Origin of the sequence: Curtobacterium sp. MCLR17_058, from assembly GCF_003234705.2 — a bacterium.
In the GTDB taxonomy this organism is placed as follows: Bacteria; Actinomycetota; Actinomycetes; order Actinomycetales; family Microbacteriaceae; genus Curtobacterium; species Curtobacterium flaccumfaciens.
On the sequence record NZ_CP126262.1, the window covers coordinates 3013418 to 3069676 of the forward strand.

56 protein-coding genes and 1 tRNA gene (2 of these 57 only partly in view) are annotated in these 56259 nt (G+C 71.5%); 24 read left to right on the plus strand and 33 right to left on the minus strand.

From position 1 onward, the window contains the following. A protein-coding gene (locus DEJ11_RS14185) for a carbohydrate ABC transporter permease (protein WP_258375547.1) crosses the window boundary here: on the minus strand, positions 1 to 217 show its 5' end (the start). The gene continues 758 nt to the left of window position 1, outside the view; 217 of the gene's 975 nt are visible here — the first part of the coding sequence; its start codon is at positions 215 to 217; its stop codon lies off the left edge, out of view. Positions 218 to 419: 202 nt separating this feature from the next. Between DEJ11_RS14185 and DEJ11_RS14190 the strand changes: the two genes are divergently transcribed. Together DEJ11_RS14190 and DEJ11_RS14195 are read left to right on the plus strand one after the other, a co-directional pair. After that, positions 420 to 1685, plus strand: a complete 1266-nt coding sequence (locus DEJ11_RS14190; RefSeq protein ID WP_372440197.1) for a Gfo/Idh/MocA family protein — start codon at positions 420 to 422, stop codon at positions 1683 to 1685. Positions 1686 to 1761: 76 nt separating this feature from the next. Beyond that, complete coding sequence (locus tag DEJ11_RS14195) at positions 1762 to 2775, plus strand: LacI family DNA-binding transcriptional regulator (protein ID WP_258375548.1); 1014 nt, start codon at positions 1762 to 1764, stop codon at positions 2773 to 2775. 59 nt (positions 2776 to 2834) lie between these two features. On the opposite strand, the gene DEJ11_RS14200 is transcribed toward DEJ11_RS14195, so the two are convergent. Beyond that, positions 2835 to 3290, minus strand: a complete 456-nt coding sequence (locus DEJ11_RS14200) for a winged helix-turn-helix transcriptional regulator (protein ID WP_111105097.1) — start codon at positions 3288 to 3290, stop codon at positions 2835 to 2837. Positions 3291 to 3374: 84 nt separating this feature from the next. Here DEJ11_RS14200 and DEJ11_RS14205 point away from each other — a divergent pair, with 84 nt between their 5' ends. Then, positions 3375 to 4070, plus strand: a complete 696-nt coding sequence (locus tag DEJ11_RS14205) for an SDR family oxidoreductase (RefSeq protein ID WP_111105098.1) — start codon at positions 3375 to 3377, stop codon at positions 4068 to 4070. Positions 4071 to 4154: 84 nt separating this feature from the next. On the opposite strand, the gene DEJ11_RS14210 is transcribed toward DEJ11_RS14205, so the two are convergent. From DEJ11_RS14210 to serS, 6 genes are all read right to left on the minus strand, one after another. Next, positions 4155 to 4718: a GrpB family protein gene (locus DEJ11_RS14210; protein WP_111105099.1), complete on the minus strand. Its 564-nt coding sequence runs from the start codon at positions 4716 to 4718 to the stop codon at positions 4155 to 4157. Continuing rightward, positions 4715 to 5233 (minus strand): GNAT family N-acetyltransferase, encoded by a 519-nt coding sequence (locus DEJ11_RS14215; RefSeq protein WP_258375549.1) that lies wholly within the window; start codon positions 5231 to 5233, stop codon positions 4715 to 4717. Before DEJ11_RS14215 ends, DEJ11_RS14210 begins: the two co-directional genes overlap by 4 nt. Positions 5234 to 5575: 342 nt before the next feature. Then, positions 5576 to 6004, minus strand: a complete 429-nt coding sequence (locus DEJ11_RS14220; protein WP_111105100.1) for a serine O-acetyltransferase — start codon at positions 6002 to 6004, stop codon at positions 5576 to 5578. Between the two features lie 92 nt (positions 6005 to 6096). After that, positions 6097 to 6184 (minus strand) — tRNA-Ser (locus DEJ11_RS14225). 83 nt (positions 6185 to 6267) lie between these two features. Beyond that, positions 6268 to 7131, minus strand: coding sequence for an HAD family hydrolase (locus tag DEJ11_RS14230; RefSeq protein ID WP_084741461.1), 864 nt, complete (start codon positions 7129 to 7131; stop codon positions 6268 to 6270). Beyond that, a complete protein-coding gene (gene serS, locus DEJ11_RS14235) occupies positions 7128 to 8393 on the minus strand; it encodes a serine--tRNA ligase (protein WP_111023672.1) in 1266 nt (421 codons plus the stop codon). The genes DEJ11_RS14230 and serS overlap by 4 nt, the downstream gene beginning before the upstream one ends. A 55-nt stretch (positions 8394 to 8448) precedes the next feature. On the opposite strand from serS, the gene DEJ11_RS14240 reads away from it, so the two are divergent. Then, the gene (locus DEJ11_RS14240; RefSeq protein WP_111105101.1) at positions 8449 to 9519 is read left to right on the plus strand and encodes a diacylglycerol/lipid kinase family protein; all 1071 of its coding nucleotides are present in this window, start codon (positions 8449 to 8451) and stop codon (positions 9517 to 9519) included. Between the two features lie 18 nt (positions 9520 to 9537). Here the strand turns inward: DEJ11_RS14240 and pheA are convergent, their stop codons facing one another. The 4 genes from pheA to DEJ11_RS14260 are packed head-to-tail and all read right to left on the minus strand — an operon-like array spanning position 9538 to position 12975. After that, positions 9538 to 10494 carry a prephenate dehydratase gene (gene pheA / locus DEJ11_RS14245; protein ID WP_111095840.1) on the minus strand — a complete coding sequence of 319 codons (957 nt, stop codon included), beginning with the start codon at positions 10492 to 10494 and terminating at the stop codon, positions 9538 to 9540. A gap of 39 nt (positions 10495 to 10533) precedes the next feature. Then, positions 10534 to 11079 carry a MarR family winged helix-turn-helix transcriptional regulator gene (locus DEJ11_RS14250; protein ID WP_017888293.1) on the minus strand — a complete coding sequence of 182 codons (546 nt, stop codon included), beginning with the start codon at positions 11077 to 11079 and terminating at the stop codon, positions 10534 to 10536. Positions 11080 to 11107: 28 nt separating this feature from the next. Then, positions 11108 to 11596, minus strand: a complete 489-nt coding sequence (locus DEJ11_RS14255; protein WP_111105102.1) for a hypothetical protein — start codon at positions 11594 to 11596, stop codon at positions 11108 to 11110. Then, positions 11593 to 12975: a molybdopterin-dependent oxidoreductase gene (locus tag DEJ11_RS14260; protein WP_111105103.1), complete on the minus strand. Its 1383-nt coding sequence runs from the start codon at positions 12973 to 12975 to the stop codon at positions 11593 to 11595. Before DEJ11_RS14260 ends, DEJ11_RS14255 begins: the two co-directional genes overlap by 4 nt. An 87-nt stretch (positions 12976 to 13062) precedes the next feature. Between DEJ11_RS14260 and DEJ11_RS14265 the strand changes: the two genes are divergently transcribed. Genes DEJ11_RS14265 through DEJ11_RS14275 form a run of 3 tightly spaced genes read left to right on the plus strand, consistent with a single transcriptional unit; the run spans position 13063 to position 15803 of the window. Then, positions 13063 to 14502 carry a glycosyltransferase 87 family protein gene (locus DEJ11_RS14265; protein WP_111105104.1) on the plus strand — a complete coding sequence of 480 codons (1440 nt, stop codon included), beginning with the start codon at positions 13063 to 13065 and terminating at the stop codon, positions 14500 to 14502. A gap of 5 nt (positions 14503 to 14507) precedes the next feature. Beyond that, positions 14508 to 15560 carry a GTP 3',8-cyclase MoaA gene (gene moaA, locus DEJ11_RS14270; RefSeq protein WP_111105105.1) on the plus strand — a complete coding sequence of 351 codons (1053 nt, stop codon included), beginning with the start codon at positions 14508 to 14510 and terminating at the stop codon, positions 15558 to 15560. Positions 15561 to 15563: 3 nt separating this feature from the next. Then, positions 15564 to 15803 carry a MoaD/ThiS family protein gene (locus DEJ11_RS14275; RefSeq protein WP_071406515.1) on the plus strand — a complete coding sequence of 80 codons (240 nt, stop codon included), beginning with the start codon at positions 15564 to 15566 and terminating at the stop codon, positions 15801 to 15803. Between the two features lie 586 nt (positions 15804 to 16389). On the opposite strand, the gene DEJ11_RS14280 is transcribed toward DEJ11_RS14275, so the two are convergent. The 6 genes from DEJ11_RS14280 to DEJ11_RS14305 are packed head-to-tail and all read right to left on the minus strand — an operon-like array spanning position 16390 to position 21678. Then, positions 16390 to 17490 (minus strand): calcium:cation antiporter, encoded by a 1101-nt coding sequence (locus tag DEJ11_RS14280; protein ID WP_017888287.1) that lies wholly within the window; start codon positions 17488 to 17490, stop codon positions 16390 to 16392. Between the two features lie 12 nt (positions 17491 to 17502). Next, on the minus strand, positions 17503 to 18543 hold the full coding sequence (locus DEJ11_RS14285) for an ABC transporter ATP-binding protein (RefSeq protein ID WP_258375458.1): 1041 nt from the start codon (positions 18541 to 18543) through the stop codon (positions 17503 to 17505). Then, the gene (locus tag DEJ11_RS14290; protein WP_071246956.1) at positions 18540 to 19340 is read right to left on the minus strand and encodes an ABC transporter permease; all 801 of its coding nucleotides are present in this window, start codon (positions 19338 to 19340) and stop codon (positions 18540 to 18542) included. Before DEJ11_RS14290 ends, DEJ11_RS14285 begins: the two co-directional genes overlap by 4 nt. 3 nt (positions 19341 to 19343) lie before the next feature. Beyond that, positions 19344 to 20150 carry a molybdate ABC transporter substrate-binding protein gene (modA, locus tag DEJ11_RS14295; RefSeq protein WP_111104054.1) on the minus strand — a complete coding sequence of 269 codons (807 nt, stop codon included), beginning with the start codon at positions 20148 to 20150 and terminating at the stop codon, positions 19344 to 19346. Then, a complete protein-coding gene (locus DEJ11_RS14300) occupies positions 20147 to 20563 on the minus strand; it encodes a TOBE domain-containing protein (protein ID WP_111104053.1) in 417 nt (138 codons plus the stop codon). Before DEJ11_RS14300 ends, modA begins: the two co-directional genes overlap by 4 nt. Positions 20564 to 20622: 59 nt before the next feature. Further along, on the minus strand, positions 20623 to 21678 hold the full coding sequence (locus tag DEJ11_RS14305) for a ThiF family adenylyltransferase (protein WP_181440863.1): 1056 nt from the start codon (positions 21676 to 21678) through the stop codon (positions 20623 to 20625). Positions 21679 to 21773: 95 nt separating this feature from the next. On the opposite strand from DEJ11_RS14305, the gene DEJ11_RS14310 reads away from it, so the two are divergent. Further along, positions 21774 to 23426, plus strand: coding sequence for a glycosyltransferase family 39 protein (locus tag DEJ11_RS14310; RefSeq protein WP_111104050.1), 1653 nt, complete (start codon positions 21774 to 21776; stop codon positions 23424 to 23426). Between the two features lie 63 nt (positions 23427 to 23489). Here the strand turns inward: DEJ11_RS14310 and DEJ11_RS14315 are convergent, their stop codons facing one another. From DEJ11_RS14315 to DEJ11_RS14335, 5 genes are all read right to left on the minus strand, one after another. After that, a complete protein-coding gene (locus DEJ11_RS14315) occupies positions 23490 to 24422 on the minus strand; it encodes a 4-(cytidine 5'-diphospho)-2-C-methyl-D-erythritol kinase (protein WP_027466065.1) in 933 nt (310 codons plus the stop codon). 9 nt (positions 24423 to 24431) lie between these two features. Continuing rightward, the gene (locus DEJ11_RS14320) at positions 24432 to 25751 is read right to left on the minus strand and encodes an O-acetylhomoserine aminocarboxypropyltransferase/cysteine synthase family protein (RefSeq protein WP_111104049.1); all 1320 of its coding nucleotides are present in this window, start codon (positions 25749 to 25751) and stop codon (positions 24432 to 24434) included. Next, a complete protein-coding gene (locus DEJ11_RS14325) occupies positions 25751 to 26791 on the minus strand; it encodes an LLM class flavin-dependent oxidoreductase (protein ID WP_111104048.1) in 1041 nt (346 codons plus the stop codon). The genes DEJ11_RS14320 and DEJ11_RS14325 overlap by 1 nt, the downstream gene beginning before the upstream one ends. 147 nt (positions 26792 to 26938) lie before the next feature. Beyond that, complete coding sequence (locus DEJ11_RS14330; protein ID WP_111104047.1) at positions 26939 to 27937, minus strand: ATP-grasp domain-containing protein; 999 nt, start codon at positions 27935 to 27937, stop codon at positions 26939 to 26941. A gap of 244 nt (positions 27938 to 28181) precedes the next feature. Continuing rightward, on the minus strand, positions 28182 to 29024 hold the full coding sequence (locus DEJ11_RS14335) for a helix-turn-helix transcriptional regulator (protein ID WP_111104046.1): 843 nt from the start codon (positions 29022 to 29024) through the stop codon (positions 28182 to 28184). A gap of 101 nt (positions 29025 to 29125) precedes the next feature. Between DEJ11_RS14335 and DEJ11_RS14340 the strand changes: the two genes are divergently transcribed. Then, complete coding sequence (locus DEJ11_RS14340) at positions 29126 to 29866, plus strand: SDR family oxidoreductase (protein WP_111104044.1); 741 nt, start codon at positions 29126 to 29128, stop codon at positions 29864 to 29866. A 154-nt stretch (positions 29867 to 30020) separates the two neighbouring features. Here the strand turns inward: DEJ11_RS14340 and rsmA are convergent, their stop codons facing one another. The 4 genes from rsmA to rsmI form a co-directional block, all read right to left on the minus strand. Further along, the gene (rsmA, locus tag DEJ11_RS14345; protein ID WP_111030773.1) at positions 30021 to 30872 is read right to left on the minus strand and encodes a 16S rRNA (adenine(1518)-N(6)/adenine(1519)-N(6))-dimethyltransferase RsmA; all 852 of its coding nucleotides are present in this window, start codon (positions 30870 to 30872) and stop codon (positions 30021 to 30023) included. Between the two features lie 2 nt (positions 30873 to 30874). After that, positions 30875 to 31807, minus strand: coding sequence for a TatD family hydrolase (locus DEJ11_RS14350; protein ID WP_111030772.1), 933 nt, complete (start codon positions 31805 to 31807; stop codon positions 30875 to 30877). Continuing rightward, on the minus strand, positions 31804 to 33372 hold the full coding sequence (metG, locus tag DEJ11_RS14355; RefSeq protein WP_111104043.1) for a methionine--tRNA ligase: 1569 nt from the start codon (positions 33370 to 33372) through the stop codon (positions 31804 to 31806). Before metG ends, DEJ11_RS14350 begins: the two co-directional genes overlap by 4 nt. A gap of 134 nt (positions 33373 to 33506) precedes the next feature. Continuing rightward, a complete protein-coding gene (gene rsmI / locus DEJ11_RS14360; protein ID WP_111038303.1) occupies positions 33507 to 34328 on the minus strand; it encodes a 16S rRNA (cytidine(1402)-2'-O)-methyltransferase in 822 nt (273 codons plus the stop codon). Between the two features lie 65 nt (positions 34329 to 34393). Between rsmI and DEJ11_RS14365 the strand changes: the two genes are divergently transcribed. After that, positions 34394 to 36025, plus strand: a complete 1632-nt coding sequence (locus DEJ11_RS14365) for a dolichyl-phosphate-mannose--protein mannosyltransferase (protein ID WP_111104042.1) — start codon at positions 34394 to 34396, stop codon at positions 36023 to 36025. 187 nt (positions 36026 to 36212) lie between these two features. Here the strand turns inward: DEJ11_RS14365 and DEJ11_RS14370 are convergent, their stop codons facing one another. Continuing rightward, complete coding sequence (locus tag DEJ11_RS14370) at positions 36213 to 36875, minus strand: TetR/AcrR family transcriptional regulator (RefSeq protein ID WP_111024668.1); 663 nt, start codon at positions 36873 to 36875, stop codon at positions 36213 to 36215. Between the two features lie 171 nt (positions 36876 to 37046). On the opposite strand from DEJ11_RS14370, the gene DEJ11_RS14375 reads away from it, so the two are divergent. From DEJ11_RS14375 to DEJ11_RS14405, 7 genes are all read left to right on the plus strand, one after another. Next, positions 37047 to 38588 (plus strand): MFS transporter, encoded by a 1542-nt coding sequence (locus tag DEJ11_RS14375; protein ID WP_111104041.1) that lies wholly within the window; start codon positions 37047 to 37049, stop codon positions 38586 to 38588. 216 nt (positions 38589 to 38804) lie between these two features. Continuing rightward, positions 38805 to 39665: a sulfurtransferase gene (locus tag DEJ11_RS14380; protein ID WP_171907880.1), complete on the plus strand. Its 861-nt coding sequence runs from the start codon at positions 38805 to 38807 to the stop codon at positions 39663 to 39665. 91 nt (positions 39666 to 39756) lie between these two features. Continuing rightward, positions 39757 to 40824, plus strand: a complete 1068-nt coding sequence (locus DEJ11_RS14385; RefSeq protein WP_111104040.1) for an NAD-dependent epimerase/dehydratase family protein — start codon at positions 39757 to 39759, stop codon at positions 40822 to 40824. 4 nt (positions 40825 to 40828) lie between these two features. Continuing rightward, on the plus strand, positions 40829 to 41359 hold the full coding sequence (locus tag DEJ11_RS14390; RefSeq protein WP_111104039.1) for an AAA family ATPase: 531 nt from the start codon (positions 40829 to 40831) through the stop codon (positions 41357 to 41359). 91 nt (positions 41360 to 41450) lie between these two features. After that, positions 41451 to 43283: a thioredoxin domain-containing protein gene (locus DEJ11_RS14395; protein WP_111104037.1), complete on the plus strand. Its 1833-nt coding sequence runs from the start codon at positions 41451 to 41453 to the stop codon at positions 43281 to 43283. A 39-nt stretch (positions 43284 to 43322) separates the two neighbouring features. Continuing rightward, complete coding sequence (gene hrpA, locus DEJ11_RS14400) at positions 43323 to 47174, plus strand: ATP-dependent RNA helicase HrpA (protein ID WP_111104036.1); 3852 nt, start codon at positions 43323 to 43325, stop codon at positions 47172 to 47174. Positions 47175 to 47193: 19 nt separating this feature from the next. Next, positions 47194 to 47562 carry a VOC family protein gene (locus DEJ11_RS14405; protein ID WP_071246991.1) on the plus strand — a complete coding sequence of 123 codons (369 nt, stop codon included), beginning with the start codon at positions 47194 to 47196 and terminating at the stop codon, positions 47560 to 47562. Here DEJ11_RS14405 and DEJ11_RS14410 read toward each other — a convergent pair. Continuing rightward, positions 47543 to 48100 (minus strand): YbaK/EbsC family protein, encoded by a 558-nt coding sequence (locus DEJ11_RS14410; RefSeq protein WP_071246993.1) that lies wholly within the window; start codon positions 48098 to 48100, stop codon positions 47543 to 47545. The genes DEJ11_RS14405 and DEJ11_RS14410 overlap by 20 nt on opposite strands. Positions 48101 to 48141: 41 nt before the next feature. Between DEJ11_RS14410 and DEJ11_RS14415 the strand changes: the two genes are divergently transcribed. Next, positions 48142 to 48798 carry a CatA-like O-acetyltransferase gene (locus tag DEJ11_RS14415; RefSeq protein ID WP_111104035.1) on the plus strand — a complete coding sequence of 219 codons (657 nt, stop codon included), beginning with the start codon at positions 48142 to 48144 and terminating at the stop codon, positions 48796 to 48798. Here the strand turns inward: DEJ11_RS14415 and DEJ11_RS14420 are convergent. Next, a complete protein-coding gene (locus DEJ11_RS14420; protein ID WP_111104034.1) occupies positions 48788 to 49459 on the minus strand; it encodes a DUF4166 domain-containing protein in 672 nt (223 codons plus the stop codon). The two genes, DEJ11_RS14415 and DEJ11_RS14420, sit on opposite strands and share 11 nt — an antisense overlap. After that, complete coding sequence (locus DEJ11_RS14425; protein WP_258375454.1) at positions 49456 to 50085, minus strand: SRPBCC family protein; 630 nt, start codon at positions 50083 to 50085, stop codon at positions 49456 to 49458. Before DEJ11_RS14425 ends, DEJ11_RS14420 begins: the two co-directional genes overlap by 4 nt. A gap of 80 nt (positions 50086 to 50165) precedes the next feature. Between DEJ11_RS14425 and DEJ11_RS14430 the strand changes: the two genes are divergently transcribed. Genes DEJ11_RS14430 through DEJ11_RS14440 form a run of 3 tightly spaced genes read left to right on the plus strand, consistent with a single transcriptional unit; the run spans position 50166 to position 53278 of the window. Continuing rightward, positions 50166 to 51188 carry a Gfo/Idh/MocA family protein gene (locus DEJ11_RS14430; protein ID WP_111104033.1) on the plus strand — a complete coding sequence of 341 codons (1023 nt, stop codon included), beginning with the start codon at positions 50166 to 50168 and terminating at the stop codon, positions 51186 to 51188. After that, positions 51185 to 52213, plus strand: coding sequence for a Gfo/Idh/MocA family protein (locus tag DEJ11_RS14435; protein ID WP_111104031.1), 1029 nt, complete (start codon positions 51185 to 51187; stop codon positions 52211 to 52213). The genes DEJ11_RS14430 and DEJ11_RS14435 overlap by 4 nt, the downstream gene beginning before the upstream one ends. Positions 52214 to 52264: 51 nt before the next feature. Further along, positions 52265 to 53278, plus strand: a complete 1014-nt coding sequence (locus DEJ11_RS14440) for a LacI family DNA-binding transcriptional regulator (protein ID WP_111104030.1) — start codon at positions 52265 to 52267, stop codon at positions 53276 to 53278. Positions 53279 to 53366: 88 nt separating this feature from the next. Here DEJ11_RS14440 and DEJ11_RS14445 read toward each other — a convergent pair whose 3' ends face one another. Together DEJ11_RS14445 and DEJ11_RS14450 are read right to left on the minus strand one after the other, a co-directional pair. Beyond that, positions 53367 to 54170 (minus strand): esterase/lipase family protein, encoded by an 804-nt coding sequence (locus DEJ11_RS14445; protein ID WP_349775172.1) that lies wholly within the window; start codon positions 54168 to 54170, stop codon positions 53367 to 53369. Beyond that, positions 54167 to 54940 carry an alpha/beta fold hydrolase gene (locus DEJ11_RS14450; protein ID WP_146250074.1) on the minus strand — a complete coding sequence of 258 codons (774 nt, stop codon included), beginning with the start codon at positions 54938 to 54940 and terminating at the stop codon, positions 54167 to 54169. Before DEJ11_RS14450 ends, DEJ11_RS14445 begins: the two co-directional genes overlap by 4 nt. An 82-nt stretch (positions 54941 to 55022) precedes the next feature. Here DEJ11_RS14450 and DEJ11_RS14455 point away from each other — a divergent pair, with 82 nt between their 5' ends. From DEJ11_RS14455 to DEJ11_RS14465, 3 genes are all read left to right on the plus strand, one after another. Then, positions 55023 to 55514 carry a hypothetical protein gene (locus tag DEJ11_RS14455; protein ID WP_111104028.1) on the plus strand — a complete coding sequence of 164 codons (492 nt, stop codon included), beginning with the start codon at positions 55023 to 55025 and terminating at the stop codon, positions 55512 to 55514. Between the two features lie 21 nt (positions 55515 to 55535). Beyond that, positions 55536 to 56084: a dihydrofolate reductase family protein gene (locus tag DEJ11_RS14460; protein WP_111030755.1), complete on the plus strand. Its 549-nt coding sequence runs from the start codon at positions 55536 to 55538 to the stop codon at positions 56082 to 56084. A 103-nt stretch (positions 56085 to 56187) separates the two neighbouring features. After that, positions 56188 to 56259, plus strand: the 5' portion of a protein-coding gene (locus tag DEJ11_RS14465) for an NAD(P)/FAD-dependent oxidoreductase (RefSeq protein WP_111104027.1). It continues 1227 nt past the right edge of the window; the window shows 72 of its 1299 coding nt (coding positions 1-72); it begins with the start codon at positions 56188 to 56190; its stop codon lies off the right edge, out of view.

The window sequence follows — 56259 nt, forward strand, 5'->3', positions numbered from 1 at the left end:
AGGTGAAGCTCAGGTAGATGCCCCGCACGGTCGGCCAGGCGAGGAACACCGCGAACCCGACGGCTGCCGGGGCGATGAAGACGAGCGCGAGCCACAGGTCGTTCCTGGGGGGGCGCCGTGGTGCGGTGGTGCGGGCACGGGCGAGGTCGGCGGACCGACTCCTCCGTCTCGTGCTGGCGGTCGTCAAGGGTGACGACACAGGGCTCTCGGTTGCCATCGCGACTCCTTCGTCTGCGGTGGACTGACGTGCAGCAGTCCGTGAGCCGGGAATCTACACGTGGGGACCACTGCTGGCAAGAGGCTCTTTCCGGGCTGTCGACGGGGGTTGTCACGTGTAGACAGCATGTGTCAGGATGGCGCTCGATCGCATCGGAGCGACCCGCTCGGCGACGCATCCCACACCCCTGGAAAGGTCACTGATGATCTCTGTCGGAATGGTCGGCGCGGGCCAGTTCGCCCCCCAGTTCGCCAAGCTGTTCAAGCTCCACCCCGACGTGGACCGGGTCTACGTCACGGACCTCGTCGACGAGCGCGCGTCCGAACTCGTCGAGACACAGCACCTCGACGGCACGTTCCCGGACTTCGACGCGGTTCTCGCCTCGGACGTCGACGCCGTCGCGATCTTCACGCAGCGCTGGACCCACGGTCCGCTCGTGGTCAAGGCCCTGCGCGCCGGCAAGCACGTGTACTCCGCCGTGCCGATGGCGATCTCCGTCGACGAGATCCGCGACATCATCCAGGCCGTCCGCGAGACCGGCCTGACCTACATGATGGGCGAGACGAGCTACTACAACCCCGCGACGGTGTTCGCCCGGAAGCAGGTCGCCGCCGGCGCCTTCGGCCGGGTGTTCTACGCCGAGGGCGACTACGTGCACGACATGGACCTCGGCTTCTACGCCGCGTACCAGTACAGCGGGGGCGACGAGTGGAAGCGCACCGCCAGCTACCCGCCCATGCTCTACCCGACGCACTCGGTCGGCGGGGTCCTCGGTGCGATCCCCGGGCACGCGGTCAGCGTCAGCTGCATCGGTGTGAAGGACGACCGCGGCGACGGCGTCTTCGACAAGGACGTCAGCCAGTTCGACAACGACTTCTCGAACGCCACCGCCCTGTTCGAGCTCGACAACGGCGGGGTCATGCGCATCAACGAGATGCGTCGGGTCGGCTACCCGTCGCACATCCGTGAGTCGCGCTTCCGCTACTTCGGCACCGAGGCCAGCTTCGAGCAGCTCGCGAAGACCAGCGTCTGGCAGGACAAGGAGGACTCGTACGACATCAGCGACAAGATCGACACGCAGGCGACGATGTCCCTCGACGACCCGCGCCTGGCCGACGTCGACCCGTCCCTGCGCGACGCGTTCGTCTCCGGCTACGCCGAGGTGCACGACACCGACCGTCTGCCCGCCGAGTACGACGGTGTGCCGACCGGGCACGAGGGCAGCCACCAGTTCCTCGCGGACGACTTCGTCCGTGCCGTCGTCGACCGGACCCTGCCGCCGGTGAACGCCTGGACCGCCGCGCGCTTCACCCTGCCGGGCATCATCGCCCACCAGTCCGCGCTGCAGGGTGGCGCCCGCCTCGACGTGCCGGACTTCGGTGACGCCCCGGAGACGACGAGCGCTGCGACGGCGAGCGCACCGACGTCAGCAGGCAGCACGTCGTCGGCTACGATCGCGTCCGAGTAACACGTGTCGTTCGGGTGCCGGTCCGTCGTGGGCCGGCACCCGAACGACGCTCCCGGACCCGACGAAGGTGGCACCCGTGACCGTCCCGACGAACCCCAGGGCGGTCACCCGTGCGGACGTCGCCCGCTACGCCGGGGTCAGCACCTCCGTCGTCAGCTACGTCGTGCACGACGGACCGCGCCCCGTCGCGGCCGCCACCGCCGCCCGCGTGCGCGAGGCCATCCGCGTCCTCGGCTACCGCCCGAACGCGAGCGCCCAGGCCCTGCGCACCGGCTCGTCGAAGATGCTCGGCCTGATCGTGCCCGAGCTCGACAACCCGTTCTGGTCCGAGCTCGCCGTCGCCGTCACCCACGCCGCCGCTGCACGCGGCTACGACGTCCTGCTCGCCAACAGCGACGGTGATGCCGCCCAGGAGCGCGAGCGCCTCCGCAGCCTGTCCGCCCGCCAGGTCGACGGCATCATCGTGACGAGCATCATGACCCACCCGGACCTGTCGACCGTCACTGACCCCGGCCTGCCGATGGTCCTGCTCAACACGTTCTTCGAGGTCCCCGAGTACGCCAGCATCGGTGTCGACGCCCTGCGTGGCGCTCTCGACGGCACGCAGCACCTGGTCGAGCACGGCTACCGCTCGATCGGCCTCGTGATGGGGCACACCGGCTCGATGGAGCTCCGCGAGCAGGGCTGGATGCGTGCCCTGCGCCAGGCTGGCCTGCCCGACGGGCCCATCGTCCGCACCGACTTCACCCGGCGCGGTGGCTACGAAGCCGGCCTCCGCATGTTCGCCGAGGAGACCGGGCCCCGAGCCGTCTTCGTCAGCTCGGACATGCAGGCGATCGGCCTGATGCGCGCACTGTGGGAACTCGGTCTGCGCGTCCCCGAGGACGTCGCGATCGTGTCGTTCGACGGCGCGGCCGAGGCGGACTACACCAACCCGCAGCTCACCACGGTCCGGCAGCCGATCGAGACGATGGCGGTCGCCGCGGTCGACCGCGTGCTCGGCCTCGACGCCGACAACCAGTGGCACCGCGACCTGGTCCCCGCCGAGTTGGTCCTCGGCGCGAGTTGCGGGTGCGACGTGCGTCGCTGACCGGACGGGAGGCGCGGGGCGGGGCCGCCACGGGCCTCCTGTCCGTCAGCCGGTCGCGTTCAGGACACCGGCTCCACGACGGCGCGGAGGCGTGCGGTCGGGATGCGCTGCTGCGCATCCACGGTCACGGCGGCAGCTTCGACCGCCTCGCCGGTCTCGGCGTCGACGAAGCGCAGGTCCGACGCTCGCTCGGACGGGCGGTGCCGGTCGGCCCAGCCGCCGAGGGCGAGCAGCACGAGCGACAGGTCGCGGCCGGCGTCGGTCAGGACGTACTCCTCGCGGGCACGTGCCCCCTCGGGCTTGTAGGTCGTGCGCTCGAGCACTCCCCCGTCGACGAGTGAGGCCAGGCGTGCGGTCAGGACCTCGCGCGGGATGCCGAGACTCTGCTGGAACTGGCTGAAGCGGGTCGAGCCGCCGAGGGCGTCGCGGACGATCATGAGCGTCCACTTCTCGCCGAGGACGTCGAGGGAGCGTGCAATGGGGCAGCGCTCGTCGCCGCCGAGGATGCCGAGCATGTGTTCATCCTAGCTGGGTTCGATTTCCGGACACAACGTGCTAGGTTCGGTTTCCGTACTCAACTTCTCTTGTCTGGAGCACTCATGACCGACCTCACCAATGCCGTCGTCCTCGTCACCGGAGCGAACGGCGGCCTCGGCGCCGAGTTCGTCCGCCAGGCCTTGGAGCGTGGCGCCACCAAGGTCTACGCGACCGCCCGCAACCCGCGCACCTGGGACGACGAGCGCATCGTCCCGCTCGCCCTCGACGTCACGAGCCAGGAGAGCGTCGACGCCGCGGCTCGCGCCGCGGCCGACGTGACCATCGTCGTGAACAACGCCGGGATCGCCGGCTCCGACCCGCTCGTCGACGTCTCCGTCGAAGAGGTCGAGCGCATCTTCGCCACCAACGTCTTCGGTGCACTCCGCGTCGCCAAGGCCTTCGCCCCCTCGATCGCCAACGGTGCGCTGGTCGACGTGCACTCCGCCCTGAGCTGGGTCGCCCTCGCCGGCGCGTACTCGGCGTCGAAGGCCGCGTTCTGGTCGATCACGAACTCGCTGCGTCTCGAGCTCGCACCCCAGGGCACCCAGGTCGTCGGCGCCCACCTCGGCTACACCGACACCGGCATGATCGCCGACCTCGACGTCGAGAAGTCCGACCCCGCCGACATCGTCCGTTCGATCTGGGACGCGGTCGAGGCCGGCGAGCACGAGGTCCTCGCCGACCAGGTCAGCCGCGACGTCCGTGCCGGTCTGAGCGCCCCGCTCACCGCGCTCTACCCGATGCTCGCCAGCGCCTGAGGCCGGTTCTCGTCGGGACGGTGACGGTTCTGGTTCACGAACGCCCGGGTTCCTGAACCAGAACCGTCACCCGCCCCGATCGCGTCAGCCGCCCGCGCCACGCTCGGTGATCCGACGGTTCGTGGCGGTGATGGCGGCGCGCTCGTCGTCGGACAGGCCACCGGCGTGGAGGATCCGGCCCAGCACGTCGCTCTTCCGCTCGATGTAGTCGTCGATGTCCTCGGCCTCGGTGGCTGCCCGGCGTTTCACGGCGGCGTACTCGTCGCGGAGCACCGGGTCGGCACGCAGCACGTCGCGGACGGCCAGGTGGTTCCGCAGCGCGAGCGACCCGGCCGCGACGACGTAGGTGTTGGTCGGGGCGAACCGCTCCGGTGCCCGGAACGCCTGCCTGTCCGGGACGCCGAGTTCACCGCGCGGCTCGAAGCCGATCGTCGCCATCGCCGCCACTGCAGCCGGGACGTCGGCAGCGTCCACCACGATGTCGACATCGAGCACGGGCTTCGCTGCCAAGCCGGGCACGGACGTGCTGCCCACGTGCTCGATGCTCCGGAACGGCACATCGGCGTCGTCGAGCGCGGCGGCGTACGCATCGTGCAGCTGCCGGAACCGCTCGGGCCAGGACGGCCGGTACTCGACGACCTCGATCACGGGGCCGGCGTCGGCGCGAGGAGCTGGAACATGACGTGGTCGCGCCAGACCCCGTTGATCTTGATGTACTCCGGCGCGAAGCCGTACCGGGTGAAGCCCGCCGACTCGAGCGCGCGCTGCGAGCCGACGTTCTCGGGCAGGGTCTCGGCCTGCACGCGGTGGAGACGGAGCACGTCGAACGCGTGATCGGCCGCTGCGCGGACAGCGCGGGACGCATGGCCCTGGCGCGTGCGGTCGGCGCGGATCCAGTACCCCATCGCGCACGACTGCAGGGCGCCGCGGACGACGCCGCTCAGCGTGATGCGGCCGAGGAGTTCCCCGTCGGTCGACTCGATGACGAACGGCACCGCGTTGCCCGCGCGCTGCGTAGCGAGGGCCTGCGTGACGACGTCCCGCTGGCCGGACTCCGTGTAGTACGACGGCGCTCGGGCCGGTTCCCACGGTCGCAGGTGGTCAGCGTTCTCGGTGATGACCGCAGCCAGGACGGCCGCGTCGTCGAGGCGGAGTGGGCGCAACCGTGTGTCCATCGCGGAGGGTGTGGGATTCGACTTCGCCTCTTCGCCCGGTAACTGCACGGAGTGGGCCTCGGATCGTTGAAAAGACGGCAACGTTTGGCACTCCTCAATCGCAACGGTGTCGATGGACGATGTGGTGTCGGAGGCAGGATGTGGAAAGCAAAACGCTCCGCCCCCGGGGCCTCCTCCAACAGTCTGACGCAGATGGAGTACAGCCCGAGTCCCGCTACACCAATTGGCTGTTGACGATTCAACTCGCCTGGTGGTGGAGATGAGGTGGGCCGCGCTTCATGAGGCATGGATGTCGGTCGAAGAGCACAAAGCGGTCGACGTCTCTGCCAGTCAACCCCAGTTACGGTCGCTGACCTTCTTGGCGGGGTTGCCGGCCCACACTTCACCTGCGGGTACATCTTGAGTGACGACGGAGTTCGCTCCGATGACTGCTCGCGCGCCGATGTGACGGTCGCTGGTTCCAGTGAGGATCACGGCACCGGTGCAGAGGATTGCCCCATCACCGATGTACGTGTGCCCGGGGTACGACCCATCCAGCCGTGCCCGACCGATCGTGACGTGGTGGTAGATCCGTACGTCGTCGCCGATCTTGACCCGCGGGTGGAGCACCGTGCCGACGCCGCGATGCTCGATCGTCAGGCGCTTCCCGACCTCGATCGACGCAGGGCAATCAAAGCCCAGGACGTAGCCGAACTGGCGCAGCAGGTTTCCGAGCACGGGCACACGCCGGTAGTCGACGATCATTGCGGTCATCCCCATGATGGCGAGGCTACTTCATCATGAGGTCGCGCTCAGGATCAGAAATGACCCGTTGCTGCCTTGAGTTCCTGAAGGAGCTCGGCCGGGCACTGTGGCGGAGGGTGTGGGATTCGAACCCACGAGACATCTCTGCCCACCTGTTTTCAAGACAGGCTCCATCGGCCGCTCGGACAACCCTCCAGTGACGCGACCACGTGGCGAGACGTGATCGCGTCCCGGGAAGTCTACCCGGGCCTCCAGGCAGGGGTGCGCGCGAGCGCGGACTAACGGGGCAGGGAGTCGAGCGCCGCTGCCAGGCCGTCGTCGGTGATGCCGCCGGTGAGCTCGTTGCCGGCGTCGACGACGTCGTCCGGAGCCTGGCCCATGACGACGCCGCGACCGGAGGTCGAGGCCCAGCGGAGCATGTCGATGTCGTTGCGGCCGTCGCCCGCGGCGAAGACGCGGGAACGCGGGATGTCGAGCCACTCGCGGACGCGCTCCATCGCGGTGGCCTTCGTCACGCCCTCCGGAGCGATGTCGAGCCACGACGTCCAGCCGACGGAGTACGAGACCTTGTGCAGGCCCATCTGCTCGACGATCTGCAGGAAGTCCTCGGTGTCGTGGCCGGGCGAGATGACGACGACGCGGGTGGCCTCGACGCCGAGCAGCTGCTCGAACGGCACGTGCTCGCCCTCGACGGTCATCGTGTCGTCGGGGAAGTTGCCGGACAGCAGGAAGTGACCGGTCTCGTCCTCGACGCCGAACGCGGCGTTCTCGAGCGCGCCGTGGATGGTCTGCAGCACCTCGGACGGGTCGAACCGCTCGACGTGTTCGCGCACGTAGGAGCCGTCGGCGCGGCGGGCCAGGATGAGCGCACCGTTGGCGCACACCAGGTACTTCGGCCGGATGCCGAGGGTCTCGAGCAGGGGCACGGTCATGCCCTCGCTGCGGCCGGTCGAGAGCATGACCTCGTGCCCGGCGGCCTCGGCGTCACGGACTGCCGCCACGACGGCCTCGGTGATGACACCGTCCTCGCGCATGGTGGTGCCGTCGATGTCGAGCGCGACCAACCAGCGCTTGGTGCGGGCGGGCGCGTCGGTGCCCGCGCCCTGCTCGGTGCCGTCCACGAACCGTCCCTGGGTGCTCATCGGGGCTCGATCACCTCGACGCCACCGAGGTAGGGGCGCAGGACCTCCGGCACGACGACGGAACCGTCGGCCTGCTGGTGCGTCTCGAGGATCGCGACGATCCAGCGGGTGGTGGCGAGGGTGCCGTTCAGGGTGGCGACCGGGGCGGTCTTGCCGCTCTCGGTGCGGTAGCGGATGTCGAGGCGGCGGGCCTGGTACGTCGTGCAGTTCGACGTCGAGGTGAGCTCGCGGAACGTGCCCTGCGTCGGGACCCAGGCCTCGATGTCGTACTTCTTCGCGGCGCTCGTGCCGAGGTCACCGCCGGCGACGTCGATCACGCGGTAGTGCAGCCCGAGGTCCTGCAGCATCTGCTCCTGGTGGGCGACGAGGCGCTCGTGCTCGGCCTCGGCCTGGTCCGGGTGGACGTAGGCGAACATCTCGAGCTTGTTGAACTGGTGCACGCGGAGGATGCCGCGGTTGTCCTTGCCCGCCGAACCGGCCTCGCGGCGGTAGCAGGTCGACCAGCCGGCGTAGCGGTGGGCCTGTCCTTCCTCGAGCGGCAGGATCTCGTCGGCGTGGAACCCGGCGAGGGCGACCTCGCTCGTGCCGGTCAGGTACAGGTCGTCGGCTTCGAGCCGGTAGACCTCGGCCGCGTGCTCACCGAGGAACCCGGTGCCGGCCATCGTCTCGGGGCGGACGAGCGTGGGGGTGATGAGCGGCTCGAAGCCGGCGGCGATCGCACGGTCGAGGCCGAGCGACATCAGCGCGATCTCGAGCCGGGCGCCCATACCGCGCAGGAAGTAGAAGCGCGAGCCGGAGACCTTCACGCCGCGCGGGATGTCGATGATGCCGAGGTGCTCGCCGAGGTCGGCGTGGTCCTTCGGCTCGAAGTCGAACTCGGGCTTGGTGCCGACGGTGCGGAGCGTGACGAAGTCGTCCTCGCCGCCCTCGGGCACACCGGGGAGCACGACGTTCGGGATGCCGCGGACGACGGTGTTGAAGGTGTCCTCGGCCGCGGTGACGGTGGCCTGCGCCTCCTTCACCTTGGCGGCGAGGGCCTGGGCCTGCTGCACGAGCGCGGCCTTCTCGTCCTTCGGGGCCTTGGCGACGGTCTTGCCGAAGGCGTTCTGCTCGGCGCGGAGCGACTCGAACGAGGTGATCGCACTGCGGCGGGCGGAATCGGCGGCGACGGCTTCGTCGACGACGGCCACGGAGGCACCACGCGCCTGCTGTGAAGCCTTGATGACGTCCGGGTTGTCGCGAAGCAGCTGTGGATCGATCACCGCCCCATCCTAGACGGGGGCAACCGCACGCAGCCTCGATCGGTAGCGTGGACGTATGTCGACCCCTTCGGAGACCGCGCCCGCGGACCAGGACGCCCTCCCCACCGAGCAGCGGACGGCCGCGGTGGTCTACAACCCGGTCAAGGTCCACCTGCCGACCCTCAAGCGCACGGTCGCGGAACACCAGCAGCAGGCCGGCTGGGCCGAGACCCTGTGGTTCGAGACCTCGGAAGAAGACCCGGGCGGCGGCATGGCCCGCGCGGCGATCGAGGCCGGTGCCGACGTCGTCGCGGCGGCCGGTGGTGACGGGACCGTCCGTGCGGTCGCCGAGGTCGTGCACGAGTCCGGTTCGACCCTGGCGCTGCTGCCGAGCGGCACCGGCAACCTGCTCGCGCGCAACATGAAGCTCCCCCTCGACGACCTCGCCGCGAGCGTCCGGACGATCTTCCACGGCGACGACCGCAAGATCGACTTCGGCATGCTCAAGGTCGAGCGCCCCGGCGGCGAGCGCGAACGTTTCGGCTTCCTGGTGATGGCGGGCCTCGGGCTCGACGCCCGGATGCTCGTGAACACCCGCCCCGAGCTGAAGAAGAAGGTCGGCTGGCTCGCCTACGTCGACTCGCTGTTCCGTTCGGTGCGCGACGCCAACGCGTTCGAGTTCCGCTACCAGCTGGACGACGACGGCAACCACTCGCTCCGGGCACACTCGCTCATCGTCGGCAACTGCGGCATGCTGCAGGCCGGCGCGATCCTGCTCCCGGACGCCGAGATCGACGACGGCGTGTTCGACATCGCCGTGATGCGTCCTCGCGGGTTCTTCGGCTGGGTGCGGATCGGTGCCCGGGTGTTCTGGGAGAACGGGATCCTGCGGGCGTTCCGCCGGTCGAACCTGGGCAAGACCGCGGTCGGCAAGAAGATCGTCTCGAAGTCGCGCGAGGAACGACCCCTGCGCTACCTGCGCGGGCAGGAGTTCACGGCGCGGCTCGAGCGGCCCGACGAGTTCGAGATCGACGGCGACCCGGTGGGCGAGGTCATCGCCTTCCGTTCGCGCATCGACCCGATGGGGCTCTCCGTGCGCGTGCCGGACCCGGCGGACGACCGCCACGGCTCGCGCCAGGTGCCCTGAGCCGGGGCAGTTCCGGCGCTACCGCGCCCCGGGCTCGCCCGACACGATCGCGCGCAACCAGTCCCGCGCCTCGACGAACGCGGCGTCCGAGTAGCGCGCGGGCACCTCGGGGCGGGCACCGTCGGCACGCGGGTACGACCCGAGGAACGTCACGCGCGGGCTGAACCGACGCAGGCCGAGCAGTGCGTCCGCGACCCGCTCGTCGCGCACGTGCCCGTCGAGGTCGATGACGAACCGGTAGCGGCCGAGCTCGTCACCGATCGGGCGTGACGACAGCAGCCCCATGTTGATGCCCCGCGTCGCGAACTGTTCGAGCATGTCGACCAGGGCACCGGGGTGGTCGGCGGGCAGCTCGACGATGACGCTGGTCTTGTCGGCGCCGGTCGGTTCGGGCAGCGCGAGGGTCTTCGACACGAGCACGAACCGGGTGACCGCCGAGGCGTTGTCCCCGATGGACGACGCGAGCACGACGACGTCGTGGTGGTCGGTGATGCCCGGCGGCGCGACGGCGGCGTCGGCGGTCGGGTTCGCCTCGAGCAGGGCGAGGGCCGCGGCGACGTTCGACGACGCCGGGATGTGGCCGTGGCCGGGCAGGTTCGCCTCGAGCCAGTTGTGCGTCTGCGCGTAGGCGACGGGGTGCGCGTTCACGGTGTGGACGTCGGCCAGGGTCGTGCCGGGTCGGGCGACGAGCACGAAGTCGACCGGGACCAGGTACTCCCCCACGATCCGCACGCCGGGGATCCGGGCCAGGGCGTCCTGCGTGGCGCTCACTCCGCCGTCGACGCTGTTCTCGATCGCGATGACGGCCCCGATCGAGCGGCCGGACATGACGTCGTCCAGGGCCTCACCGACGTTGTTGACACTCCGCCAGGGCTTGCCGGCGGCGGCCTCGACGAGCTTCAGGGCCGCCTCGGTGAAGGTGCCGGCGGGTCCGAGGTAGGAGTACGTGTCGGACGGCGCGGCGGGGTCGGTCATGCGGCGAGCCTATTGCAGGGACGCCGAGGCCAGGCGGCCTCAGTCCGTCGCCGCACCCGTCAGCCGCTGCTCGCAGATCGCGGTGTCGTCGTCCTCGCGCGGGTACGTCAGCGCCGCGAACCGACCCTCGGGGTCGAGCCGCGTCAGGAGCGATGCCGCGATGCCGTCGAGCTGCGCGACCTGCTCGTCGGAGAGCGCGTCGATGACGACCCGGCGGGCGGTGCGGACGTGGTCCGGGGCAGCGTCGACGATGGTGGCGTACCCGGCGTCGGTCAGGCGGACGTCGGTTGCTCGGCGGTCGGAGGTCGACGGGCACCGGGTCACGAGCCCGCGCTTCTCGAGACGGGACACCACGTGCGACAGCCGCGGCAACGAGGCGTTCGTGGCCGAGGCGAGCGCCGACATCCGCAGGGTCCGGGTGTCGGTCTCGGAGAGCATCGCGATGACCATGTAGTCGAAGTGCGTCAGGTCGGCGTCACGCTGCAGCTGCTGGTCGAGCGCGGCCGGCAGGAGTTCCATGACCGCGACGAGCTTCATCCACGCGCGCAGCTGCTCGCGGGTGAGCCACGGGGTCTCGTCGGTCATGACCTGATCATACCGAAAGGTTGTCTCTTTAACCAGTGGTGCGCACCGCGGACGAACCAGCCGAACCAGACGAACCCGCCGAACCCGACGAATCAGCAGCGCGACGCGACCGCACCACCCCGATGACGAGCACGACCACCACGACGACGAGCAGCGCCCCCTCGACGAGCAGCAGCCGCGTGCCGTAGTCGAACGGCAGCACGGTGGGGTTCTTCTGCCCGTGGTCCTTGGCAGCGATCTCCGGCAGCACCACCAGGGCGAGCACGCTGCCGAGCACGATCGCCGCCTGCACGACGACGAGCACCCAGGCCCGCAGCGAGCGTCCGGCCCGACGCAGCAGCAGCCCGGCACCGACCACGAACGGCGACAGGACCGCGTCGTGCAGCACCACCGCCGCGAGCAGCCAGACCCCGAGCCCGCCGATGCGGTTCGGCTTGACGGACGTCACGAGCACGTACGCCCCGAACGCGATGACCAGCACACCGATCACCACGAGCACGATCCGCGCGGCCTTCACCGGAGCACTTCGATCTTCTCGATCCACTTGGTCTGCAGCACACCGGGCCGCCCGGGAGCGATGATCCGCGCCGGGAACCCGTGGTCCAGGTCGAGCGTCGCACCGTTCAGCTCGAGGGCGACGAGCGTCGTCGGGTCCTCGGCGTACTCCGGTCCCATGTCCATGATCCGGTAGCCGCCGTGCCGCTCCAGGCTCGTCACGCGCACGTGCGACCCCTGCGGCGCCTGCACGGCGTCGAGCAGGTCGCGCATCCGCACGCCCTTCCAGGTCGCCATCTGACTCCACCCCTCGACGCACGAGATCGGCAGGTCGACCTGCGCGGTGCCGAGCGCGACGAGTTCCGCCCGGACGAACGTCCGGCTCACGTCGTGGCCGACGACGGTGAGCGTCCAGTCGGCGGCGGTCGCGGTCGCGAGGACGCCGGCTGCCCGCGCGGTCCGGTTGACCGGCAGCCCGTTCGCGCCGATGCCGCGACCGCGGGCGCCGAACACGTTGAACGGTTCCGCGAGCTTCGAGGACTGCCCCGCCGTGAGCGCGACGACACCGACGGTCGCCGCCGTCACGCCGGCGAAGAACCCGCGTCGGGCGATGCGCTGGCGTCGTCCGGTGGCTGCTTCCGGCGTCGGCCTGGAGGCCCGGCTCGCCTCCGCCACGTCGGCCGTCGGCTGGGCGGGACTCGGCTCCTCGGACACCGCGCGGGTCTCCGGGGCCGTGTCGGGTCCGGTGGGACGGGGCTCGGCGCCGCCGGGGGCGGCGTCGACGCCGTCGATCCAGCGGAACACGCGGCCCAGCAGGCCGGGGGCGGTGGACCCGGCGGTCTCGGCGACCGCAGCGTGCGGGGCGGACGCACCACGGGCCTCCAGGCCAGGAGGAAGCAGCTCACTGCCGGACGCGGGGTCCGCGATGAACCGGCCGTGCGCGTCGTAGGAGTCGCGCTTCCGCCAGTAGCGCGCGATGACCGGCAGCTTGGCGGCGATGTGGATGGCCAGCGAGCCGATGATCACGTAGGCCATCGCGTTGTGCACCTGGCGGAACGGGAACGGCCACGGGTACCACTGGTACGTGTTGAGCAGGCCGGTGACGACCTGGATGATCGACGCGGACACGAGCACCGCGATCGACAGCCGCTCGAGCAGGTGCAGCACGCCGCGCACCGGCGGCACCTGCACCAGGGCGGGCATGACGGTGTTGAGCTTGGCGAGCAGCAGCGGGATGATCGCGATCCCGGTCGTGATGTGCAGGCCCTGCGTGAACTGGTACAGCTGCGTCGGACGGGTCGGGAACCGCATCCAGCCGAGCGGTTCCTGCAGCAGGTGGCTGTAGATCCCGGTGCCGAAGCAGATCAGGAACGCGATGCCGAGCAGACGCCCGAGCACCACCGCCGAGCGGGCGTTGCGGTTGGGGGACGCCAGAGCTGCTCGTCCGTCGTGCAGCAGGCGCTGGAGGCCGGATAGCCTCGACGGACCATGAGCGACCGACTGCGTGCCCTCCGACCATCCCTGGCCGACGGCACCGCCGTCCGGATCGGCACGGTGCTGGCCGTCGTGGGAGTACTCGCCCTGTCGGGCGTCATCGCCGTCGGCGTCACGCATCTGGGGTTCCTCCGATCGGGCCATCGTTCTGCATTCGTTGCGTGGACGCTGATCGCTTGGACCGTCTTCGTGATCGCCGTGCTCGCGGTGCGTTTCGTGCCCGTCCGCTGGATGACCACCATGGTCATCGGTGGAGCGGTGGTGATCGGCATCGCCGCGCTGGTCGGCCCGCCGAACACGAGCACCGACTCCGCCCGGTACGCGTGGGACGGCATCGTCCAGCATGCCGGTGTCTCACCGTACGCGCACACCCCCCAGTCCGCGGCACTGTCCGGTCTCCGACCCGACTGGCTGTTCCCCGACAAGGTGGACGGCACGTGCGATCCGCTGAAGCCCCGGTTCCGCGGGCTCGGCGACGGCGCGGACGGGCACTGCACCGCGATCAACCGGCCGGACGTCACGACGATCTACCCGCCGATGGCGCAGCTGTGGTTCGCCGCGGTGCGGTTCTTCGTGCCGGCGACCGCGCAGTACCTGCCGTTCCAGGTCGCCGGGCTGCTCGTGTCGCTCGGTGTGACCGTCGGGCTCGTCCTGGTGCTCCGACGCATCGGCCGTCCGACCTGGTGGGCGGCGCTCTGGGCCTGGTCGCCGCTCGTCGCGTCCGAGGCGGTCACCAACTCGCACGTCGACGTCGTCGGCGCCGCACTCGCCACGGCCGGTGTCGTGCTCGTCGCGTTCGGCCGGCCGATCTGGGGCGGGATCGCGCTCGGGGCCGCGACCGCGACGAAGCTCATCCCGGCGATCGTGTACCCGCCGTTGCTCGGCCGCGGTCGGGCGTGGTGGGCGATCCCGATCGGCATCGCCGTGTTCGGGCTGCTCTACGTGCCCTACGTGCTGACGACCGGGCTCGACGTGCTCGGGTACCTGCCCGGCTACCTGAGCGAGGAGGGCTACGAGGACGGCTCCCGGTTCGCGCTGGTGTCGCTCGTGGTCAAGGGCGACGCGGCGACCCTGGTGGTGGGGCTCCTGGTGCTGCTGGCGGCGTTCGTGGCGTGGCGGTTGTCCGACCCGGCGCGGCCGTGGTCGGGCGAGGTCCTGATGATCGGCGTGACGTTCCTCGCCGTGACGCCGCGCTACCCCTGGTACGCGCTGCTGCTCATCCCGTTCGTGGTGCTGTCCGGGCGGTGGGAGTGGTTGTCGATCGGCCTCGCCATCGCGCTGCGCGGGGTGTGGCCGTCGGCGGACGCCTACCGGTGGTGGTTGCTCGCGGCCGTCGCGGTCATCGTGGTCGTCACGCTGCTGCGCACGGAGCGGTCGCAGTGGCGACGGTGGTGGGAGCGGCTGACGTTCCGGCGCGTGGAACACGTACGCTGACGACCATGGCACCCGCGATCCTGCTCGGCACGACCGGCTCCGTGGACCCGGCTCCCGCCGGGCTCGTCGACCGCTTCGGGCGTCGCGCCGTCGACCTGCGGGTGTCGCTGACCGAGCGCTGCAACCTCCGCTGCACGTACTGCATGCCCGCGGCCGGGCTGCCGTTCGCCCCCGACGAGGCCCTGATGACGGCGACCGAGATCGAGCGGCTGGTCCGGATCGGCTCGTCGCGGTTCGGCGTCCGCAAGGTCCGGTTCACCGGCGGGGAGCCGATGCTCCGGCACGACCTGGTCGACGTGATCGCCCGGTGCGCCGCGCTGCCCGACGCCCCGGAGCTGTCGCTCACCACGAACGCGATCGGCCTCGCCCACCGCGCCCAGGGCCTGTACGACGCCGGACTGCGGCGCGTGAACGTGTCGCTCGACACCGTCGATCCCGACGTCTTCACCACCGTGACCCGCAGGCCGTTCCTCGACAAGGTCATCGCCGGGCTGTCGGCCGCGCACGACGCCGGGCTCGACATCAAGGTGAACGCAGTGCTGCTGCGCGGGATCAACGACGAGGCCGCCCCGGAGCTCCTCCGCTGGTGCCTGGAGCGTGGCTACGAGCTGCGGTTCATCGAGCAGATGCCCCTGGACCCCGACCACGCCTGGGACCGCACCTCGATGATCACCGCCGCCGAGACCCGCGCGCTGCTGGCGACGTCGTTCGTGCTCACGCCGGACGAAGCCCCGCGCGACGGCGCCCCGGCCGAGCGGTACCGCGTGCACGACGTCGTCACCGGCGAGCCCCTCGGCACCGTCGGGATCATCGCGAGCATCACCGAGTCGTTCTGCGCGGACTGCACCCGCACCCGGCTGACCGCCGACGGGCACGTGCGCAGCTGCCTGTTCTCGGACGAGGAGACCGACGTGCTCGGGCCGATGCGCTCCGGGGCGGACGACGACGAGGTCGCCGAGCTCTGGCGGCTCGCGATGTGGGCGAAGCCGCGCGACCACGGTGACGACAGCGACGAGCTCGTGCACCCGACGCGTGGCATGAGTGCGATCGGCGGCTGAGGCATGACCACGATCCGGTTCTTCGCCGCTGCCCGGGCTGCCGTGGGTGTCGACTCGCTGACCACGACGGGGCCCACCATCGAGGCCGCCCTCGGCGCGATCGACGTCGTGGACCCTGCGCGATGGAGTGCGCTGCAGGAGCGTTGCTCGTACCTGGTCGACGGCGTGACGACGCGTGACCGGGCGACCTCGCTCGACGGTGTCGAGGTCGTCGACGTCATGCCGCCCTTCGCCGGGGGCTGAGTTCGGCGGCTGAGCGGTAGTACGCCCGTTCCTTCCCAGAACGCCCGCGATACCTGGCGTTTTCCGGCATACCGTGTCGGAACTTCCGACCAGGCACGCCCGATTCGACCAGGTACGCCCAATTCGACCAGGTACGCCCGATTCGACCAGGTACGCCCGGAACGACCAGGTACGCCCGACTCGACCCCGCGCCCGCGCCCGCGCACCCCGTGCCCGTTCCTTCCCACAACACCCGCGATACCTGGTGCATCCGGGCATACCTGGTGCGAACTTCCGACCATGTATGCCCGATTCGACAAGGTACGCCCGGAACGACCAGGTACGCCCGATTCGACCAGGTACGCCCGGAACGACCAGGTACGCCCGATTCGAGCCGGTACGCCCGATTCGACCCCGCGCCCGCGCGCCCCGCGCCCGTTCCTTCCCACAACACCCGCGATACCTGGTGCTTCCGGGCATACCTGATGCGAACTTCCGACCAGGCACGCCCGATTCGACCAGGTACGCCCGGAACGACCTGGCGCCGCCAGCCTCCGCGACCCGCCCGCGCCGAACCAGCCCCCGCCCGCGCCGACCCCGCCCCGCCCTACGGCGAGACGGACAGCACGATGAACGCGGCGAAGATCACCAGGTGCACCCCGCCCTGGAGCCGCGTGGCACGACCGGGCAGCACGGTGAGCACCGCCGCGACGATCGTCAGCGCGAGCAACACGATCTGCGACGGCCCGAGCCCGAGCAGCAGCGTCCCCGGCATGAACAGCGACGCGACCGCGATCGACGGGATCGTCAGACCGATCGACGCCATCGCGGACCCCATCGCCAGGTTCAGGCTCGTCTGGATCCGGTTCCGTGCGGCGGCCTTCGACGCCGCGATGCCCTCCGGCAGCAGGATGAGCAGCGCGATCACGACACCGACGAACGACGGCGGGAACCCGACCGCGGCGACCCCGGCCTCGATCGCGGGCGACTCCACCTTGGCGAGCCCGACCACGGCGACGAGCGCGACCACGAGCAGCCCGAGCGACACCATCGTGGTGCGACCGGACGGGCGTGCGGCGTGGGCGTCCTCGGACTCGACCAGGACCCCGCCGGCACGGTTGACCGGCAGGAAGAAGTCGCGGTGCGCCACGGTCTGCGTGACGACGAACAGCCCGTAGAGCACCAGTGACGCGATCGCGACGAACACGAGCTGCGTCCCCGTGAAGGACGCGTCGTCGGTGCCGGTGGTGAAGGTCGGCAGCACCAGGGTCAGCACGGCGAGCGCGGCCACCGTCATGGTCGCGGCGCTGGCGCCCTCCTGGTTGAAGCGCACGGTGTTGTGCCGCAGGGTGCCGATCAGGATCGCGAGGCCGACCAGCCCGTTCATCGTGATCATCACCGCCGAGAACACCGTGTCGCGCGCCAGGGTCTCGGCCTGCGCACCTCCCGAGCTCGACAGCGAGATGATGAGGGCGACCTCGATGATCGTCACGGCGACGGCCAGCACGAGCGAGCCGAAGGGTTCCCCCACGCGGTGCGCGACGACCTCGGCGTGGTGGACGGCTGCGAGCACCGTGACGGCGAGCACGACGGCGACGACGACCACCACGGCGGTGCCGAGCCCGTAGCGGCCGTACGAGAACGCGAGCACGACGGCCGCCAGGATCGGCGTGGCCACGGGCCACACCTTGGGGAACCAGGAGGTCATCGGACCATTGTCTCAACCACGGGGCGCGTAGACCGCCACCTCGGCTGCGGGGACGTCGATGCGCACCGCGTCGCCGGGGGCGATCCCGAGCGCGGTCAGCCGGGCGAGCGTCAGGTCCGCCACCAGGTCACCGGCCCGCACCCGCACCAGTCCGTCGCGCGGTTCGAGCGACGAGACGGTGCGTGCGGCTCCGGCACCGTCCCGCGTCAGCACGGCGGCCGTCGGGTGGAAGGCGGCCAGGGCGGGCCTGCCGGGAGGCACGGCGTGCGTCCCCGACGCCAGCTCACCCCCGCCGTCGATCGCGATCCCACCCCCGGTGGCGGTCCCGCGCACCAGCGCGAGCCCGGAGAACGTCGCGGCGAACGCACTCGTCGGACGACCGAGCACGGCAGCGGGGACGCCCTGCTCGACGACCCGACCGCCCTCGAGCACGACGACGCGGTCGGCCAGCGCGACGACCTCGACCGGGTCGTGCGTGACGAGCACGGCGGGACGACCGGCGACGGCGGTCCGGAGTGCCGCGCGGACCTCGTCCTGCGCGCCGACGTCGAGCGCCGAGGTCGGTTCGTCGAGCAGCAGCACCGCCGGGTCGGTGGCGAGCGCGCGGGCGATCGCGACGCGCTGCGCCTGTCCACCGGAGAGCGTGTGTGGGTCGCGCGTGGCCAGGTCGGCGACCCCGACGGCGTCGAGCGCGTCACGGGCACGTTCCCGGGACGCGGCGCGACCGGTTCCGGACGCACGGGGCCCGAAGGCGACGTTCCCGACGACGTCGAGGAACGGGAACAGGTCGGACCGCTGCGCGACGAGTCCGGTCCGACGACGGTGCGCGGGGACGGTGTGCCGTGGGCTCGAGACCTGCACCCCGTCGAGTTCGATCCGGCCGGCGTCGATCGGCAGCAGCCCGGCCAGGGCCTCGAGCACCGTCGACTTGCCCGCACCGTTCGGCCCGATGACGGCCAGGCACTCCCCCACACGGACCTCGATCGCGACGTCGACGTCCCGCGACCCGACGACGACGTGCGCCCGGACGCCCACCGCACCCTCGGCCGTCACGCCAGGGCTCCCCGGGTGCGGAACGACGAGGCCCCGATGACGACGACGGCCACCACGACGAGCACGACCGCCAGTGCCACCGCGGTGTCCGGGTCGACCTCGCGCTGCAGGTAGACCTCGAGCGGCAGGGTCCGGGTGACCCCCTGCAGGCTGCCGGCGAAGGTCAGGGTGGCCCCGAACTCGCCGAGCGCCCGGGCGAAGCAGAGCACGAGCCCGGACACGATCCCCGGCAGGACCCGCGGCGTCGTGACGGTCAGGAACGTCCGGGTGGGTCCGGCGCCCAGGGTCGCGGCGACCCGTTCGTAGCGGTCGCCCTCGACACGGAGCGCCCCCTCGACCGAGGACACCAGGAACGGCATCGCGACGAAGGTCTGCGCGATGACCACCGCCGTCGTGGTGAACGCGATGTGCAGGCCGTGGTCGTCGAGGAACGCCCCGACCACCCCGAGCCGACCGAAGGCCGCGAGCAGCGCGAGACCGCCGACCACCGGCGGCAGCACCAGCGGCAGGAGCACGACGGCACGTGCGACGCCGACCCAGCGCGACCGTGACCGCGCGAACAGCACGGCGAGCGGGTACCCGAGGACGAACGCGACGCCGGTGGCGGCGAGCGCCGTGCCGAGGCTGAGCCCGAGCGCGGTCAGTGACGCGGTGGAGGTCACGAGCCCGACGAACGACGACCAGTCCACCCGGCCGAGCATCGCGAGCACCGGCACGACGACGAACAGCCCGCCGAGCACCGCGGGCAGCGGGAGCCACCATGCAACCGGCGGCCGTCCGTCAGCGCGGGGAGCCACGGGTCAGGGCTTCCCGAAGCCCGCGTCGGCGAGCACGCGCTGCCCGGCGGCGGAGCGGACGTACTCCGAGAACGCCTGCGCGAGCTCCGGGTCCTGGGATTCCCGGAGCACGCCGATCGGGTACGTGTTGACGGCCTTGCCCGACTCGTCGAACGGGACGCCGTCGACCTTCCCGCCGGCTCCTCGGACGTCCGTCACGTAGACGAGTCCGGCGTCGGCCTGCCCGGACTCGACCTTGCCGAGCACGTCGGTGACGGACTGCTCCTCGCTGACCGGCTCGAGATCGACGCCCGATGCGGACTCGACCTTCGCCGTCGCGGCACCGCACGGCACCGGGGCGGCGCACGTGACGAGCTGGACGCCCGGAGCCGTCAGGTCGTCGAGGTCCGTGATGCCCTTCGGGTTGCCCGGTGCGACGGCGATCTCGAGGACGTTCGTCGCGAAGTCCCGCGGCGAACCGCTCGCCAGGTCGGTCGACGCCAGCTTCGCCATGTTCGCTTCGTCGGCGGACGCGAACACGTCGGCGGGGGCACCGTTCTGGATCTGGGTGACGAGGTCGCTCGAGCCGGCGAACGAGAACCGGATCGAGGCGCCGGGGTTCGCGGTCTCGAACTGCTTGCCCAGGGTCGTGAAGGTCTGCTGCAGGGACGCCGCCGCGAACACGGTGATCGACCCCGACACCTCGGTGTCCGCGCTCGACGACGAGGACGACGACGACCCCGCCGGAGCGTCCGCGGTGGAACACGCCGACAGGCCGAGCGTCGCCACGACGGCGAAGGGCACGAGCAGCGAGCGGGACCGACGGATCATCGGGGGTCCTCCTGGTGGGCGGGTGCCTCGACCGCAACCATCGTGGCCTTGACGGACGCCACCGCGACGGACCCGACCTCGAGCCCGAGGTCGCGGACGGCCTCGGCACTCATCAGGGACACCACGCGGTGCGGGCCGCACTGCAGCTCGACCTGCGCCATCACGGTGTCGACGACCAGGTCGGTGACGATCCCGACGAAGCGGTTGCGCGCCGAGCTCTTCACCGCGGACCCCGGGTCGGTCAGCTCGGAGCTGCGTTCCCGCGCGTACGCGGCGACCTCGCGACCGTCGACCACGGCTCGCCCCGCGTCGTCCGTGGCACGGGTGAAGGTGCCGCCGTCGACGAGCCGACGAACGGTGTCGTCACTGATCCCGAGGAAGGCCGCAGCGTCCCGTACCCGCAGTTGCGTCATGATCCACCGATCTTATCCGCGGATGCGGCGGCAGGGGCAGTGGAGGTGACCGGGCTGGGTCAGGACCGGTGCTCGATCGCCACGGGCAGCCCCTCGCGACGCCAGGCCTCGAAGCCGCCGTCGAGGACCGTCACGCGCCTCCCGACCGGTTGCCGCGCCGCCCACGCGTCCGCACGGGGTCCGCGTGCGCAGTAGACGACGACCTCGTCCGCACCGGTGTCGTCGGTGACGGCACCGGCGACCACGCCGGCCGCCCGTTCCTCGTCGGTCCGGACGTCGACGACGACCAGCGGGTCCGACGGGTCCGCCACCCTGGCGGCCAGGGCGGACGGCGCGATGCGCGGCGTCGCGGAGGCACCAGCAGGTGCCGGTCGACGCGAAGCGGGTCCGCGACGGACGGGGCTCTCCGTCCAGCGCCACCGGCGGGCGTCGACGGTCAGCACGCGTCCGAGCAGCGGGTCGCCGCTGCCGGTGACCAACGCGAAGACCTGTCCTGCCATCACCGCACCGACCGCACCGCACAGTGCGGGGACCACGCCGTCGAGGGCGCACGAGCCCTCGTCGGGCAGGGCCTCGGGGTGCAGGTCGTGGAAGTCGACGCCGTCCGGCCCGGCGTCGCGGAAGACGCTGACCTGCCCGTCGTGGCCGAGCACGGTGCCCCACACGAACGGCACGCCGGCAGCGGAGCAGGCGTCCGAGACGGCCCGGGTGACCACGACCGAGTCGGCGGCGTCGACCACGACGTCGTGTCCGGCGACCAGGTCCGGCGTGAACGACCCGACCACGGCGACCGCGTCGAGTTCCGGGTCGACGGCGACGGCCCGGGCGACCGCGACCTGCGCCTTCGGCGAGCCGACGTCCGCGGCGGTGAAGAGCGTCTGCCTGGCCAGGTTCGAGGCGTCGACCACGTCGGGGTCGACCACCGTGAGCCGACCGACCCCGGCGAGGTACGCGACCACCGGCGCCCCGAGCCCGCCGGCCCCGACGACGAGGATGCGCGATGTGGCCAGGCGTCGCAGCCCGGTGACCCCGACGTCGGCGAGCGCGGCGGTCCGCGAACCGAGCTGCGTCCGCCCCGGGGAGAGCGCGGCGGCGGGGGCGACGAGGGGTTCCATCCCGTCATTCTGGCCCGTCGCACCGAACTCCTGCATGTGAGAGTTCAGTGCCCGGACGCGGCGGATCCCCAGAGCAGATCGGTACGGTCGCGGGCGTGAGTTCCCCGCGCACCGGTACCGTCCCGGTCCGACGCACGACGTCGGACGCGTCGGTGCGCGCGCGCTCGCTGGGGCTCGTCGTGGCGGCTGTCCGAGCCCTCGCACGGACCCCCGAGATCACCGTCGGCGCGCTCGGCGTCGTCGTCGCAGCGGCCTTCAGCTGGGTGCCGTCGGTCTGGTACGACGAGGCTGCGACCATCGCGAGCGCACAGCGCAGCTGGCCGGCGCTCTGGGCCGAACTGCAGAACGTCGACGCCGTCCACGGCCTGTACTACGCCGTGATGCACGTCTGGTTCACGCTCGTCGGGTACTCGCCGTTCACGCTGCGGTTCCCGAGCGCGCTGGCCATCGGGGTCTCCGCCGGCCTCGTCGTCGCGCTCGGCCGTCGTCTCGGCGGGGTGCGGCTCGGCGTCGTCTCCGGGATCGTGTTCCTCGTCCTGCCGCGCGTCGCCTGGGCCGGCACCGAGGGGCGCCCGTACGCCACCGTCACGACGTTCGCCGTCGCGCTGACCCTCGTGGGGATCACCGCGGTCCGGCGCACCCGGACCGGGCACCACGCGACCCGGTGGTGGGTCGTCTACGGCCTGTTCGCCGTGGTGGCCGTGCTGTTCAACGTCTACCTGGCCCTGGCCGTCGTCGCGCACGGGGTCGTGCTCCTCTGGACCGCCGTCGCCGACCGTGCCGCACGTCGCGACGCCGTGCTCTCGCAGCGCAGCGGTCCGGTGGTCGCGCCGATGGTCGACCGCGCCGCGTTCGTGCGCTGGGGCGTCGCCGCCGTCGGGGCCGCGCTCGTGGTGTCGCCGTTCATCGTCCTCGCCGCAGGGCAGGCCAAGCAGGTCGGATGGATCACCGGCGTCGGGTGGGCCACCGTGCGCCAGGTCGTCGCGACCGCCTGGTTCGGTGCCGTCTGGCCGTACGCGGTGCTCGGGTGGGCGCTGATGATCGTCGGCGTCGTGCTCGCCGTCCGGGCCACCCGACGCCCCTCCCCCGCCGCCCGTGACCTGCTGCGGATGCAGGCCGTGCGCGTCGCCGTCCCCCTGACGATCCTGCCCACCGCACTGCTCGTCGGCGCGACCGCGGCCGGGGAGCACCTGTACTCCCCGAAGTACGCCAGCCTGAGCCTGCCGTTCGTCGCGCTGCTCATCGGCCTGGCGATCACGGCGATCCGACCCCGGCGGTGGCTGGCGCTCGCGGTCGTCGGGATGCTGCTCGTGTCGGCACCGACGAGCACGATCGTCCGGCTGCCCCACGCCAAGCAGGACTCGCACTGGGCGAACGCGGCGGCGATCATCGAGCGCGAGCGGGACCGGCGCACCGACCAGAACGAGGGCGTCCTCTTCGGCAGTGTCTGGGAGCATCCGGGCACCACCGCGCAGGTCATCGCCGACTCCTACCCCGAGGCCTTCACCGGGATGCGCGACCTCGCCGTCGCCGAGACCGGTGCCGAACGCGGGCAGCTCTGGAACGTCAACGGCGACATCGCGACGACGGTGCCCCAGCGGATCTCCGGCATCGACACCGTGTGGTTCGTCGGCGGCAAGTCACGGAACATCCGCCCGCAGGTCACCGACACGCTCGTGGCCGAGGGGTTCCACGTCGTGCGCTACTGGCACACCGGCACGGTCATCCTCTGGAAGTACAGCCGCTGACGGTGGCGGTCCAACCGCTGACGGTGGCGGTCCAACCGACGACGGCTGTGCCGGGGCCTCGGGTCAGTGCACCACGCGCGCGCCGTGCACCGGACCGGTGGCCCGGAGTGCGACGAGGCCGGCGGCGCTGAGCTCGACCTGCAGTTCGAGCGCGGCGTCACGGTCACCGACCAGGAACGCCACGGTCGGTCCGCTGCCGGACACCAGGCCGGCCAGGGCACCGGACTTCTCGCCGAGCTCCAGCGTCGCCGCGAGCCGGGGCTGCAAGCGCATGGCCGGTGCCTGCAGGTCGTTGTGCACACAGTCGGCGAGCAGGTCGGGGTCGCCCGCGCGCAGAGCCTGCAGCACGTTCGCCTCGACCACCGGGTGCGACGGCGCCGGGGAGATGTCGGCGCGGTACCGCTCCCGGTGCTCGTCGAGCGCACGGTAGACGGCCGGGGTGCTCAGCCCGTCGTCGCTCAGGGCGAGGACCCAGTGGAACTCGCCCTTGGCCAGCGCCGGGCTCAGCTCGTCGCCGCGGCCGGTACCGACGGCGGTGCCGCCGGCGAAGGCGAACGGCACGTCGGCGCCGAGCTGTGCGGCGAGCCGGAGCAGCTCTTCGCGACCGAGCGCGGTGCCCCAGAGCGTGTCGACGGCGAGCAGGGTCGCCGCGGCGTCCGCGGAGCCACCGCCCATGCCGCCGGCGACGGGCACCTGCTTGTCGATGGTCAGCCGCACCCCACCGCGGTGTCCGGCCGCGTCGGCCACGAGCCGGGCCGCACGGATGGCCAGGTTCGACTCGTCGACCGGCACGGTGCTCGTGTCGATCGGCCCCGTGAAGGTGACCGAGAAGTCGTCGGCGGCCTCGGCGGTGACGTCCTCGTACAGGGACACCGCCTGGTACGCCGTGGCGACGTCGTGGTAGCCGTCGTCCTGCAGCGCCCCGACGGACAGGAACACGTTGATCTTGCCGGGGGCGCGCGTCCGCACGCGGGTCGGTGCGGCCAACGTGGTCATGCGCCCAACCTATCCCGCTGCGGCTGCCGTGAACCCCCGCGCCAGGTCCGCGGTGATGTCGTCGATGTGCTCGAGGCCGATCGACAGGCGGATGAGGCCGTCCCCCACCCCGGCGGCCGCTCGCTCGGCCGAGGTCATCTGCACGTGGGTGGTCGATGCCGGGTGCACGACGAGCGATCGGACGTCCCCGAGGTTCGAGACGTGGTCGAACAGCTCGAGGGCAGCCACGAACCGTCGGCCCGCGGCGACCCCGCCGGCCAGGTCGAACGACAGCACGGCCGACGGCCCCTTCGGCACGTAGCGCTGCTGCAGGTGGTGCCACGGCGAGTCCGGCAGGCCGGCGTAGTGCACGTGCTCGACCTGGTCGTGGGCGTCGAGCCAGCTCGCCACGGTGGCAGCGTTCGACACGTGCCGGTCCATGCGGAGCGACAGCGTCTGGATGCCCTGCAGCACCAGGAACGCGTTGAACGGTGCGATCGCGGGCCCGAGGTCGGCGGACAGCTTCGAGCGGGTGCGCTGGATGAACGCCCGCCGCCCGAACTTCTCGGCGAAGTTCGTGTTCGCGAACCCGGACTGCTCGGTCGAGGCCAGCTGCGGGTAGGCGTCGGCGTGCGCGGCCCAGTCGAAGTTCCCGCTGTCGACGATGAGCCCGGCGATGGCGCTGCCGTGTCCGGCCAGGTACTTCGTCGCCGAGTGCACGACGATGTCGGCACCGTGCTCGATCGGGCGCACCAGGTACGGCGTCGCGATGGTGTTGTCGACGATGAGCGGCACACCGGCCTCGTGTGCGACTCCGGCCACCCCGGCGAAGTCCAGGACGTCCCCGCGGGGGTTCGGGATGGACTCGCCGAAGAACGCCTTCGTCTCCGGACGCACCGCCGCTGCCCACTCGGACAGGTCGGTCGGGTCCTGCACGAACGTGAAGGTGATGCCGAGGTCCCGCAGGGTCGACGCGAACAGCGTGTAGGTCGCGCCGTACAGCGAGGCGCTCGACACCACGTGGTCACCGGCGCGTGCGACACCGAGCACGGCCAGCGACGTCGCCGCCTGCCCGGACGCCAGCGCCAGCGCACCGATCCCGCCCTCGAGGTCGGCGATCCGGCGCTCGAGGGCTGCCGCCGACGGGTTGTTCACCCGTGTGTAGGTGTGGCCGGGAGCGTCGAGCATGAAGCGCGCGGCGGCGTCCTCCCCCGACGGGTACACGTACGCGGCGCTCTGCGCGATCGGCGGCACGTTCGCGCCCCACCCCGGGTCGGCCTTGAAGCCGGCGCGGATCTGGCGGGTCTCGAACGCCCAGCCGTCCTCGGCGTTGGTCGGCGCGGCACCCATCAGGACTGCGCCCCGACCGACTGCCGGACGAGCGGGATGACCTGCTCGCCGAACCGGTCCATCTCCTCGAGCTGCGGCGAGAACTGCAGCAGGAGCGTGTCGACCCCGGCGTCCTCGAACTCCCGGATGCGGTCGGCCACCTGCGACGGCGTCCCCACGAACCCGGGGCGCAGGCCGCGGTTCGACACCGAGTAGTCCTCGAGCGAGGGCACGTGCTCGAGCTGCGACTTCGAGATGAAGTCCTGGTACGACTCGTACGCCTTGCCGTGCTGCACGTCGGTGATCCGGGCGAGCTCGGCCTGCGCCTCCTCCTCGGTCTCGCGCACGATGACGTACGCGGCCATGCCGAACGCCTCGAACGGCGGCAGACCGGCGTCGACGCGGCGCTGCTTCATCTCGTCGATCTTCGCGCGGAGCTCCTCGACCGTGCCGCCGTGCGTGACGTAGGCGTCGGCGTACCCGGTGATCGCGGCCTTGCCGGCCTCGCTCTCCCCACCGGCGTAGATGCGCGGCGTCACGCGGGGCTTCGGCTCGAGGTGCGCGTTCTCGATCTCGTAGTACTCGCCCGAGAACGAGTACGGGGTCTCGCGCCACAGGCCCTTCATGACCTCGACGAACTCCGCGGTGCGCTTGTACCGGTCGTCGTGCTCCGAGAAGATCCCGCCGTACTGCTTCGCCTCTTCCGCCCACCAGGCGCTCACGACGTTGAAGGTGAACCGGCCGCACGAGATGTCGTCGATCGTCGCCGCCTGCTTCGCCGTCACCGCGGGCAGGTGGTACCCGGGACGCATCGCCGCCATGATCTCCAGGCGCTCGGTCGTCGCCGCGATCGCCGCCGCGAGCGACCACGCCTCAAGCGAGGGCGCCGCCGTGCCCTTGATGTCGTTGAGGTTGAGCTCCGGCACGAGCGTCAGGTCGAAGCCGATCCGCTCGGCGCGCTGCGCCAGGCGCTTCACGTAGTCGAAGGTGACCGGCATGTTCTCGTTGTCGACGTTGCGCAGCCAGCCGCCGAAGAGCGGGGTCCAGTATCCGAATCGCACGTTGGTTCCTTGGGGGTGTGGGAAAGGCGGACGGGCGGGAGCCGCTGGTTGACGACGCGAAGCGTTGTGCGGATCGCGCTGCCGGAGCCAGCGGAGGCAGTCGTGGCGGGCCCGCCACGGGCCTCCAGTCCGGTGGTTCTTGCGTTCTCAGGCCGTGAGCTGCGCCGCGTACTCCGCTGCCAGCAGGCCACCGAGGTACTTCGCGATGGAGCGCGGGCCGGAGGCCGGCGCGGACTCCTCGACCGCGGGGTTGTAGTTCGTGTTCGTGTTGATGTCGTAGACGACGGTGCGGCCGTCCGTCGTCTCCATGAACTCGACGCCCGCGATGGTGACGCGCTGGTCGGCGAGGAACGTGCGGAGCTGCTGGACCAGCGGGTGCTCGGCGGTGATCTCGGTCCGGACGGCGAACGCCGGGGGCGCGCCGATGGTCTCGGTGCCAGGGACGTCGCAGACGGCACCCGCGATGACCTGCGGCACCTCGCACGCGTCGGCGGGGCAGAGCTCGAAGCTGCCGGCGCTGGTGTCGACGCGGACCGCGTACACGAACTCGCCGCCGACGAACTCGACGCGGGTGATGAAGGGTTCGCGGGCCGTCAGGTACTCCTGCAGCAGCGTGATGCCGTCGACCGGGGCCTCGAACTCGGGGCTGTCGACGTAGGCGTCGAACTCGGCGAGCGAGTCGAACCGCCGCACGCCCAGGCCCTTGCCGCCCTGGTTGTGCTTCGTGATGAAGGGGACGTCCTGCCCGTCGGTGAAGGTGCGGGCGGCGTCCTTGAGCGTCGTCGTGCCGAACACGGCGGTCGTGCGGGGCACGTCGAACCCGGCCTGCTGCAGGAGCCCGTGCTGGGCGACCTTCGACACCTCGAGCTCGAGCACGTGGCTGCCGCCGACGACCTGGCGGCCGGCACGCTCGAGCCAGCCGAGGATCGCCCGGGTGTACTCCTTGCTGTGCTCGTGGCCGCGGGTGTGGGAGCTCGCGGACATGCGGCTCCAGTAGACGCCGGGGGCCGGCTCGGCCGCGAGGTCGATCTGCCCCTCGGTCAGCAGGATCTCCTCGACCGGGACGCCCTCGGCCTCGAAGGCGGCGGCGAGCGGGGGGAACCACTCGGGGTTCTCGTGGATGACGTACACGCGCGGAGTGCTCACGCCCCCACCCTAGGCACGGTATACCGCACGTGCCCAAGTGTGTGACGTGGCGTTGCTTCTCGGGGCGGGGCGGGGGCGGGCGGGTCGCACGGTGCGCGCTTGTCCGGTCGGTGCGAGGTTGGTCGCTCGGTGACGGACTGTAGGGCGGCACCGAGCGGTCAACGATGCACGGGCTGACGAACCTCGCACCGTGCGGGGTCGACCAACCTCGCACGAGCCGAGCGAACCCGCACCGTGCGCCGTGTCAGCCGGCGAAGGTCTGCTGTCCGACGACGCCGAGGAGCTCGAGCTTCTGTGCGTCCTCTGATCCTGGAGGCGCGGTGAAGAGCAGCAGGGCCTGCGCCTGGTCGTCGGTGTGCAGCACCTGGCAGTCGACGGTGATGCGGCCGAGCTCCGGCTGCACGATCGTCTTGTTGTCCGACCAGCGCGTGGCCACTTCGTGCTTGGCCCAGAGGTCGCCGAACTCGGCACTGCGCGTCTGCAGCTCGGCGATGAGTTCCGTCGCCCGACGGTCGCCCGGGCCCGCGAGCCCGACGGCCGCCCGGAGCGACGCGACCACCACCCGCCCCAGCCGCTCGTGCTGCTCGGGTGCGTACCTCGCGAGCTCCTCACCCGTCACGAACCACCGCCACGCCTGGTACCGGCGGTTGCCCGGCAGGCCGACCGAGCTGCTGAGGAGCGCCGCCGCGAGCCGGTTCTCGACCAGGGTCTCGCCCAGGTGACTGACGACGATCGCCGGGGTGTCCTCGAGCCGGTCCAGAACCCGCAGGATCGCCGGGTCGACGTGGTCGGCGCGGTGCATCCGGGTCGGGGCGTTCTGCCCGGACAGGTGGAACAGGTGGTCGCGCTCGTCGAGGCTGCACCGCAGGGCCCGGGCGATCGCGGCGATCATCTGCTCGGACGGCTGCGGTCCGCGCTGCTGCTCGAGTCGCGTGTAGTAGTCGACGGACATGCCGGCGAGGGCAGCGACCTCTTCGCGGCGGAGCCCCGGGGTCCGGCGTCGTGGACCCTGCCCGAGACCGACGTCCTCCGGGCGCAGCAGCTCACGGCGACGGCGGAGGAAGTCGGCGAGCGCGGCACGGTCCATGGGTCGATCATCGTCCGCTTCCGCCCCGGGTGCCAGGGATCGCCGATCCCCCGATGACCGCGCTCTGGTTGCGTCCCTGTCCACCGAGCATCGTGGTCGCCATGGACATCACGAACTCCACCGTCTTCATCCCCGGCGCGACCTCGGGCATCGGTCTCGCGCTCGCCCAGCGCCTGCAGGCCGCCGGCAGCACCGTCGTCATCGGCGGCCGCCGCCAGGCGCTCCTCGACTCCCTCGCCGCCGAGCACGGCTTCGGCACCGTGCAGATCGACGTCGCCGACGCGGCGTCCATCGAAGCCGCTGCCACCTCGGTGCTCGAGGCGTACCCGTCGCTCGATGCCCTGATCACCATGTCCGGGATCATGCGCGACGAGGACCTCCGCGACCCCGAGCACATCCACGACGCCCTCGAGCTCGTCCAGACGAACCTGGTCGGCACGATCCGGCTCATCGACGCGTTCCTGCCGCACCTGCTCGCCCAGCCCTCGGCCACCCTGATGACCGTCAGCTCCGGTCTCGCGTTCGTCCCGCTCACCGCATCACCGACGTACAGCGCGACGAAGGCCGGTGTGCACGCCTACACGCAGGCCCTCCGTCAGCAGCTCGTGGGGTCGTCGCTCGAGGTGCTCGAGCTCGCCCCGCCGGCCGTCATGACCGACCTGATGGGCGGCGCCGACTTCGGTGGGATGCCGCTCGACGCCTTCGCCGACGAGGTCATGGCGCTCATCGAGTCCGGCGCAGCCCCGGAGATCCTGGTGCAGAACGTGCACCCGCTGCGCTTCGCCGAGCGGAACGGCAACCACCAGCAGATCCTCGAGATGATGGCCTCCCGCGAGCACTGAGTCGGGCGGCCGGCCGGCGTTCGCACCGTGCGAGGTTCTGTGTTCCGTGCGAGCCACTTCGGCTCGCACGGAACACAGAACCTCGCACCATCGCGGTCAGCAGGTACGCAGCACGCAGGCGTCAGGGCGGGGCCGTCGCCGGGCGAGGAACGAACTACTCCGCGGCCGCCAGGACCGTCCGCCCGAGCCGCACGAAGTCGTCCACACCGATCGCCTCACCCCGGGCGGTCGGGTCGATGCCCGCCGCCGTCAGGACCTCGGACGCGTGCGCACTGCCGCCGAGCACCCCGGACAGGCTCTGCCGCAGCATCTTGCGTCGCTGCTGGAACGCCGCGTCCACCAGCGTGAACACCCGCGACCGCAGGAGTTCGTCACCCGGGGGCTCGTGCCGGTCGAACGCCACCAGGACACTGTCGACGTTCGGCACCGGCCAGAAGACCTGACGGCTGACCAACCCGGCGGTGCTCCACGACCCGTACCAGGCGGCCTTGACGCTCGGCGAACCGTAGACCTTGCTGCCCGGACCGGCGGCGAGCCGGTACCCGACCTCGGCCTGCACCATGACGAGCGACCGCTCGATCGACGGGAAGGTCGCGAGCAGGTGCAGCAGCACGGGCACGGAGATGTTGTACGGCAGGTTCGCGACGAGGTGCGTCGGCTCGACGTCGAGATCCGCGGCGGCGACGGTCATGGCGTCCTGCTGCACGACCGTCAGCCTGGCGTCCGGCTGCATCGACGACACCGTCGACGGGAGCTTGGCGGCCAGGCGCTTGTCGATCTCGACCGCGGTGACGGGCGCGCCGGTCTCGGTGAGCCCGAGCGTCAACGACCCGAGCCCCGGGCCGATCTCGAGCACCCGTGCCGACGGGGTCACACCGGCGACGGACACGATGCGCCGCACGGTGTTGGCGTCGTGCACGAAGTTCTGGCCGAGCTTCTTCGTCGGGGTGACGTCGAGTTCGGCCGCGAGCTCCCGGATCTCCGCCGGGCCGAGCAGGGCACCCACGACTACTCCTCCACCGTCACGGGCTCGGCGTCCCACGCGCCGTAGACGAGCTCGGTGTTCGAGGCGATCTGGGCCGCGAGCATCGAGGCGTCCGTGCCGAGCGTCTCCGCCATCGACCGCAGGGTGAGCGGGATGAGGTACGGCGCGTTCGGGCGACCACGGAACGGGGTGGGCGTCAGGAACGGTGCGTCGGTCTCGATCATGATCAGGTGCCGCGGGGCGACGACCAGGGCTTCACGCAGCAGTGCGGCGTTCTTGAACGTCACGGTGCCGGCGAACGACATGTACCAGCCGCGCTCGGCGCAGAGCCGGGCGAGGTCCGGGCCGCCGGAGAAGCAGTGGAAGACGGTCCGCTCCGGCGCGCCCACGCGGTCGAGGACCTCGACCACGGCGTCGTGCGCGTCGCGGTCGTGGATCGTCAGCGCGAGGTCGTGCTCCTTCGCGATGCGGATGTGCTCCTCGAACGAACGGACCTGGGCGTCACGGCCGTCCTCGCCGGTGCGGAAGAAGTCGAGGCCGGTCTCACCGATCGCCCGGACCCGCGGCAGCGCGGCGAGCCGTTCGATGCCGGCGAGGTGCTCGTCGAGCAGCCCCTGTTCCTGCAGCACGGGCGCTTCGTTCGGGTGCAGCGCGACGGCGGCCAGGACCCGGGGCTCCCGGGCGGCGATCGACGCGGACCACTCCGAGGTGGCGAGGTCGGTGCCGACCTGCACGACACCGCGCACGCCGACGCTCGAGGCACGGTCGAGGTGCTCGCGGTACTCGAGCGGACCGTCGCCGCCGTCGCCGACACCGTCGGCGATCTCCATGTGGGTGTGGTTGTCGTACACCGGCACGACGAGCGCCTGCGGCAGCGGCGGGTACGTCAGGTCGCGCTTCGAGCCACCGGACGCCCCGTCACCGCGGGACCGGACGTGCGACTCGGCGTCGGTCACGCGGAGACCTGCTCGATCCGGGGGAACAGCCCGCTCTCGAGCGGCACCACGTGCGACGCACCCTGCCACTCGAACGCGCGGTCGACCCGCTGCTCGGCGACGGACCCGCCGGCACCGATCGAGGCCCAGAGCTTCTCGGTCGCCTTCGGCATGACCGGGGACAGCAGGACGGTGACGGTGCCGAGGCCGCGGAGCGCGGTGGTCAGGACCGTGCCGAGGCGCTCGCGGTTGGCGTCGTCCTTCGCCAGGGCCCAGGGCGCCTGCTCGGTGATGTAGCCGTTCAGGGCGTCGACGAGCTCCCACACGCTCGCGATCGCCTCGTGCGGGGCGAAGGCGGCGATGGCGGCTTCGGCACGCTCGGTGACCGAGACGGCCAGGGCGTCGATCGCCTGGTCGGACTCGGTCAGCGCACCGCGCTCCGGGACCTCGCCGTCGCAGTACTTCTGCAGCATGGCGACCAGGCGCGACGCCAGGTTGCCGTAGCCGTTCGCGAGCTCGGCCTGGTAGCGCGCCGAGATGTCTTCCCAGCTGAAGTTGCCGTCCTGCCCGAAGGTGATGGCGCGCAGGAAGTAGTAGCGGAAGGCGTCGGACCCGAACGTGTCGGTGATCTCCGACGGCGCGATGCCGGTCAGCTTCGACTTGGACATCTTCTCGCCGCCGACGAGCAGCCAGCCGTGGCCGAAGACGCGCTCCGGCACCGGCAGCCCGGCGGCCATGAGCATCGCCGGCCAGATGACGGCGTGGAAGCGGGCGATGTCCTTGCCGACGATGTGGACGCTCGGCCAGAGGCGCTTGAAGGCCTCGTCGTCGTCGGTGCCGTAGCCGAGCGCCGTGACGTAGTTGAGCAGGGCGTCGAACCACACGTACAGCACGTGGTCGCTGTCCCAGGGGATCTTGATGCCCCAGTCGAAGCTGGAGCGCGAGATCGACAGGTCGCGGAGCCCCTGCTTGACGAACGAGATGATCTCGTTGCGGACGCTCTCGGGCTGGATGAACAGCGGGTTCGACTCGTACAGGTCGAGCAGGCGCTGCTCGAAGTCGGACATCCGGAAGAAGTAGTTGCGCTCGGCCAGCACCTCGACCGGGATCGAGTGGATCGCGCAGACCTGCTGACCCTCGTACGCACCGGTGCCGGCGACCAGGTCGCTCGGCTGCTTGTACTCCTCGCAGCCCACGCAGTAGAAGCCCTCGAACTCGCCGGCGTAGATGAAGCCGTCGTCGTAGAGCTTCTGCAGGAACGCCGTCACGCCGCGCTCGTGCCGCTCGTCGGTGGTGCGGATGAAGTCGTCGTTCGCGACGTCGACCGTGTCGAGCAGTGGCTTCCAGGCGTCGTTGACCAGCCGGTCGGCCCATTCCTTGGGCGAGACGTCGTTCGCCGAGGCGGTGCGCAGGATCTTCTGCCCGTGCTCGTCGGTGCCGGTGAGCAGCCAGGTGTCGTCACCGCGCTGCCGGTGCCAGCGCGCGAGGAAGTCCGCGGCGACCTCGGTGTAGGCGTGCCCGATGTGGGGCACGTCGTTCACGTAGAAGATCGGCGTGGTGATGCTGAACGAGGACCCGGCGGACATGCGGACCATCCTACGGGCGCACCGAACCCTGATGACGCGTGCGGCGGTGGACTGTGGAGAACCGGGTCCTGGAGGCCCGTGACAGGCCCGCCCCGCGCCTCCAGACCGGCGGATGCGAACGTGACGAGCCCCGCTCAGCGCGCCGCGAGCGCCCCTTCGTAGAGGTCCCGCTTCGACAGCCCGGTCGCGTCCGCGACCGCCGCGGCGGCCTCCTTCATGCGCATGCCGGCGGCCACCCGCTCGAGCACCAGGCGCACGCCGTCGTCGAGCGTGGCTTCTTCGGTGGCCTCCGCGGCGCCGGCGACGACGATGCAGATCTCACCCCGGACACCCTCGGACGCCCACGCGACGAGTTCGTCCAGCGGCCCACGGCGGACCTCTTCGTACAGCTTCGTGAGCTCACGGCAGACCGCGGCGCGTCGGTCGTCCCCGAACCCGACGGCCATGTCCGCCAGGGTCTCGGCCAGCCGGTGCGGCGACTCGAAGAACACCATCGTCCGCTGCTCCCCCGCCAGCGCCTGGAACGCCCGACGGCGCTCCCCGGCCTTGCGGGTCGGGAACCCCTCGAACGTGAAGCGGTCGGTGGGCAGCCCGGACACGGCGAGCGCCATGAGCACGGCCGACGGCCCGGGCAGGGCGGTGACGGTGACCCCGGCGGCCGCGGCGGCCTCGACGAGCGGGAAGCCGGGGTCACTGATCGCGGGCATGCCGGCGTCGGTCAGGACCACGACGTCCTCGTCGCGGGCGAGCTCGACGACCTCGGACGCCTTCGCCCGCTCGTTGTGCTCGTGCAGGGCGATGAGCCGCGGACGGTTCTCGATGCCGAGAGCGCGCATCAGGTGGATGGCGGTCCTGGTGTCCTCCGCCGCGACGACCGTGGCGTTGGAGAGGGTCTCGACGAGACGGCGCGAGGCGTCCCCGAGGTTGCCGATGGGCGTTGCTGCGAGGACGATCACGCACCCATTGTCCCCGCACCCCAGTCGCAGCGGGGACATGTGGTCGATCCGTAGGATGCTCAGCGATGACCAGCGAGCTGACCGACGACCGCACGGCCGTGCCCGACGGGCCGGTCGGCTCGCGCCTGGACGACTGGTGGGGGCGGGTGCTCTCCACGTCGCAGCGCGTCGCCGTGTGGCGGTGGACGGGTCCGCTCGCGGTGACGCTCCTCGCCGCCGTGCTGCGGGTGGTGAACCTCGGCAACCCGCACTCGCTCGTGTTCGACGAGACGTACTACGTCAAGGACGGCTGGTCGATCGTGCACCTCGGGTACGAGGGCACCTGGCCCGCGAACCCGAGCGGTGACGGCGCCCCGACGACCGACGACCGGTTCGTGCGCGGTGAGACGGACGTCTTCACGAGCGCCGCGGAGTTCATCGCGCACCCGCCGCTCGGCAAGTACCTCATCGGCCTCGGGATGCTGCTGTTCGGGGCGGACAACTCGTTCGGCTGGCGCTTCACGGTGGCCGTGCTCGGCATCGCGACGGTGTTCCTCACCGCCGTGATCGCCCGGTCGCTGTTCCGTTCGACGATGATCGGCACGCTCGCCGGCTTCCTGCTCGCGATCGACGGGCAGGCGATCGTGATGTCGCGGGTGACGCTCCTCGACGGCATCCTGACCTTCTTCGTCATCCTCGGGTTCGGGGCGCTGCTGCTCGACCGCCGGCAGAGCCAACGGCGGCTCGACGAGTGGGTCGCCGCCCGCGCCGCCGCCGGCCGGACCACCCTGTGGGGGCCGGTGTTCTGGTGGCGACCGTGGTTGTTCGCGATGGGCCTGGCCCTCGGGTTGGCAGCGGCGACGAAGTGGTCGGGGGTGTACTTCCTGGCGTTCTTCGCGGTGTACTCCGTGCTGAGCGACATGATGATGCGCCGCCGCGCCGGGGTGGAGTTCTGGTCGTCGAGCGCGCTGCTGCAGCAGGCACCGGTGTCGTTCCTGCTGACCGTGCCGATCGCCGCGGTGACCTACGTGGCGTCCTGGACCGGCTGGTTCGTGTCGAAGGACGGCTGGGACCGCAACTGGCTGTCCTCGGGCGGCGACCGCTGGACCGGGCTGCTCGCCTGGGTGCCGGACAGCCTGCAGAACTGGTGGCACTACCAGTCGGAGATCTACGCCTTCAACATCGGGCTGCACACCCCGCACTCGTACCAGGCGAACCCGCTGCTCTGGCTCGTGATGCAGCGCCCCACGTCGATGTTCTACGTCGGCACGGACGCCGGACAGGACGGCTGCTGGGCGAACCGCTGCGGCGAGGCGATCACCGGCATCGCGAACCCGTTCATCTGGTACGCCTCGGTCATCGCGACGGTGGCGCTGCTCGTGCTCTGGATCCTGCGCCGGAAGTGGGAGTACGGCTTCGTCCTGCTCGGCGTCGCGGCGGGGTACCTGCCCTGGCTGATGTACGTCGACCGGACGGTGTTCCAGTTCTACACGATCGCCTTCGAGCCCTACATGGTGATGGCGCTGGCCGCCGCGATCGGGTTGGTGCTCGGCAGGCGGAGCGACGAACGGTCCCGCAGGTCGCGGGCGATCCTGTGGGTCGGCGTGTACCTGGGCGTCGTCGTGCTGGCCTCGGTCTACTGGTACCCGATGTGGACGGCGATGCAGGTGCCGTGGGACTTCGTCCGGTCGCACTACTGGATCCCCAGCTGGTTGTAGCCGGCCGGGCAGGGCTGGCAGGCCTGGCTGGTCCGGCCGCGCCCGTCGCGCTGGGCGCTCTGGTGGCTACTACCGCCGGACTGGAGGCCCGTGGCAGCGCCGCCACACCTCCCTCGCAAGCTCGGTCGGCGCGGCCCGCGTGACGCTTCGCGTCACCGCTGAGCGGTCCGCGCCAGTCCGTCCGTGGTCAGGACTGCGCGTGCAGGGCGCGCTCGATCGACTCGCGGTCCAGCGGGTCGCCGAGCATCGGCGCGGTGTCGTCCGTGCCCGGCAGGACGCCCTGGATCAGGAGTTCCGCGTAGCGGCGCCAGGCATCAGGGTCGTGCTCACGGGTGGCGTCGGCGACCGCACCGACCATCGCGGTGAGCATCGGCAGGTCCCGGTAGTCGAAGCCGGGGCGGACGACGCCGGCGGTCTCGGCGCGGCCGATGATCGCGGCGACCTGGCGTTCGAGCCGGTCGCGCTCCTGCACGATGGACGGACGGGCCTTGCCGGCACGGACGATGGCGTCGGCGAGGGCGCGGTCGCGTGCACGGAACGCGAAGACGCCCATCAGGTACACCCGGAGCGCCTCGCGCGGGTCGGACACGTCCGCGGCGCGCGCTGCGGCGTCGTTCATGGCCTCGAACTTGGTGGCGAGCAGCGCCTCGATCAGGGAGTCCTTGTCGGCGAACCGTCGGTAGACGGTGCCAACCCCGACGCCGGCCTCGTGCGCGATGTCGTTCAACGTGACGGAGAGCCCGCGCTCCGCGAAGCACTTGCGTGCCGTCTGCAGGATCAGCTCGCGGTTGCGCGCTGCGTCGGCGCGCAGCGGTCGCTCGAGGTCGGACGCGGACTCGGTGGTGCTCACGATCCGACCGTAGTTGCACTTTCTGGGAACAAGTGGATGCCCTCCTTCCGTTTCGGTCTACACTGACCACAAACGGATGCATCGCATCCGGTTTCGTCACCACCACATCTCGGGAGTGCCCGACGGCGCGCACCTCCACCCCACCCTCCAACCTTCTCGAAGGAGGCTGCCGTGACGGCAGAACACACCGTGCCGACCCCCACCGGGACAGCACCCACGACTCCGGGCACCACCCCCGCCAAGAGCAACCACCGCTGGATCGCCCTGGCGGTCATCGCCCTCGCACAGCTGATGGTCGTGCTCGACGCGACCATCGTGAACATCGCCCTGCCCTCGGCCCAGGCCGACCTGGACTTCGGCACCGACCAGCGACAGTGGATCGTCACCGCGTACTCGCTGGCCTTCGGTTCGCTGCTGCTGCTCGGCGGTCGTCTCGGCGACCTGTTCGGGCGCAAGAACACCTTCATCATCGGGCTCGTCGGCTTCGCCGTCGCCTCGGTGCTCGGTGGGCTCGCCGACTCGTTCGGCCTGCTCGTCGCGGCCCGCGCGCTGCAGGGTGTCTTCGGCGCGCTGCTCGCCCCGTCCGCACTCGGCATGCTGACCACCACGTTCCGCGACCCCAAGGAACGCGGTCGCGCGTTCGGCATCTTCGGGTCCATCGCCGGCTCGGGTGCGGCCATCGGCCTGCTGCTCGGCGGCGTGCTGACCGAGTACGCCTCGTGGCGCTGGTGCCTCTACGTCAACGTCGTCTTCGCCGTGCTCGGCGTGATCGGCGCACTCGTCTTCATGGAGAAGCCGCCGAAGGTCGAGCGTCCGCGCATCGACGTGCTCGGCGTCATCACCATCACGCTCGGGCTGGTCGGCGTCGTCTACGGCTTCTCGAACGCCGAGACGAACGGCTGGGACTCCCCCGTCACGATCGCCATGCTCGCCGGCGGTGTCGTGCTGATCGCCGCGTTCGTGTTCATCGAGACCCGCGTCGCCCACCCGCTGCTGCCCCTGCGCGTCGTGCTCGACCGTGACCGCGGCGGCTCGTTCATCGCGATCGGCCTCGTCGCGATCGGCATGTTCGGCATCTTCCTGTTCCTGACCTACTACCTGGAGCAGACCCTCGGCTTCAGCTCGCTGCAGACCGGTCTCGCGTTCCTGCCGATGCCGCTGTCGATCATGATCTCGGCGACGCAGATCGGTGGCCGCCTGCTGCCGCGCGTCGGGCCGAAGGTGCTCATCTTCGCCGGTGGCCTGGTCGCCGCGACCGGGCTCCTGCTGCTGCTCCGCACCGACCTGGACAGCTCCTACGCGGGCACCGTCCTGCCGGCGCTGATCGTCATCGGCCTCGGCATGGGCACGATCTTCTCGTCCGCGATGAACACCGCGACGACCGGGGTCGCCCGGGCCGACGCCGGTGTCGCCTCGGCGACGGTCAACACCATGCAGCAGATCGGTGGCTCGATCGGCACGGCGCTGCTGTCGACGATCTTCGCCGACGTGGTGTCGAACAGCCTGTCCGGGCTGACCGCCGCCCCGACCAAGCTGCAGCAGGCCGAGGCCACGCTCGACGGGTACCACGTGGCGTTCGGCATCTCGGCCGGCGTGCTCGTGCTCGTCGCCCTGGCCGGCGGACTGCTCATCAACCGGCAGTCGGTGCGGGTCGAGCGGCTCGCACGTGCCGGGTCCGCCACGACCGGGAGCATCCCCGCCGCAGCGCACTGACACTGGCGGTTCGCTCAGCGTCTTCGGCCCGTTCCGGTTCTGCCGGGGCGGGCCGTCGTGCGTGTGGGTGGGTGGGGGGCGACACCCGTTCCACGACGATCCACCTGTCGAACGACGCGTGCATCGTCGATCGATGCGCACGCACTCGGTGCCTGCGGTTGCGCCGTGTGTCCACGACTCTGGCCCACGTCAGGGGTGCGGATTATGGTGTGCGGCATGGCCCCCGTCCTGACCTCACCACTCGTGTCGACGCAGTGGCTCGCAGACCACCTCGGTGCTGACGAGCTCGTCGTGCTCGACGCCTCGGTGCACACGGTCGGGGCCGGGTTCGACACCAGCTGGCTCCCCGGGCGGGACGCCCACGAGCAGCGCGGCCACGTGCCCGGCGCCCGCTTCGCCGACCTGATCGACGACTTCTCCGCCGCCGACGCCGACGTCCCGTTCACCCGCCCCGGCGCCGAGCGCTTCGAGGTCGCCGCGGCACAGCTCGGCGTGACGAACACCTCGACCGTGGTGGTCTACGACGACAGCGTCGGCGAGTGGTCGGCACGCCTGTGGTGGATCTTCCGTTCGTTCGGCTTCGACTCGGTCGCGGTGCTCGACGGTGGCTTCACGAAGTGGCGCGACGAGGGCCGCCCGGTCCGCGTGGGCGCACTCCACACTCGCGCGACGCCGTCCGACCCCGATGCCGGTGCGTTCCTGGCCGGCGAAGAACGTGCGCTCTGGGCCGACCACGACCGCGTCACCCGTGCGGTCTCCGGCGAAGAGCCGGCATCCCTGGTGTTCGCCGCGCCCTGGGCGGCCCTCGGGGACGACCACCCGCCGATCGTGCCGGGCAGCACCCCGATCACGGCGGACACCCTGGTGGACCCCGAGACGAACGCGTACCTGCGCGGCGCCGAGCTCGAGCGGGCCTTCGCCGCGGTGATCGGTGCCGACGAGATCGTCACGTACTGCGGGGTGGGCAGCGCCGCGTGCGTCGACGCCCTCGCCCTGACGGTGCTCGGACACGACCGGGTGAAGGTCTACGACGGCTCGCTGGCCGACTGGTGGCGGCACGAGCAGCTCGCCTCCTGACGGAACCGATCGCGGAACGACGGCCGCGCCGGGCCGACGGCCGCGGAACGACAGCCGAGGACCGACGGCCCCGCCGCACTACCGTTGCACCATGAGCACCAGACGCGCGGTCATCCTCGGCGGCACCGGCGGCATCGGCTCGGCCGTCGCACGGGAGCTCCTCGACGCCTCGGGCCGCGGCGGCGACGACTGGCAGGTGGACGTCCTCGCACGCCGAGGCGGCCCCGCAGCGGACGCGCTGACCGCTTCCGGCGCCACGTTCACGCCCGGTGACCGCCGCGACCGGTCCGTCCTGCGTGACCTGCTCCGCCCCGGAGCCGACCTGCTCGTCGACACCGTCGGCCTGACCCGCGACGACGCCCAGCAGCTCCTGCCGTTCCTCGACGACGTCGGCTCGACGGTCTTCGTCTCGTCGAAGGCCGTCTACGCCGACGAGCAGGGTCGGCACGCGAACTCGCTCGACAAGCCGGTGTTCGGCGGCGCGGTCACCGAGATCCAGCCCACGGTCGCCGCCGGCGACGGGGACCCGACGAGTCGTGACGGCTACGGCGCCGCGAAGGTGGCCGCCGAGCAGGTTCTGCTCGACCACGGTGCTCCGGTCACGGTGCTCCGCCCGTCCAAGGTGTACGGCGTCGGCATCGGCCGCCCGCGGGAGTGGTTCGTCGTCCGCCGTGTGCTCGACGGCCGGGAGCGCATCCTGCTCGCCGACCACGGCCGCGGCGTCGACCACACGACGGCGGCGAGCGGCATCGGTTCGCTCGTCCGACTCGTCGCGGACGCGCCGGACCGCCGGATCCTCAACGTCGCGGATGCCTCGGCCCCGACCGCGCTCGAGATCGTGCGGACGATCGGCGGACACCTGGACCACCGGTTCGACGAGGTCCTGCTCGACGAGGACGCGCCCGCGTTCGTGGGTGGCACGCCGTGGTCGTCACGACCGCCGTTCGTCCTCGACACCACTGCGGCACGCGCCCTGGGTTGGGAACCGCCGGAGTTCGCGACCGCCGTCGCCCCGGAACTGGCATGGCTGGTCGATACCGCCCACGCGACGCCCGCCGACGGCGACGTCCCGTGGGCCGACGACCCGTTCTGGGAGCACATGTTCGACTACGGCCCCGAGGACGCCGCACTCGCGCTCCTCTCCCTCAACCTGGGCTGACACGGTGCCCCGGTCCGAGGTCCTGTTCATCGGCGGACGCTCCGGGGTGGGCAAGTCCACGGCAGCCGAGGCGCTGCACGACCTGCTCGTCGCGGCGGACGTCCGGCACGCGGTGATCGAGGGCGACCTGCTCGACCTCGCGCACCCGGTACCGCACGTCGAACACCCCGAGGCGCGCCTCGCCGAGCGGAACCTCGCCGCGATCTGGGCCGGCTACCGGGCGATCGCGCACCACCGGCTCGTCTACACGAACACCGTGTCCGTGCTCGAGCACGAGCGCCTCGCTGCGGCGATGGGCGACGATCCGCTGGTGCGCGTCGTCCTGCTCCGCGCATCCGACGGCGCGACCGCCGACCGGCTCGCACGACGAGCGGGTGGCGCGGTCCCGCAGGCGCAGCTCGCGCACAGCACGCGGACGGCCGGGAGGCTCGACTCGGCCACCGCGGACACGGTCACCCGGGTGGACACCGACGGCCAGAGCCCCGCCCAGGTGGCCGCACGGCTCGCGTCGATCACGGGGTGGCTCGAGGGCTAATCTCCCCGCACGGCCTGTGCAGAGCAGGCGTTCCCTCCACAGTTGTCCCCGGGCGGTGGTCCGCCCAGTCGGGTGCGGGCACGCTGGAGCCATGAACGACAACCGCCTCGGTACCTCGGTCAGCCCCTACCTGCGTCTGCACGCCGACAACCCGGTGGACTGGCGCGAGTGGGGTCCCGAGGCGTTCGCCGAAGCGCGCGAGCGCGGGGTCCCGGTGTTGGTGTCCGTCGGGTACGCCACGTGCCACTGGTGCCACGTCATGGCGCGCGAGAGCTTCGCCGACCCGGAGATCGGCGAGCTGCTCCGGCGGGACTTCGTGTCGGTGAAGGTCGACCGCGAAGAACGGCCGGACGTCGACGCGAGCCTGATGGCCTCGGCGAGTGCGTTCACGCAACAGCTCGGCTGGCCGCTGACGACGTTCCTGACGCCCGACGGCCACGTCTTCTTCGCGGGGACGTACTTCCCACCCACTCCCGTCGGGCAGGTCCCGGCGTTCCGGCAGATCCTGGCCGCGGTGCTCGACGCCTGGACCGAGCGTCGCCACGAGGTCGACGCGAACGCCTCGGCCATCGCGACGGCGATCCGGCAAAGCGCCGTGGCGGACGCTGCCACCCGCTCGGGCGAGGGCGGTATCGGAGCCGACCCGGGCCTCCCGTCCGTCGACGCCATCCGGGCCGTCACGGAACAGCTATCCCAGGCAGAGGACACCACCTACGGCGGTTTCGGCGGCGCGCCGAAGTTCCCGAGCACACCGTTGCTCGAGTTCTTCGCCGACGCGGCGGCCGACGGCGACGCCGAGGCCGACGGGCTGCTCGACCGGTCGTTGTACGCGATCCGCGCGTCCGAGCTGACGGATGCCGACGGCGGCGTCTTCCGGTACGCAACCAAGCGCGACTGGAGCGTGCCGCACTACGAACGGATGCTCTACGACAACGCGGGGCTGCTCGCGGTCGCGGGTGCCGAGCAGGCCCGCGGCATCGCCGACTTCCTCCGGGACACCCTGCGCCGTGCCGACGGGGCCTTCGTCGCCGCGCAGGACAGCGAGTCGACCATCGACGGCCGTCGGGTCGAGGGCGAGTGGTACCGCCGGCCGATCGCCGAGCGCGCCCAGCTCGACCCGCCACCGCTGGACGACCAGGTGCTCACGGGCTGGAACGGCCTGGCGATCCGGGGGCTCGCGATCGCCGGCGCACGGCACGGCGACCCGGAACTCGTCGCGCTCGCGCGGGGCGCGGCCGACGCGGTCCTCGCCGCCCACGTGCAGGACGGCCACGTGACGGTGCGGTCCAGCACACCGCGCGGGGCGTCCTCTGCTCCGGCCACCGTGGAGGACGTCGGACTGCTCGCCGAAGGGCTGCTCGAACTGGCCCTGGTGACGGGCGAGGTCTCCTACGCGACCGTCGCACGTTCGCTCGTCGACGACGGCCTGGCCGAGCGCTTCGACGTCGACCCGGTGCTGGCCGCGGCGGGGACGGCCACGGGCGAACAGCCGCAGACGGCGATGCGGTCCGGCACCGTGGCGCTGGCGTCGGCCGCCGCGACGCTCGGGGCACTGACGGGCGACGAGGCACTGCGGGTCGCCGCGGCACGACTCATCGCCGACCGCGCCCGCACCGGGACCGAGCGACCCCTCGGTCACGCGGATGCCCTCGGTGTCGCCCTCGCCCTACAACGGCCGTCGCGCGAGATCGTCGTCGTCACGAGCGGCACCGACGACCCGATGCGGGCCGTGGCACACCGTGGTCGGCGCCCCGGTACGGTCGTCGCCACCACGACGCCGGAGCAGGCACGCGACTGGGCCGAGGCGGGGTTCTCGGTGTTCGAGGGACGCGACGTGCTCGACCCTGCCGCGTACGTCTGCCACGACCGGGTGTGCGAACTGCCGTCCCGGTCGGCGGACGCCCTGGCCCAGCAGATCGCCTGACGCGCCTCCCGCCCGGCGCGCCTGTATCCTGGAATGCTCATGTCTTCTCCGCTGCCCGTCATCACGTACCCGCCCGAACTGCCGGTCTCGCAGCGGCGGGACGACATCGCGGCTGCCATCCGTGACAACCAGGTGGTCATCGTCGCCGGGGCCACCGGCTCGGGCAAGACGACGCAGCTGCCGAAGATCTGCCTCGAGCTCGGTCGTGAGCACATCGGGCACACCCAGCCCCGCCGGATCGCGGCGCGGACCATCGCCGAGCGTGTGGCGGAAGAACTGGGCGGCGGGGAGCTCGGCGGGCTCGTCGGCTACCAGGTCCGGTTCACCGACAAGGTGAGCTCCGAGACCCGCGTGAAGCTGATGACCGACGGCATCCTGCTGAACGAGATCCACTTCGACCGCGACCTGAAGCGGTACGACACGATCATCATCGACGAGGCGCACGAGCGGTCCCTGACGATCGACTTCCTGCTGGGCTACCTGAAGCGCCTGCTCCCCCGTCGCCCCGACCTGAAGCTCATCATCACGAGTGCGACGATCGACCCGGAGTCGTTCTCGAAGCACTTCGACGACGCCCCCATCATCGAGGTGTCCGGCCGGACCTACCCGGTCGAGATCCGGTACCGCCCCCTCGTCGCCGAAGACCAGGACGACGACGCCGACGACGAGTCGGACTCCCGCACCGGTGACAGCGGCAACGCAGCCGACGACCGCGACACCCTGCAGGGCATCACCGACGCCCTCGACGAGCTGGCGCAGGAGGACCCGGGCGACGTGCTCGTGTTCCTGTCCGGCGAGAACGAGATCCGCGACGCGCAGGACGCGATCGAGGGCAAGCGCTACCCGGGCACCGAGGTCCTGCCGTTGTACGGCCGCCTGTCCGCCGCCGACCAGCACCGGGTCTTCGAGCGCCGGCACACCCCGGGCATCCGCCGTCGTGTCGTCCTCGCCACGAACGTCGCCGAGACCTCACTGACCGTGCCCGGCATCAAGTACGTGATCGACACCGGGACGGCACGCATCTCGCGGTACTCCCCGCGGGCCAAGGTGCAGCGCCTGCCGATCGAGGCGATCTCCCAGGCCAGCGCCAGTCAGCGCTCCGGTCGAGCGGGCCGCACGAGTGCCGGCATCGCGATCCGGCTCTACTCCGAAGACGACTTCGGCCGACGCCCCGAGTACACCGACCCCGAGATCCTCCGCACGAACCTCGCCGCGGTGATCCTGCAGATGATCTCGCTCGGCTTCGGGGACATCGAGTCGTTCCCGTTCCTGCAACCGCCGGACAGCCGGGGCGTGAAGGACGGCCTCGACCTGCTCCGCGAGCTCCGCGCCGTCGACAAGGACGGCCGCATCACCAAGTCCGGGCGACAGCTGACCCGGCTGCCGATCGACCCCCGGCTCGGTCGGATGGTGCTCGAGGCCGGGCGGCAGGGCGTCGGACGCGAGGTCATCGCCATCGTCAGCGCCCTGAGCATCCAGGACCCCCGCGAGCGGCCCCTCGAGAAGCGTGCGCACGCCGACCAGCTGCACGCCCGCTTCGCCGACCCGACGAGCGACTTCCTGACCCTGCTGAACCTCTGGAACCACATCGAGGAGCAGCAGGAGGAACTGTCGTCGAGCGCGTTCCGCCGGCTGTGCAAGGCCGAGTTCCTGAACTACCTGCGCATCCGCGAGTGGCAGGACCTGTACCGGCAGCTCTCCCGTGCCGCGAAGCAGGTCGACGTCCGAGTCGGGCAGGCCCGCTCCGACGACGGCGACGCCGTGCACCGCGCGCTGCTCTCCGGACTCCTCAGCCAGATCGGGCTGCGCGACCGCGAGAAGCGCGACTACCTGGGCTCGCGGAACACCCGGTTCGTGGTGTTCCCGGGCAGCGTGCTCGCGAAGAAGCAGCCGGACGCCGTGATGGCCGCCGAGCTCGTCGAGACGAGCCGGTTGTTCGCTCGGACCGTCGGCCGGATCGACCCCGCCTGGGTGGAGCCGCTCGCCGGTGACCTGCTCAAGCGCACCTACGGCGAACCGCACTGGGAGAAGAAGCAGGGGGCGGTCGTCGCCTACGAGCGGGTGACCCTGTTCGGCGTCCCGATCGTGCAGCGCCGCCGCGTGCAGTACTCGCGGATCGACCCGGAACACTCCCGCGAGCTCTTCATCCGGCACGCCCTGGTCGAGGGCGAGTGGGAATCGCAGCAGGCCTTCGACCGCGCCAACCGGAAGCTCCGCAAGGAACTCGAGCAGCTCGAGGAACGCACCCGCCGCCGGGACATCCTGCTCGACGACGAGAACGTCTACGAGTTCTACGACGCCCGCATCCCGGCCGACGTCGCCACGACGCGGGATTTCGAGGGGTGGTGGCGGACCACCCGCCGTGAGCAGCCGGACCTGCTCACGATGCGCCGGTCGGACCTGCTGGACGAATCAGCGGCCGAGGCCGCCGAGGACGACGTCGAGTACCCGACCCAATGGCGGAGCGGCGACCAGCGTCTCGCCATCCAGTACCGCTTCGAGCCCGGCGCACAGGACGACGGCGTCAGCGTGCAGGTCCCCCTCGCGCTCCTACCCCGGATGCGTGAAGAGGGCTTCGACTGGCAGGTGCGCGGCCTCCGCAAGGAACTCGTCACCGCGCTCATCAAGTCGCTGCCGAAGCAGATCCGCAAGAACGTCGTGCCCGCTGCCGACTGGGCCGAGAAGATCGTCGCCGAGCTGCCCGACGACGCCCCGACCGAGCCGACCGAGTCGTTCCGCGCCACCCTCGCCAAGGCGATCCAGCGCATGACCTACGTCCCGGTCTCCGAGTCCGACTTCGACCTGTCCCGCGTCCCCGCGCACCTGCTGCCGACGTGGGCCGTGGTCGACGAGCGTGGTCGCCGGGTCGAGACCGGCAAGGACCTGTCGGCCCTGCAGACGAAGCTCAAGGACCGGACCCAGCAGAGCGTCGCCTCCGCCACGGCGAAGGGCGCGGGACGGACCGGAGGCGCGGCTCGCGTCGCGTCCGCCGGTGCCGGTCGTCCGCTGGAACAGTCCGGACTCACCGCCTGGCCCGACCAGGACCTCCCGCAGACCCTCGACACCAAGCAGGCCGGCGGCATCATCCGCGCGTACCCGTCCCTGGTCGAGGAAGGCACGGGTCCGAAGGCGACCGTCGGGGTGCAGTTGCTCGCCACTCCGTCGGACCGGGTCGTCCGGATGCCTGCCGGGGTCCGCCGTCTGGTGATGCACGCGGTGCCGTCGCCCGTGTCGTACATCCAGTCGCACCTGACCGCGCAGGAGAAGCTCGCGCTCGCCGCCAGCCCCTACCCGTCGACCGCCGCGCTGTTCGACGACGTCCTGGCCGCCGTGGTCGACGCCGGCATCCGTCGGGCCCACCCGGACGGCCTCGTCTTCACGAAGGCCGAGTTCGAGTCGGTCCGCGATGCCGTTTCGGCCACCGTCGTCGACACGATGTTCACCGCCGTGTCCGAGGTCGCGGCCGTCCTGGCGGCGCAGCGCTCCGCCGAACGGGCACTCAAGCAGGCGAACTCGATGTCGCTGCTCGCCGCCCTCAGCGACATGCGGCAGCAGATGGAGCGCCTGGTGTTCCCCGGGTTCGTCGCCGTCGCAGGGCTCGACCGGCTGCGCCGCATCCGCGTGTACCTGCAGGGCATCGAGGCGCGCGTGCAGAAGCTGCTGCAGAACCCCGGGCGAGACGCGACCTGGATGCGCGAGGTCACCGTGGCGACCGACCGCTACACCGATGCCGGCGGCACCTTCCCGCCCGCGGTCGGGGCGCACCCGGAGCTCGTGCACGCGCGGTGGATGCTCGAGGAGTTCCGGCTCAGCCTGTTCGCGCAGGAACTCGGGACCGCCGAGACCGTCTCGTTGCAGCGGATCACGAAGGCCCTGACCGCCGCACGCTGATGGGTCTACCGTGTCGGCCATGATCGGCACACTCGACGTCGTCGTCCTGGACTGCCCGGACACCCGCGCCCTCGCCCGCTTCTACGCCGAGCTGCTCGGCGGGGAGATCGTCGGCTTCGACGAGGACTGGGCGGAGCTCGCCCTCCCGTTCACCGACCACCGTCCGATCCTGGCGTTCCAGCAGGTCGACGACTACCGGGCGCCGGACTGGCCGGGGCAGACGGTCCCGCAGCAGAGCCACCTCGACGTGAAGGTCGACGACCTGGACGACGGCGAGGCCGCGGTGCTCGCGATCGGTGCGACGGCCACGGGGTCGGGCACGGAGACGTTCCGCGTCTACCTCGACCCCGCGGGGCACCCGTTCTGCCTCATCCGGCCGTCGGACTGACCGGTTCGGTCGCCAGGCCCTCGACCACGGTCACGTTCGGCAGCGCGGTGAGTGCGGCGCCGGGCAGGAACAGCTTCGCGGCGCGGCGCCCGGCGCCGATGACGACCTCGGGGGCGTCGAGGACGCGCGCGTCGATGTAGAGCGGCCACGACGACGGCAGCCCGATCGGGGTGATGCCGCCGTACTCCATGCCGGTCAGCTCGACCGCTTCGTCCATCGGGGCGAAGCTCGCCTTGCGGACGTCGAGCAGTTGCTTCACGACCCGGTTCACGTCGAGCTTCGTCGATGCGAGGACGACGCAGGCGGCGTAGCGGACCTCGTCGCCGCGCTTCCCTGCGACGACGATGCAGTTCGCGCCGCCGGCCAGCGGGTAGCCGTACGCCTCCGAGAACGCGGCGGTGTCGGCCAGGTCGGCGTCGATCGGGGCCCCCTCGATCTTCATGACGACCTCGGTCGGCAACGCGACCAGGGCTTCGGCGACGGGGATCGCGAGGAATCCGGTGGCGACCAGGGCGGGAACACGTTCGAGCGTCGGCATGGCTCCACCGTAGGGAAGCGATCCCGCACGAGGGTGGAGCCATGACCGAACTCCGGGCGATCGACGTCGACCAGTGGCCCCGCCGGGAGCACTTCGAGCACTACCGGCACCGCGTGCCGTGCGCGTACGAGGTGACCGTCGGACTCGACGTCACCGCCTTCGTCGAGCGCGTCCGAGCGACCGGCCGTCGGATCTACGCGTCGCAGCTCTGGGCCATCGCGACCGTGGTGAACCGGCACGACGAGTTCCGGATGCAGCTGCTCGACGACGGCTCCCCCGCCGTGTGGGACTGCGTCCACCCGATGTTCACCGTGTTCCACCCGGACACCGAGACGTTCTCCGCCCTGGTCGTGCCGTACGACGACGACTTCGGCTCCTTCCACGACGCTGCGGTGTCGACGATGACGGAGTACCGCGACGACACCCGGATGTTCCCCCAGGACGACCGGCCCGGCAACGTGTTCGACGTCTCGACCCTGCCGGGGGCGTCGTTCACCGGCTTCTCGTTGCAGGTGCGCGACGGCTGGGACCACCTGCTGCCGATCATCACGCTCGGCGGGTACCGGACCGCTGGCGACCGAACGCTGCTGCCGCTGGCGCTGCAGGTCAACCACGCGGCTGCCGACGGCTTCCACACGACCCGGCTGTTGCGCGAGCTCGAGGAGCTGTTCGCCGATCCCTCGTGGCTCAGGTCCTGAGTTCGGTCCGGCGGGGCTTCAGGCGGTCGGGTGCGTCCGTTGCCGGTACCCACTCGCACGTGAAGGTCCCGCGGTAGCCGAACAAGAACCCGAACAGCGCGTTGCGCACCTCGAGGTCGACGTGGAACGACTCGTCCTCGTCGGACCAGTACTCGTGCAACGTCGCCCGGCCGCTGAAGAGCATCGGGAACCGGAAGGCGATCGGCCCCTCGTGGAAGCGCTGGGCGTCCGAGGTGAGCACCAGCCCACCCCGGTCGTCGACGACGAGGTCGAGGTCCACCGCCAGGTGCTGGTGCGAACCGAGGTAGTCCAGCACCCGCCCACCGACGAGGACCATCGTGGCGTCGAAGCGCGCGGTGCGCCCCGGGCGGGTCGTGTAGGTGCGGACGAAGGTGACGGTCTCGCGTCCGTGAGCATCCCGGTAGGGGTAGTTCTCGATGGTGAAGGGCACGTCGTCGCCGACGTCGGGGACCAGGATGTTCCGGAGCCGCCCGATCTGCAGGAACGGAACGGTCCACCACGGACCCCGGCGGATGGAGGTCATCACCCCGCGCCCGATGCACGCTTCGGCGGCATCCAGGCCGACGTCGAAGCGCCGTTGCATCATCGGGTGCAGTCGGTGGAAGTCTGCGCCGAGCGCCGCTCGGAACACCGAGGTCATCGCTGCTCCGCCGGGTCCGGCAGGACGGCGAGGGTCGCGGGCGCGTCGCGCAGGTGGTCGCCTCGTCGGCTGCCCCCACGCGGTGCTCGTGACGACCGGGAGGCCCGTGGCCGGTCCCGGCGCCACACCTGCAGCACACTCGCCAACTGCCAGGTCTCGGGGTCGCCGCCGCCTTCCAACCAGACGCGGAGCCGGTCGAAGCTCCATGCAGTCGCCCAACCGAGCAGCGGCCGGACGACCACGTCGAGGGCTCCCCATCCCGGGTCGTAGTCGTACCCCGTGATGAAACGGGTGCGGCCGTCCTCGGTCGGGACGTACTTCCAGTACCCACGACCGTGTCGGATCGGCGACAGGCGGTCCCGGGTGGAGAAGCACAGAGCCGACGTCCGTGTGCCGTCCGACCGGAGTCGCTCGCCGAGGCTCACGCCCGTGCCGTGGACGTCGTGCACGGCGGACCGTCGGACGTACGTGAAGCGGGCTGCTCCGTCGGCGTCGGCCGGTTCCGGGACGATCTCGGAGAACCGGACGTCCCACCGCACGTGCTGGCGCGGGTCCTGCGTCGCTTCCCAGACCCGCTCGACGTCCGCGTCGATGATCGTCTCGACGTAGATGCCCCGGTTGCCCACACCCCGAGCGTAGGACACCACTGGCAACCGGTCCCCGCTGGCGCACCCCGCCGTCCCACCGCATCTCCTACGCTGACCCCATGACGTCGCAGTCGGACTCCCCCGCCCGCAAACGCATCGGGCTCGTCGGCGCGGGCGGCATCTCGGTCGCCCACCTGCCCGGGCTGCTCCGCCTGGGCGACGTGGTGGTGCACGCTCGCGAGGGCGCCCACGAACTCGTCGCCGCGTTCACCGACACCGCCCGGGCCGAGGGCAGCACGATCACCGTCGCCGACAGCCTCGACGAGCTGCTCGCCGTGGTCGACGTCGTCGATGTGGTGGTCCCGACGCACGCCCACGCCGAGGTGGTCCGTGCGGCGATCGCGGCCGGCAAGGACGTCGTCTCCGAGAAACCCCTGGCCCGGTCCGACGCGGACGCGGCGGACCTGGCGGCGCGCGCTGCGGACGCAGGCGTGCAGCTCTACCCGGCCCAGGTGGTGCGCTGGTTCCCCGCGTACGCACGCCTGCACGAGGCCGCGACCACGGGCCTCCTGGGCGACCTGGCGGTGTTGCGGTTCTCGCGGTCCGGCGCCTTCCCCACCCACGTCCCCTGGTTCGGCGACCGCGCCCTGTCGGGCGGGATCGTGATGGACCAGATGATCCACGATCTGGACATCGCACGCTGGGTGGCGGGCGAGGTGACCCGCGTGTCGGCGGTGAGCGTCCGCGCGGGTTCCGAGGCGGAGCCGGTCGAGGCGGCGCACGTCCTGCTCACGCACGAGTCGGGCGCGATCAGCCACGTCGCCGGGCTGTGGGGGCCGCAACACCTCGCCTTCACCACCGAGTACTCGGTGACGGGGACACTCGGCAGCCTGTCGCACTCGTCCCGGGCCGAGGAGGACACCCGGAGTGACCTGGCGGCGCCGGCTTCCGTGGACGGTTTCCTGCCGACGGTCGACCCGGCGGACGACCCGTACGCGCTGGAGCTCGCCGACTTCCTCGCCGCGTTCGACGGTGGTGCACCGCCCCGGGTGACCGTGGACGACGGCGTCGCTGCGGTGCGGATCGCGAACGCGGCGATCGCCTCGATCGAGTCCGGCCAGCCGGTGGAGGTGTCGCGGTGACGCTCCGGGTCGGGGTGCTCTCCTTCGCCCACACGCACGCCATCAGCTACCTCGGCGCCCTGACAGCGATGCCCGACGTCGAGGTGCGCGGCACGGACCCGGGCGGGACCTCGACGGGGACGGAACTCGGCGACCTGCGCGGCGCCGAACTGGCACGCGCGCTCGGCGCCGGGTACGCGGACTCCGTCGACGAGCTGCTCGCGTGGGGTCCGGACGCGATGATCGTCACGAGCGAGAACGCGCGGCACCGCGAGTTCGTCGAGCTCGCGGTGGCAGCGGGGGCACACGTGCTCTGCGAGAAGCCGCTCGCGACCTCGTGGCAGGACGGCCTCGCCATCCGCGATGCGGTGGACCGCGCCGGGGTGCTGCTCATGATGGCGTTCCCGGTGCGGTTCGCCTCGGCGTTCGACCGGCTGCGCGCGACGCGGGACTCGGGCGCACTCGGCACGGTGTTCTCGGTGCGGGGCGCGAACAACGGCATGCTCCCGCTCGCCCGGGACTGGTTCACCGACGTCCGACTGAGCGGAGGCGGCGCCCTCGTCGACCACGTCGTGCACGTCGCCGACCTGATCGACGGGCTGACCGGAGCGGCACCGGTGTCCGTCACCGCCGTCACCAACCGGGTGCTGCACGCGGACCGCGCGAACGCCGAGACCGCGGGGCTGGTGACCATCACGTACGACGACGGCACGATCGCGGCGATCGACTGCTCGTGGAGTCGACCGGACACGTCGCCGGTGTGGGGTGGGCTGACGCTCGACGTCGCCGGGACCGGTGGCACGGTGTCGGTGGACTTCTTCGGGGCGGCTGCTCGGGGGCTCGAGGCGGTCGGGGGCCGGCCGATCGAACTCCGGTACGGACCCGACCACGACCTGCCGATGCTCCGGACGTTCCTGGCGGCCGTGGAGTCCGGGGAGCAGCCGCAGCCGGACGTCGGGGTCGGACTCCGGACGCTGTCGATCGTGCTGGCGGCGCAGGAGTCGGTGCGGACGGGCAGGACGGTGCCGGTGCAGGTCGCGGACTGAGCGCTGCCCTGCTCCGCACCGCCGCCACCGCCCCGCGCTACGCTCGTCCCGATGCGCGCAACCGTGCGGGACGTGGCCGCCCTCGCCGGGGTGTCCCCGAAGACCGTCTCCAACGTCGTCAACGGCGGCGTGGTCGTGCGCCCGGAGACCCGTGAACGCGTCGAGCGGGCGGTCGCCGAGCTCGACTACGTGCCGAACCTGTCCGCCCGTGGGCTCCGGAACGGCCGCTCCGGAGCCATCGCGTTGACGCTGCCGGAGATGGGCAGCGCCTACTCCGCCGAACTCGCGCAGTCCTTCGTGGAGCTCGCCCGCGAACGCGGCTGGGTCGTGCAGCTCGAGCAGACCGGCAACGACCCGGCCCGCGAACGCGAACTGGTCTCCCGTGCCCGGGCACACCTGGTGGACGGGCTGATCCTCAACCCGGTGTCGCTCAGCGCGAGCGTCCTGGCCTCGACCGAGGGGCTGCCGCCGACCGTCGTCATCGGCGAGGTCGAGCCCGAGCACGTCGACCAGGTCCACGTGGACAGCCGTGCGGCGGCCGAGCAGGTCACCGAACACCTCATCGCCCGCGGGCACCGGCGCATCGCGATCGTCGGGGCGTCACCCGAGGGCGCCGCGACGGCGACGAGCGAGCTCCGGGAACGCGGGTACACCGCGGCGCTCACCGCCGCCGGCATCACGCCCGATCCCTCGCTCCGTGTCCCGCTGCCGTCGTGGACCACGAGTTCCGCGGCGACGACCTTCGCGGCCTGGCTCGACGAGCACCACCTGCCCGACGCCGTCTTCGCCTTCACCGACTCGATCGCGTTCGGGGTGCTGCACGTGCTCGCCGCCCGGGGTGTCCGGGTGCCGGACCAGGTCAGCGTCATCGGGTTCGACGACGTCGACGCGGCGGCGTACGCGATCCCGTCGCTCAGCACGGTGTCGTTCGACCGTCGGGCCTTCGCGACGGCGGCGCTCGACCTGCTGACCCGTCGGATCGCGGACCGCAGTGCCGCGCCGGAGACCGTCGTCGTGCCGCACCGGATCGTCGAGCGCGCGAGCGTCGGCGACCGCCCGCGCTGACGCTGCTGCCGCGCCGTTGCCGCTGCGGCCGCCGCGCCGTTTCGCGCTGACCGACAGCTCACGCGGCCGCGCGCCCACGAAGTGTCGGTCAGCGCGAAAGACCGCCAGCGCCGCCGCCGCCGGAGCCGCCGCCAGCGCCGCCAGACCCGGAGCCGCCCCCGCCCGGGTCCGCCGCCGCCAGCACCGCCGACCGCGTCCGCGCATCGCCGAGGATCCGGAAGTGCCCACCCACCGGCAGCCGCACGTTCGTCGCCCCCTGGAGCTCGCTGCCCTCCGGGATGAGCGTGTCGAACACCCCGTACACCGAGGTGATCCGCGCGTTCGCGTCGAGCTCCCGCGACAGCCCCGCCAGCACCGGGTCGGCCGCCCGGAACGCCCGCAGGTGCGGCACCGGCGCGAGCCGCGCGTAGACCGAGCCCGCGAAGGGCGTCGACACCGCGACCATCCGGTCGATGCGCTCGTGCTGGTCGAGCTGCGTCATCGCGTACTTGCCGATGAGCCCGCCCTTGCTGTGTGCGAGCACGAGCACGTTCCGGAGGTCCTGTTCCTCCAGGGTCGCGATCACCTCGCGCGCCGAGTCCGGCACGGGTCGCAGGTTGTGCCGCAGGACGGGCAGCACGTGCACCGGGTGTCCCCGGTCGTGGAGCGCGTCCATCAGCGGCCGCATGAAGTGCCAGGTCTCGTAGACGCCGGGGACCACGACGACGGGCTGCCCGGCGCCGGTCCGGTAGTCGTCCGCGGTGGTCGGCCCGAGGCTCCTGACCTGCCACCTGGCGGCGTACCCCCAGTCGAGTGCGGCCCACCACGCGCGTCGCACCAGCGGGACACGGCCTGGAGGCCCGGATCGCGCCGTCCGCCCCGCCTCCGTCCCCGACGTGGTCGGCCGGGTCATCGCAGCCCCTCCAGGCGCTCGGCGCTGCGGAACGTCTCGAGGAGGCGTGCGAAGGCGTCCGGCTGCCGTTCCTGCACGTGGTGCGGGCCGTCCAGTTCCACGAAGCTGCCGTTCGGCGCAGCGGCAGCGACCCGAGCCGACCAGTCGTGCCGCGCGATCGGGTCCTGGGCGCCGCGGACGACGAGGACGGGCTGCATCACCTCGGTGATCGTCTGCTCGGTCGGGTAGCGGAGCATCGGCCCGAGCTCACGCGTGTACTGCCGCATGCTCCGCAGGTAGTCGGTGACGAGGACGCCGTTCATCCGGGCGCCCTCGACGAACCCGTCGCGGCCCAGGTCGAGTGCCTGCAGCGGGAGGGATCGCCGCTCGGAGTCGATCACCGGACCGACGAGCACGATCGCCGCGACGGTCTCCGGGTGGCGCCGGGCGGACTCGACCACGACCTGGGCCCCCATCGACTGCCCGACGAGCACCAGGTCGCCGTCGACCAGGTGGCGGACCGCCCGAACGACCACGTCGCCGAGCTCCTCGATGGGCAGCCGACGACCGGCCGCGGGCAGCCAGCCGAACCCCGGCAGGTCGACGCTGATCGTGCGGTGCTCGGCGGCGACGGCGCGCTGCGACCGAGCGAAGGACCGGTGCGACATCCCGATGCCGTGGACGAACACGACAGTGGGGTCGGTGTCGTCGCGGACCGGCTCTCGCGCCGCCATGGTGTGCAGGCGCACGGGCAACCCGTCGATCCGGACGGTCTCCACAGCAGCGCGCACGAGCCGAGGCTACGCGGCGGTTCGCAGCACCGGGTCAGCCTCGTCATCGGCCGCACATAGCCGGGCCGTGTGCACTCCTGGCATGAGCGACACCACTCCCACCAACGGCCACGGACCGGACGGCTCCGACCCGGCGAACCGGGCGACCACGCCGACCGGCTGGGGCGCCGCCCCGACCCCGACGTCGACCTCCACACTCGACGCCCCCGGGCCGCAACAACAGCAGCAGCAGCAGCCGTACCGTGCGGACGCCGGCGCCGGCGCCCCGGGCGGCTGGGACTCCACCGCCCCGAACGGCGCCACCCCCTGGTACGGAGCCGCAGCCGGCGCCGCGAGCCCGACCAACCGCCGCAGCGCAGGCCCGAAGCCCCCGTGGTTCTGGCCGCTCCTCGCCGCGATCGTCGGGCTCGCCGCGCTGCTCGTCGGCGGAGGCGTCGGGTTCGCCATCGGCCACGCGATCGGTGCGGACCGGACGCAGTCGACGACGCAGGTGCCCGGCACGAACCGGTTCCCGGGCAACGGCACCGGCCAGGCCCCCGGCAACACCGACGGCACCGACGGCACCGGGAGCTGACCGGCGGGTACGATCCGGACCATGCGGAAGACCACTGCCGGTCTGTTCACGTCGGTCGACGGCGTCGTGCAGGACCCCTACGAGTTCCAGTACGACAGCTTCGACGACGAGCTCGGCACGGCGATGGGTGCCTTCATGGCCCGGACCGACACCGTGCTGCTCGGCCGGAACAGCTACCTCGAGTGGTCCGAGTGGTGGCCCGCCCACCCGGAGGACCCCTTCGGGCAGTGGATCAACCCGATCGAGAAGCACGTGGCCTCCACCACGCTCGGCGACGACCTGACCTGGCAGAACAGCACGCGGATCCCGGGCGACGTCCCCGCGTTCGTGCGCGACCTGCAGCAGCGCGAGGGGGCCGACATCGCCGTGTGCGGCAGTGTCACGCTCGTCCGCAGCCTGCTGTTCGCCGGGGTCCTCGACGAACTGCAGCTCATGATCCACCCGGCGATCGCCGGCCGTGGCCGGCGACTGTTCGAACCGACCGATCCGCCCACGCGCCTGCGTCTGGTCGACAGCACCGTGACGAGCAAGGGGAACGTGTTGAACACCTACGGGCGGTTCGACGCCTGACGGACGCACCACGGGTCTCCCGGCCTCTGCCCGTCATGCGCCCCGGCAAACCGCGCGTACCCTCGTGGGTGACCATCCGCACCCGAGGAACACCGGAGCAAGCATGACCCAGGACACCCGCCCGCACGTCGTCATCGTCGGCGGTGGATTCGCCGGTGTGGCCGCCATGCGGGAG

Coding starts and splice junctions, on each gene's coding strand:
- DEJ11_RS14205 (WP_111105098.1), top strand. CDS start 3,375: ATGACCGACCTCACCAATGCCGTCGTCCTCGTCACCGGAGCGAACGGC.
- DEJ11_RS14395 (WP_111104037.1), top strand. CDS start 41,451: ATGAACGACAACCGCCTCGGTACCTCGGTCAGCCCCTACCTGCGTCTG.
- DEJ11_RS14440 (WP_111104030.1), top strand. CDS start 52,265: ATGCGCGCAACCGTGCGGGACGTGGCCGCCCTCGCCGGGGTGTCCCCG.
- DEJ11_RS14415 (WP_111104035.1), top strand. CDS start 48,142: ATGACCGAACTCCGGGCGATCGACGTCGACCAGTGGCCCCGCCGGGAG.
- DEJ11_RS14380 (WP_171907880.1), top strand. CDS start 38,805: ATGGCCCCCGTCCTGACCTCACCACTCGTGTCGACGCAGTGGCTCGCA.
- DEJ11_RS14340 (WP_111104044.1), top strand. CDS start 29,126: ATGGACATCACGAACTCCACCGTCTTCATCCCCGGCGCGACCTCGGGC.
- DEJ11_RS14275 (WP_071406515.1), top strand. CDS start 15,564: ATGACCACGATCCGGTTCTTCGCCGCTGCCCGGGCTGCCGTGGGTGTC.
- DEJ11_RS14240 (WP_111105101.1), top strand. CDS start 8,449: ATGTCGACCCCTTCGGAGACCGCGCCCGCGGACCAGGACGCCCTCCCC.
- DEJ11_RS14280 (WP_017888287.1), bottom strand. CDS start 17,490: ATGACCTCCTGGTTCCCCAAGGTGTGGCCCGTGGCCACGCCGATCCTG.
- DEJ11_RS14190 (WP_372440197.1), top strand. CDS start 420: ATGATCTCTGTCGGAATGGTCGGCGCGGGCCAGTTCGCCCCCCAGTTC.
- DEJ11_RS14300 (WP_111104053.1), bottom strand. CDS start 20,563: ATGACGCAACTGCGGGTACGGGACGCTGCGGCCTTCCTCGGGATCAGT.
- DEJ11_RS14305 (WP_181440863.1), bottom strand. CDS start 21,678: ATGGAACCCCTCGTCGCCCCCGCCGCCGCGCTCTCCCCGGGGCGGACG.
- DEJ11_RS14335 (WP_111104046.1), bottom strand. CDS start 29,024: ATGGACCGTGCCGCGCTCGCCGACTTCCTCCGCCGTCGCCGTGAGCTG.
- DEJ11_RS14320 (WP_111104049.1), bottom strand. CDS start 25,751: ATGGGTGCCGCGCCGACCAACGCCGAGGACGGCTGGGCGTTCGAGACC.
- DEJ11_RS14460 (WP_111030755.1), top strand. CDS start 55,536: ATGCGGAAGACCACTGCCGGTCTGTTCACGTCGGTCGACGGCGTCGTG.
- DEJ11_RS14385 (WP_111104040.1), top strand. CDS start 39,757: ATGAGCACCAGACGCGCGGTCATCCTCGGCGGCACCGGCGGCATCGGC.
- hrpA (WP_111104036.1), top strand. CDS start 43,323: ATGTCTTCTCCGCTGCCCGTCATCACGTACCCGCCCGAACTGCCGGTC.
- DEJ11_RS14265 (WP_111105104.1), top strand. CDS start 13,063: ATGAGCGACCGACTGCGTGCCCTCCGACCATCCCTGGCCGACGGCACC.
- metG (WP_111104043.1), bottom strand. CDS start 33,372: ATGTCCGCCGGGTCCTCGTTCAGCATCACCACGCCGATCTTCTACGTG.
- DEJ11_RS14315 (WP_027466065.1), bottom strand. CDS start 24,422: ATGACCACGTTGGCCGCACCGACCCGCGTGCGGACGCGCGCCCCCGGC.
- DEJ11_RS14410 (WP_071246993.1), bottom strand. CDS start 48,100: ATGCCGACGCTCGAACGTGTTCCCGCCCTGGTCGCCACCGGATTCCTC.
- DEJ11_RS14420 (WP_111104034.1), bottom strand. CDS start 49,459: ATGACCTCGGTGTTCCGAGCGGCGCTCGGCGCAGACTTCCACCGACTG.
- modA (WP_111104054.1), bottom strand. CDS start 20,150: ATGATCCGTCGGTCCCGCTCGCTGCTCGTGCCCTTCGCCGTCGTGGCG.
- moaA (WP_111105105.1), top strand. CDS start 14,508: ATGGCACCCGCGATCCTGCTCGGCACGACCGGCTCCGTGGACCCGGCT.
- DEJ11_RS14250 (WP_017888293.1), bottom strand. CDS start 11,079: ATGACCGACGAGACCCCGTGGCTCACCCGCGAGCAGCTGCGCGCGTGG.
- DEJ11_RS14365 (WP_111104042.1), top strand. CDS start 34,394: ATGACCAGCGAGCTGACCGACGACCGCACGGCCGTGCCCGACGGGCCG.
- DEJ11_RS14445 (WP_349775172.1), bottom strand. CDS start 54,170: ATGACCCGGCCGACCACGTCGGGGACGGAGGCGGGGCGGACGGCGCGA.
- DEJ11_RS14200 (WP_111105097.1), bottom strand. CDS start 3,290: ATGCTCGGCATCCTCGGCGGCGACGAGCGCTGCCCCATTGCACGCTCC.
- DEJ11_RS14405 (WP_071246991.1), top strand. CDS start 47,194: ATGATCGGCACACTCGACGTCGTCGTCCTGGACTGCCCGGACACCCGC.
- DEJ11_RS14220 (WP_111105100.1), bottom strand. CDS start 6,004: ATGGGGATGACCGCAATGATCGTCGACTACCGGCGTGTGCCCGTGCTC.
- DEJ11_RS14430 (WP_111104033.1), top strand. CDS start 50,166: ATGACGTCGCAGTCGGACTCCCCCGCCCGCAAACGCATCGGGCTCGTC.
- pheA (WP_111095840.1), bottom strand. CDS start 10,494: ATGACCGACCCCGCCGCGCCGTCCGACACGTACTCCTACCTCGGACCC.
- DEJ11_RS14455 (WP_111104028.1), top strand. CDS start 55,023: ATGAGCGACACCACTCCCACCAACGGCCACGGACCGGACGGCTCCGAC.
- DEJ11_RS14230 (WP_084741461.1), bottom strand. CDS start 7,131: ATGAGCACCCAGGGACGGTTCGTGGACGGCACCGAGCAGGGCGCGGGC.